The 57671-nt window shown below is 35.1% G+C and carries 55 protein-coding genes (1 of these 55 running past the window's edge); 40 read left to right on the top strand and 15 right to left on the bottom strand.

Going from position 1 to position 57671, the window contains the following annotated elements; all coding sequences use genetic code 11:
• Window positions 1-420, bottom strand: the 5' portion of a protein-coding gene (locus tag PQ963_06595; GenBank protein MEN4029333.1) for a radical SAM protein. The gene continues 687 nt to the left of window position 1, outside the view; only the first 420 of its 1107 coding nucleotides appear in the window; the start codon lies at window positions 418-420; its stop codon lies off the left edge, out of view.
• A 214-nt stretch (window positions 421-634) separates the two neighbouring features.
• Between PQ963_06595 and PQ963_06590 the strand changes: the two genes are divergently transcribed.
• The 11 genes from PQ963_06590 (at window position 635) to PQ963_06540 (ending at window position 12915) form a co-directional block, all read left to right on the top strand.
• On the top strand, window positions 635-1183 hold the full coding sequence (locus PQ963_06590; protein MEN4029332.1) for a LemA family protein: 549 nt from the start codon (window positions 635-637) through the stop codon (window positions 1181-1183).
• A 56-nt stretch (window positions 1184-1239) separates the two neighbouring features.
• Window positions 1240-2121, top strand: a complete 882-nt coding sequence (locus PQ963_06585; protein MEN4029331.1) for a DUF2207 domain-containing protein — start codon at window positions 1240-1242, stop codon at window positions 2119-2121.
• A complete protein-coding gene (locus PQ963_06580; GenBank protein ID MEN4029330.1) occupies window positions 2091-2462 on the top strand; it encodes a DUF2207 domain-containing protein in 372 nt (123 codons plus the stop codon). The genes PQ963_06585 and PQ963_06580 overlap by 31 nt, the downstream gene beginning before the upstream one ends.
• Window positions 2463-2481: 19 nt before the next feature.
• Window positions 2482-3042 (top strand): DUF2207 domain-containing protein, encoded by a 561-nt coding sequence (locus PQ963_06575; protein ID MEN4029329.1) that lies wholly within the window; start codon window positions 2482-2484, stop codon window positions 3040-3042.
• A gap of 70 nt (window positions 3043-3112) precedes the next feature.
• Window positions 3113-4477, top strand: coding sequence for a Ni-sirohydrochlorin a,c-diamide synthase (cfbB, locus tag PQ963_06570; protein MEN4029328.1), 1365 nt, complete (start codon window positions 3113-3115; stop codon window positions 4475-4477).
• A 13-nt stretch (window positions 4478-4490) separates the two neighbouring features.
• Window positions 4491-5558, top strand: coding sequence for a DUF354 domain-containing protein (locus PQ963_06565; protein ID MEN4029327.1), 1068 nt, complete (start codon window positions 4491-4493; stop codon window positions 5556-5558).
• 531 nt (window positions 5559-6089) lie between these two features.
• Entirely contained in the window at window positions 6090-6497 is a 408-nt protein-coding gene (locus tag PQ963_06560) for a hypothetical protein (protein ID MEN4029326.1), read from the top strand.
• A 57-nt stretch (window positions 6498-6554) separates the two neighbouring features.
• On the top strand, window positions 6555-7403 hold the full coding sequence (locus tag PQ963_06555; GenBank protein ID MEN4029325.1) for a cysteine peptidase family C39 domain-containing protein: 849 nt from the start codon (window positions 6555-6557) through the stop codon (window positions 7401-7403).
• A 102-nt stretch (window positions 7404-7505) separates the two neighbouring features.
• Window positions 7506-8207 (top strand): hypothetical protein, encoded by a 702-nt coding sequence (locus PQ963_06550; GenBank protein MEN4029324.1) that lies wholly within the window; start codon window positions 7506-7508, stop codon window positions 8205-8207.
• A 442-nt stretch (window positions 8208-8649) separates the two neighbouring features.
• Window positions 8650-9480 (top strand): F420-dependent methylenetetrahydromethanopterin dehydrogenase, encoded by an 831-nt coding sequence (locus PQ963_06545; protein MEN4029323.1) that lies wholly within the window; start codon window positions 8650-8652, stop codon window positions 9478-9480.
• 513 nt (window positions 9481-9993) lie between these two features.
• Window positions 9994-12915: a NosD domain-containing protein gene (locus PQ963_06540; protein MEN4029322.1), complete on the top strand. Its 2922-nt coding sequence runs from the start codon at window positions 9994-9996 to the stop codon at window positions 12913-12915.
• A 272-nt stretch (window positions 12916-13187) separates the two neighbouring features.
• Here PQ963_06540 and PQ963_06535 read toward each other — a convergent pair whose 3' ends face one another.
• Window positions 13188-13682, bottom strand: coding sequence for a TIGR00288 family NYN domain-containing protein (locus PQ963_06535; GenBank protein ID MEN4029321.1), 495 nt, complete (start codon window positions 13680-13682; stop codon window positions 13188-13190).
• Between the two features lie 374 nt (window positions 13683-14056).
• On the opposite strand from PQ963_06535, the gene PQ963_06530 reads away from it, so the two are divergent.
• From PQ963_06530 to larE, 10 genes are all read left to right on the top strand, one after another.
• Window positions 14057-15295: an aldo/keto reductase gene (locus PQ963_06530; GenBank protein MEN4029320.1), complete on the top strand. Its 1239-nt coding sequence runs from the start codon at window positions 14057-14059 to the stop codon at window positions 15293-15295.
• Window positions 15296-15408: 113 nt separating this feature from the next.
• The gene (locus tag PQ963_06525) at window positions 15409-15687 is read left to right on the top strand and encodes an ATP cone domain-containing protein (protein MEN4029319.1); all 279 of its coding nucleotides are present in this window, start codon (window positions 15409-15411) and stop codon (window positions 15685-15687) included.
• 226 nt (window positions 15688-15913) lie between these two features.
• The gene (locus tag PQ963_06520) at window positions 15914-16552 is read left to right on the top strand and encodes a hypothetical protein (GenBank protein MEN4029318.1); all 639 of its coding nucleotides are present in this window, start codon (window positions 15914-15916) and stop codon (window positions 16550-16552) included.
• Between the two features lie 13 nt (window positions 16553-16565).
• Window positions 16566-16961 carry a hypothetical protein gene (locus PQ963_06515; protein ID MEN4029317.1) on the top strand — a complete coding sequence of 132 codons (396 nt, stop codon included), beginning with the start codon at window positions 16566-16568 and terminating at the stop codon, window positions 16959-16961.
• Window positions 16962-17927: 966 nt separating this feature from the next.
• Window positions 17928-18773: a C39 family peptidase gene (locus tag PQ963_06510; protein MEN4029316.1), complete on the top strand. Its 846-nt coding sequence runs from the start codon at window positions 17928-17930 to the stop codon at window positions 18771-18773.
• Window positions 18774-18887: 114 nt separating this feature from the next.
• A complete protein-coding gene (locus PQ963_06505) occupies window positions 18888-19721 on the top strand; it encodes a coenzyme F420-0:L-glutamate ligase (GenBank protein MEN4029315.1) in 834 nt (277 codons plus the stop codon).
• A 338-nt stretch (window positions 19722-20059) separates the two neighbouring features.
• Entirely contained in the window at window positions 20060-20596 is a 537-nt protein-coding gene (tfe, locus tag PQ963_06500) for a transcription factor E (protein MEN4029314.1), read from the top strand.
• A gap of 172 nt (window positions 20597-20768) precedes the next feature.
• Window positions 20769-21260: a TIGR00295 family protein gene (locus PQ963_06495; protein ID MEN4029313.1), complete on the top strand. Its 492-nt coding sequence runs from the start codon at window positions 20769-20771 to the stop codon at window positions 21258-21260.
• A gap of 444 nt (window positions 21261-21704) precedes the next feature.
• Window positions 21705-22355, top strand: coding sequence for a TfuA-related McrA-glycine thioamidation protein (locus PQ963_06490; GenBank protein MEN4029312.1), 651 nt, complete (start codon window positions 21705-21707; stop codon window positions 22353-22355).
• A gap of 50 nt (window positions 22356-22405) precedes the next feature.
• The gene (gene larE, locus PQ963_06485; protein ID MEN4029311.1) at window positions 22406-23461 is read left to right on the top strand and encodes an ATP-dependent sacrificial sulfur transferase LarE; all 1056 of its coding nucleotides are present in this window, start codon (window positions 22406-22408) and stop codon (window positions 23459-23461) included.
• 8 nt (window positions 23462-23469) lie between these two features.
• On the opposite strand, the gene PQ963_06480 is transcribed toward larE, so the two are convergent.
• From PQ963_06480 to PQ963_06445, 8 genes are all read right to left on the bottom strand, one after another.
• Complete coding sequence (locus PQ963_06480; GenBank protein ID MEN4029310.1) at window positions 23470-23892, bottom strand: hypothetical protein; 423 nt, start codon at window positions 23890-23892, stop codon at window positions 23470-23472.
• 1 nt (window position 23893) lies between these two features.
• The gene (locus tag PQ963_06475; protein MEN4029309.1) at window positions 23894-24730 is read right to left on the bottom strand and encodes a CBS domain-containing protein; all 837 of its coding nucleotides are present in this window, start codon (window positions 24728-24730) and stop codon (window positions 23894-23896) included.
• A gap of 54 nt (window positions 24731-24784) precedes the next feature.
• Complete coding sequence (locus tag PQ963_06470) at window positions 24785-25234, bottom strand: universal stress protein (GenBank protein ID MEN4029308.1); 450 nt, start codon at window positions 25232-25234, stop codon at window positions 24785-24787.
• Between the two features lie 99 nt (window positions 25235-25333).
• A complete protein-coding gene (locus tag PQ963_06465; GenBank protein ID MEN4029307.1) occupies window positions 25334-25780 on the bottom strand; it encodes a universal stress protein in 447 nt (148 codons plus the stop codon).
• A gap of 405 nt (window positions 25781-26185) precedes the next feature.
• The gene (locus PQ963_06460) at window positions 26186-27064 is read right to left on the bottom strand and encodes a nitrogenase iron protein NifH (protein MEN4029306.1); all 879 of its coding nucleotides are present in this window, start codon (window positions 27062-27064) and stop codon (window positions 26186-26188) included.
• A 113-nt stretch (window positions 27065-27177) separates the two neighbouring features.
• Window positions 27178-28533 (bottom strand): nitrogenase component 1, encoded by a 1356-nt coding sequence (locus PQ963_06455; protein MEN4029305.1) that lies wholly within the window; start codon window positions 28531-28533, stop codon window positions 27178-27180.
• Window positions 28530-30068 (bottom strand): nitrogenase component 1, encoded by a 1539-nt coding sequence (locus PQ963_06450; protein ID MEN4029304.1) that lies wholly within the window; start codon window positions 30066-30068, stop codon window positions 28530-28532. The genes PQ963_06455 and PQ963_06450 overlap by 4 nt, the downstream gene beginning before the upstream one ends.
• 222 nt (window positions 30069-30290) lie before the next feature.
• Window positions 30291-30515: a DUF6803 family protein gene (locus PQ963_06445; protein MEN4029303.1), complete on the bottom strand. Its 225-nt coding sequence runs from the start codon at window positions 30513-30515 to the stop codon at window positions 30291-30293.
• A 275-nt stretch (window positions 30516-30790) separates the two neighbouring features.
• Here PQ963_06445 and PQ963_06440 point away from each other — a divergent pair, with 275 nt between their 5' ends.
• Complete coding sequence (locus PQ963_06440) at window positions 30791-31129, top strand: helix-turn-helix domain-containing protein (protein ID MEN4029302.1); 339 nt, start codon at window positions 30791-30793, stop codon at window positions 31127-31129.
• Between the two features lie 52 nt (window positions 31130-31181).
• Here the strand turns inward: PQ963_06440 and PQ963_06435 are convergent, their stop codons facing one another.
• From PQ963_06435 to rimI, 4 genes are all read right to left on the bottom strand, one after another.
• Complete coding sequence (locus PQ963_06435) at window positions 31182-32384, bottom strand: PatB family C-S lyase (GenBank protein ID MEN4029301.1); 1203 nt, start codon at window positions 32382-32384, stop codon at window positions 31182-31184.
• 513 nt (window positions 32385-32897) lie between these two features.
• Window positions 32898-36095, bottom strand: a complete 3198-nt coding sequence (gene carB / locus PQ963_06430; protein ID MEN4029300.1) for a carbamoyl-phosphate synthase large subunit — start codon at window positions 36093-36095, stop codon at window positions 32898-32900.
• An 84-nt stretch (window positions 36096-36179) separates the two neighbouring features.
• Window positions 36180-37262, bottom strand: a complete 1083-nt coding sequence (gene carA, locus PQ963_06425; protein ID MEN4029299.1) for a glutamine-hydrolyzing carbamoyl-phosphate synthase small subunit — start codon at window positions 37260-37262, stop codon at window positions 36180-36182.
• Window positions 37263-37394: 132 nt separating this feature from the next.
• Window positions 37395-37835 carry a ribosomal protein S18-alanine N-acetyltransferase gene (gene rimI / locus PQ963_06420; protein ID MEN4029298.1) on the bottom strand — a complete coding sequence of 147 codons (441 nt, stop codon included), beginning with the start codon at window positions 37833-37835 and terminating at the stop codon, window positions 37395-37397.
• An 18-nt stretch (window positions 37836-37853) separates the two neighbouring features.
• Between rimI and PQ963_06415 the strand changes: the two genes are divergently transcribed.
• The 4 genes from PQ963_06415 to PQ963_06400 all read left to right on the top strand — a co-directional run bounded on the left by PQ963_06415 (window position 37854) and on the right by PQ963_06400 (window position 42444).
• A complete protein-coding gene (locus tag PQ963_06415; GenBank protein MEN4029297.1) occupies window positions 37854-38237 on the top strand; it encodes a UPF0146 family protein in 384 nt (127 codons plus the stop codon).
• A gap of 47 nt (window positions 38238-38284) precedes the next feature.
• Entirely contained in the window at window positions 38285-40816 is a 2532-nt protein-coding gene (locus PQ963_06410) for a calcium-transporting P-type ATPase, PMR1-type (GenBank protein MEN4029296.1), read from the top strand.
• Entirely contained in the window at window positions 40813-41589 is a 777-nt protein-coding gene (gene cobK / locus PQ963_06405; GenBank protein MEN4029295.1) for a precorrin-6A reductase, read from the top strand. Before PQ963_06410 ends, cobK begins: the two co-directional genes overlap by 4 nt.
• Before the next feature lie 66 nt (window positions 41590-41655).
• A complete protein-coding gene (locus PQ963_06400) occupies window positions 41656-42444 on the top strand; it encodes a DUF1724 domain-containing protein (protein MEN4029294.1) in 789 nt (262 codons plus the stop codon).
• 50 nt (window positions 42445-42494) lie between these two features.
• Here the strand turns inward: PQ963_06400 and PQ963_06395 are convergent, their stop codons facing one another.
• The gene (locus PQ963_06395; GenBank protein MEN4029293.1) at window positions 42495-43712 is read right to left on the bottom strand and encodes a molybdopterin-binding protein; all 1218 of its coding nucleotides are present in this window, start codon (window positions 43710-43712) and stop codon (window positions 42495-42497) included.
• Window positions 43713-44044: 332 nt separating this feature from the next.
• Here PQ963_06395 and eif1A point away from each other — a divergent pair, with 332 nt between their 5' ends.
• The 14 genes from eif1A (at window position 44045) to PQ963_06325 (ending at window position 57444) form a co-directional block, all read left to right on the top strand.
• A complete protein-coding gene (gene eif1A / locus PQ963_06390; GenBank protein ID MEN4029292.1) occupies window positions 44045-44350 on the top strand; it encodes a translation initiation factor eIF-1A in 306 nt (101 codons plus the stop codon).
• Window positions 44351-44447: 97 nt separating this feature from the next.
• The gene (locus tag PQ963_06385) at window positions 44448-45224 is read left to right on the top strand and encodes a serine protein kinase RIO (protein MEN4029291.1); all 777 of its coding nucleotides are present in this window, start codon (window positions 44448-44450) and stop codon (window positions 45222-45224) included.
• A gap of 49 nt (window positions 45225-45273) precedes the next feature.
• Window positions 45274-45840, top strand: a complete 567-nt coding sequence (locus PQ963_06380) for a KH domain-containing protein (GenBank protein MEN4029290.1) — start codon at window positions 45274-45276, stop codon at window positions 45838-45840.
• A gap of 59 nt (window positions 45841-45899) precedes the next feature.
• Window positions 45900-47483: a DNA topoisomerase VI subunit B gene (top6B, locus tag PQ963_06375; protein ID MEN4029289.1), complete on the top strand. Its 1584-nt coding sequence runs from the start codon at window positions 45900-45902 to the stop codon at window positions 47481-47483.
• A complete protein-coding gene (locus PQ963_06370) occupies window positions 47473-48531 on the top strand; it encodes a DNA topoisomerase IV subunit A (protein MEN4029288.1) in 1059 nt (352 codons plus the stop codon). The genes top6B and PQ963_06370 overlap by 11 nt, the downstream gene beginning before the upstream one ends.
• A 121-nt stretch (window positions 48532-48652) precedes the next feature.
• A complete protein-coding gene (moaA, locus tag PQ963_06365; protein MEN4029287.1) occupies window positions 48653-49582 on the top strand; it encodes a GTP 3',8-cyclase MoaA in 930 nt (309 codons plus the stop codon).
• 69 nt (window positions 49583-49651) lie between these two features.
• Entirely contained in the window at window positions 49652-50095 is a 444-nt protein-coding gene (locus PQ963_06360) for a response regulator (protein MEN4029286.1), read from the top strand.
• A gap of 161 nt (window positions 50096-50256) precedes the next feature.
• Window positions 50257-50793 carry an SIS domain-containing protein gene (locus tag PQ963_06355; protein MEN4029285.1) on the top strand — a complete coding sequence of 179 codons (537 nt, stop codon included), beginning with the start codon at window positions 50257-50259 and terminating at the stop codon, window positions 50791-50793.
• A 149-nt stretch (window positions 50794-50942) separates the two neighbouring features.
• Complete coding sequence (locus PQ963_06350) at window positions 50943-51959, top strand: phosphorylating glyceraldehyde-3-phosphate dehydrogenase (GenBank protein MEN4029284.1); 1017 nt, start codon at window positions 50943-50945, stop codon at window positions 51957-51959.
• 168 nt (window positions 51960-52127) lie between these two features.
• The gene (locus tag PQ963_06345; GenBank protein ID MEN4029283.1) at window positions 52128-53006 is read left to right on the top strand and encodes a decaprenyl-phosphate phosphoribosyltransferase; all 879 of its coding nucleotides are present in this window, start codon (window positions 52128-52130) and stop codon (window positions 53004-53006) included.
• A 1-nt stretch (window position 53007) separates the two neighbouring features.
• On the top strand, window positions 53008-54702 hold the full coding sequence (locus PQ963_06340; GenBank protein MEN4029282.1) for a glycosyltransferase family 39 protein: 1695 nt from the start codon (window positions 53008-53010) through the stop codon (window positions 54700-54702).
• A 10-nt stretch (window positions 54703-54712) separates the two neighbouring features.
• Window positions 54713-55348: a PHP domain-containing protein gene (locus tag PQ963_06335; GenBank protein MEN4029281.1), complete on the top strand. Its 636-nt coding sequence runs from the start codon at window positions 54713-54715 to the stop codon at window positions 55346-55348.
• A gap of 20 nt (window positions 55349-55368) precedes the next feature.
• A complete protein-coding gene (locus PQ963_06330; GenBank protein MEN4029280.1) occupies window positions 55369-56301 on the top strand; it encodes a lysylphosphatidylglycerol synthase transmembrane domain-containing protein in 933 nt (310 codons plus the stop codon).
• 15 nt (window positions 56302-56316) lie between these two features.
• Window positions 56317-57444, top strand: coding sequence for a DUF362 domain-containing protein (locus PQ963_06325; GenBank protein MEN4029279.1), 1128 nt, complete (start codon window positions 56317-56319; stop codon window positions 57442-57444).
• Window positions 57445-57671 lie beyond the last annotated feature (227 nt).

The raw sequence follows: 57671 nt of genomic DNA, 5'->3' as shown, positions 1-57671 counted from the left end.
TATAAGGTCAAAAGAGGTTCCTGGAATTATTTTAAGGTGAATATAGCCTTCATATCCATAATCTCTTAATATTCTTGCAACATCGATCTCTCTTTCCATCGAAGAATCGATACTTCCATCAATTCCTGAACTTAAAAATAATCCTTCAACATACCTTTTATTGTAATAATCTAAAAATAGCTTTGATAGTTCTTCTGGCCCATATTCATAACCCTCTAATTTAGTACTGTTCATACAGTATTTACAGTCATTAGAGCATTTATTGGTCATCAACACTTTAAACAGAGGCATGCATCGCCTGCCTGGTGAAGTACTGTTATAAACTCCAGGTATTTTACCTTCTGCATTGTTACCACTCACGTAGTTACACAGGTCATATTTTGCAGACTCTCCAAGGACCCTGAGTTTTTCCAGATTCATGGTTATTTTTATTTATCGCATGATAAATTAATTTTTTGTTTTACAGAATTAATTAAAAAGAGGAAGTAATTATATTTAAATGGCATGAAAAATAATTTCAATATGAATCCACACTTTTAAAGGTTTTTAAACCAGAAAGGATTTATTTCATGGTTTAATAGTTTTTACCAACCTATATATAGTAAAAGAAGCATCATTTTAAACGGTGTCTAAAATGGTGACGTATATAATTTCAGGAATCATTCTGGTTATTTTAATCATTTTAGCAGTTTTGTCGATTGCTATATACAATAGTTTGATTTACGTAACAGAGTTAAAAATGCATGGTATAGATGTTCAACTAAAAAGAAGGGCAGATCTTATACCTAACCTTGTTGAAACAGTTAAAGGATATGCCAAGCATGAAAGAGGCGTTTTTGAAAATGTTACCAGGGCCCGTTCAAGCTTGTTAAATGCTCAAACAGTTCAAGAAAGTGCCGAAGCCAATAACATGCTAACAGGTGCTTTAAAAAGTCTTTTTGCAGTCGCTGAAAATTATCCTGACTTAAAAGCCAATGAAAACTTTCTGGATCTGCAGCAGCAACTATCTCAAACAGAAGACAAAATAGCATATTCCAGGCAGTTTTACAACGATACGGTATTAATGTACAACAAAGTCCAGATGTTTCCAAGCAACATATTTGCCAAACAGTTTAACTTCAAAGAGGCTGAGTTCTTTGAAGTTGCAGAAGCTGAACGTTCTGTTCCAAAAGTTGAATTTTAGGTGAAAGAATCACAGATTTCCCAACTACATAAATAAAAAATTTATGAAGTGATAATATGGATAAGAAGCATTTTATTCCCTTAATTTTACTATTTCTATTCATTTTTTCAGGAGGAGCAGCTTTTGCAGGTGATCGAAGCTATTCAATACCTTTAATTAATTCTGATCTCTACCTGCGGGATGATGGAACACTACATGTTAGGGAAACAATCCATTATTCTTTTACAGGTACTTATAACGGAATAAACAGGAATATACCTGTAACTGGTAATCAACAGCTGCAAAACGTGAAAGTATCAACACAGGGAGCATACTCAACTTTTAATTTGATTGATGATGGTAATACAAAGCAAATTAAAGTTTATTTATACTCTGATCCGCAAAAAACCACTCCAATTTCTGATAGGGATGTTAATGTTACCATTGAATACGACTTTACTCACACAATAAAATTTTACAATGATATTGCTGAATTACAGTATAAACTGGTAGGTGAAGGCTGGTCTGTAGATATTGGGCAAATGAATGCTGTTATACATTTTAAATCCCGTGACGGCGTAAAATACTGGCTTAATCCTCCATATTTTGCCCAAAATTCGAGCTGGAATGGTAATGATCTCCAGGTAATCAGTAAAAATATTCCTTCAGGTGACTTTTTTGAATTAAGAGCAGTTATACCAAAAAATCAGTTCGCTGCAAATCCTGTAAATGGAATTATCATAAATCAAAATGGTTTAAGTCAAATAGAAGCCACTCAGAATAACTATCAAAATCAAATAAACTTCAAAACAAATCTTTACTCAATATTAGCAGTTTTATTAATTTTAGCGTGTTTTGTACCTTTAATTATTTATTTAAAGTTTGGTAGAGAACCGAAAATTGATTACAGACTGAATATGAAAGGGATATACCTACTTATGATCCTCCCGCAATTGTAAATGCAATTTGTGGACCAGGATTTCCAAAAAAGATCGGGATTCCTGATATGGATGGGTTTAAAGCCACTATAATGGATTTAATCAAGCGAAAATATCTACTTTTAAAGAATGAACTGTCTGGAAAAGAAGAACTTGGATTATCAGGATCAATATTCCTGGAGGTTAATCAAAATAAAAATTCGTCGAAGCTCAAAGACTTTGAATTAGACATTTTAAACTTCCTCCAGGGATATGAAGAAGATGGCATCATATCTATGGATGATATTTCTGCGAGTTTATCAGATCGTTCTAATGCACTTAGAGATACCTACAACAACTGGAAGGATAATATAAAAAAATAAGTTCTTAGATAGCGGAGAAATGAAGAAGATTTTCATAAAGAAAGGAGATACCTATCTAAAAATTTTCAATGTTTTTGGGCTAATTGCAGCAGTGGTAATATTCTTTGTCACAATGTTTGATCCAATTCCAGCGGCAAGTCTGGCTTTGATTTCTTCCATTATTCTGGGATCTGTATCCATAATTTCACTGGTTCTTCCAGAAAAGGCAGGTGGTCGATGGACAACATATGGTAAAGAATACGATGCTAAGTGGCATAATTTTAAAAAATATATCCAGGATTTCAGTTTAATCAAGGAATACCCTCCAGAATCGGTTGCAATTTGGAATAAATATTTAGTCTATGCCACAGCTCTTGGCGCTGCAGATGCTGTTAGAAAAGCAATGGAACTATATCTTCCAAAAGATCAACTGGAAGGCAGTGATATTTACCTCTTCCATTACTATGGAGGCTATGCATTACTATCATCATCATTTGACACTGGAATGAGCGCTGCATCATCATCTTCTGGTGGAGGCGATTTTGGTGGAGTGGGTGATGTAGGTGGAGGCTTTGGAGGTGGAGGTGGAGATGCATTTTAAATAGTAAATCATCATTCATAGTCTGGTAATCCAACTAAATTTTTAAATAACATCCCATCCTACTATATTTATGAGAATAGTCTTAGCTGGAACAGGAAGTGCAGTAGGAAAAACAACCATTGCAACAGGGATAATGAAGGCATTATCCGAAGAGTGGAGAGTACAGCCATATAAAGTAGGGCCTGACTACATAGATCCATCATATCACACCCTTGCAACCGGAAATAACTCCAGGAATCTCGATTCGTTTTTTATGTCTCATGGACAGATTAGAACAGCATTTGAAAGAGGTATTAAAACCCTCAAACAGTTTGGTGCTTCAAAGGCTGATTTTGGCATAATTGAAGGTGTAAGAGGACTTTATGAAGGAATCAGTCCTACTGGAGATGTTGGAAGCACAGCATCTGTTGCAAAGGCACTTGATGCTCCTGTAATACTTATAATCAATGCCAGAAGCCTTGTTAAAAGTGCTGCAGCAATTGTAATTGGATTTAAGGCACTTGATCCTGCTGTTAAGATAGAAGGGGTAATTTTAAACCTGGTAAAAAATAAAAGACATTACCTTAAAACGAAAGAAGCGGTGGAAACACTTGCAAAAACACCTGTAATTGGAGGCATTCAAAGGGATGAGACAACTGCAGTAGAACAAAGGCATTTAGGTCTTGTTCCTGCTTTAGAGCGTGAGAATCTATTGAACTATATCGAAAAATGGGGAGAAATGGTCAGGGAAAATATTGATCTTGATACTCTTATTTCAATAATGAAGAATGCAGAAAAGCTTCCAGGTGGAAGGGAAGATACATGGCTTGCTGAAAACAGGAAAAAAGTTAAAATTGGAGTTCCCATGGATGACGCATTTAATTTCTATTATATTGAAAACTTAGAGGCTCTAAAAGCAAATAATGCTGATGTAATTCATTTCAGTCCTCTTAAGGATGAAGAAATCCCTGATGTGGATGCACTCTATATTGGTGGGGGATATCCTGAAATATTTGCAAAAGAACTTGAAAGCAATGAATCCATGAGAAGAAGTGTCCTTAAATTCTACCAGGACGACAATCCAATTTATGGTGAGTGTGGAGGTCTTATGTACCTTACAAACTCCATAAATGGCAAAAAAATGTGCGGTGTCTTTAGTTATGACTCAAAGATGACTGAAAAAGTCCAGGGCTTAAGCTATGTTATTGCAGAAGCAAATCGTGATAATATAATTACAAAAAAGGGTGAACAGTTTAGAGGACATGAATTTCACTACTCTCAAGTTTTGTTAAATGGAGCTAAGCCCCAATTTGCCTTTAAAATACTTAGAGGAAAGGGGATTACCAATGAAATGGATGGACTGATGAAAAAGAAGACTGTTGCAAGTTATATACATACGCACACTGCAGCCTGTCCCCAGTTTGCCTTAAATCTAACTAAAAGTGCCCTGGGCTAAATAAAGTGATTCAATGAAAATCGCAGTTATAGCTGAAATTGCACCTGCAAAAGCTTTTGTACCTGTACTTGAAAAATTAGACGCTGAAATAATAGGATTAACTCATGGTCAAGGTGCAGATGAATTATTAAAAGAATTCTGTACGGAAATGCACTATATAGGTGAAAGCAGAGGTAAAGGCGCTGAGAAAAGGTCAAAAGTTAAAATAGCATCCCTTGTTTTTAAGGATATTATAAGCACGATTAAAGCACTTCATGGAAAAGATATAGATTTACTTTTAACCTGTGGAAATGCCGGAGATGTTAGAAAAGGAATAGCTGCAGCCAGGTTCCTTGGAATACCTGACCTGCACATAGAACAGGACTTCTACAATCCCATAGAAATGATCGCATTTTCAAACCTTTTAACAGTTCCTTCCAAACACTATCAGGATTTTTTAGCTCAAAATTATGGAATAAACTCTGAAGTTATTGGAGGGTATCCAATGGCTTCTTATGTCAATCAAAGACAGCTAAAGGATATTGAGATTGTAAAGAATCAATATAATGTGGAGGATTTTCTTCTTCTTGTTTTTGGTGGGGATGTGCAGGGAAAAGACATTCCAGAGATAATAAAAATTGTTGAAAAGCTTGATAAATCTGTTTTAATTGTTCCTTTTCGTTTTGATGCTGAATATGTAAAGAACCTGGTTAAATCTCCTGAAATAAAGGTTTTAAAGGGATTTGTGGATCTTTTAAGCCTTATGAATGCATCTTCTGGAATGATCTACGGCGCGGGAATGGGACTAACTATTGAAGCAGGTGTTCTTGGTGTCCCTTCGCTTAAATTAGCTGGATTTCACAGGCAACATGCAAGCGTTGATCTTGCAAAGGAACTTGGTATTCAGATTGCAGAAATTGAAGAGATATCTGAGTATGTGGATAATTTGAGTATACCGAAGGGCAAATGGCTTATAGAAGATGGAGAAAAATCTGTTTCTAATATAATAGAGTTGATAAATAATTTTGAAGCTCGAAAAGGTAAAAGTGGTGGCATTAAAAGTTTTAGAAAGATTTGGAAAGCCAGATCTAAATTCAGATAGTTCTATGGTTCAGTTTTATTAATTAAACATAACATCCATTTTTAAATTACCAGAATAATATTAACTGCATTAAATCAGCAGCTTCAAATTATCAGGTTATCTGTTTTAGCAGGCTAACTGTATTCCAGCTCCAGTATCCATTAAATTAATTTTTTTTTGTTTAAATAAGTCATAATACGGGCATATTTGCTGAAAATTAGTGCTGAATTTACTTGTTTTTTTGTATTATTATTTCTCTGTATTAATCACGTTGAAAGTTAATTAAAAATTTCTAAATATGATTTATAACTTGGTTATTTTTATAATTTATCATATATAAAAATTCTTTGTCCTTACAGAACAATATTGTTCTTTTAGAACAATTTAAACCTGCTAAAACAACGTTAAAATGGTTAAATTTATATGGCATGAAAAATTTATGTGTACATAACTTCTCATAATGGGAAGTTAGTAAAGTATGGTTTTTTTTAACAATGTACCGCTTTAAAACCATATTTCCAAAATTTAAATCCAAAAGGAGGCATGAATAGAATGTATAAATTGGTAGCACTTCTGCTTGTGGCACTCATTATTGGAGTGACACCAGCAATTGCTGCAGAATACAGTGAAATAACTGCCGATACAATGGCAGTTAAGGGAAAGAGTATTGAATCATCAGTTTTATCAGAAAACAAAACCAGTACAGGTATAGGTGCAGGAGAGAACAGTACCATAGAAACGTCAAATACATCTACAGAACTTGAAATAGTAGAAAATAATGCTTCTGTGACTTCAGAAAATGATTCAGATGCAGAGGTGCAGCTTTTAGATTTAAATACTACAACAAACGACCAGTCTACAGGTGCAGATACACAGTATTTAAATGTTAATCCAGAGAATGATACAATAATAGCAGAAAATGAAACCATCCCAATAAATACAACCGGAATAGTGATGTAGTCAACAGATTATAGCTGCGGACCTGCAGCACTTGCAACCGTCTTAAATAATCTTGGAATCAACGCAACAGAAGAGGAACTCAAGATCCTTGCAGGAACAGATAAAACAGGGACAAGCATGTATGGACTTGCACAGGCGGCCAAAGCGAAGGGTTTAAATGCTGTTGGCATGATGTTATCAGTAAATGAGGTTAAGCCAGGTAACATAGTGTATTATATATATGGGGATATAAATCATTATAGCATTTTTACAAGTATAAATGACACAACAGTTTATCTTAGAGACACGTTTCGAGGAAACTTTGAAATGGCTCTAGCGGATTTTACATCAGCTTACATTCAGGATACGGCGATTAACTATGGATATGCACTGGTAGTAACCAGTGATTTAACCGATCCGCAGTTGAATAACAGCAACACATTAACCAATGATGAAATGAAGACTGTTGTAGGAACAGGATCAGCAATCAGCACATGGACAACGGGCAATGCAAGAATAAGAGGCATAGCAAATTGGGTAGTGGCAAACTATGGGCGTGACCCATATTCTATAGGGCGTGGAATCTTTAACTGGGTGGACGCAAACATAAGGTGGCACAACCATAAAAACACACAGTACAGCGTTGATACAGTACTTAATAAGGGTTTGGGAAACTGCTGTGAACAGGCCAGACTGGTTGTCTGTATTGCCAGAGCTGCAGGTATACCCTATTTTGATGTTCGATATGTACATAGGCCATCAGCTGGTCACGTCTGGGCACAGATTCGATATAGTAGTGCCTGGAATGGGTGGGTAGATATTGATTGTTCATGGCATGGTTCATACTATGGATTTTATATGGATCGTGCTGTTTGGAGGCCGTATCCTAATGAAGGTAGGAACTACTATTATGCACTGCCATTTTAAACAAAAATAGAGATATAAGGGCGTGTTTATACGCCTTCTTTATTTTTTAGAACACTGGTTAGTTAAAGCGGATTTACCTAAAAATTAATAAGGAGATCTAACATGAAGAGGAAAAATTTACTGACGGCTGGTGGTTTAATAGGTGCTATTATAGTTTTAGTTATTAGCTCCTTTATATTCCCTATAGCCAGCAATAATAATATTAATTCGACGGTTAATTCAAATTCAACAACTAAAAATTCTATTTTTGATAATTCAACTCCCGAAGCAACTGCTACATCCATAGCAAGACTAAACGAAGGAACAGGAGGTTTTGGTATAGGTGATGATATGATAACTAACGCCTCTTTAACCTCTGATGGGAGGTACTGGATAGTGAAAATGCATCAGGATGGATATGATGACTGGATAGTTACAGTTGATGCAAAAACATTGATGAGTAAAAAAAATGGAGGTTATGAAAAACCCATCAATACGTGGAGGTCATTGGATGAACTGAAAGCGTTATACATTGCTGAAATTCAAACAGGTGATGCCGGTGTAGACTTTGGAAGGCCACATAATGTAACTTTAGAAGGAAAAACCGTGTGGAAAGTACCAGTATATACCTTCCTCTCTAAGGGATGGGAACTAAGCAACTATATTTATGTTGATCTTGCAACAGGGAAAAGTGAATTTGTTGATTTGACAGGAAAAACAGAGGGATGGAAAACACTTAAACAGATAGATGATACAATTAATAAAAAGTATGATACTGGACCAGAACCATTTAGAAATGCTTTAAGAGATTTATACCCAGAATAACACTTTATAACACTTTAAAATTTTTTTTAAATAATTGTCAATATATATTCCTTTTTGGCATCTCATTGAGTTTAATGGAATTCATTTCAGGATGGAAAAATGGAAAAGAAAAGCGTTATAAAATAAGTTTGTTCAAATCGCCCCAATACTTTTTAATTATAATTTTAGCAGGTTCAGGATGTAATAGGGTTATTACGCTCTCTAATCTATAATTTGCCCTTACTTGAAGGTACAGTTAAATCAGCGTGGAGCGGATTTTTAATAATTGCCATAGTTTCATTTATTTTTGAAATAATGTTATGGAAACGGCTTTCAAAAGAAAAACAATGAGATTATTCTTTTTCTTACGGCCGGTTTGATAACCACTATAAAAACATTATCCCAAAAAATTAAATCAAAAAATACTTATCTGATTAAAAAAATAGCTTAAGCTGGTGATATAATGGTTGTAAAAATAGGAATCATTAAATGTGGTAACATAGGTACCTCTCCAGTAATTGACTTATTACTCGATGAGAGGGCAGACAGACCAAACATAGACGTTTGTGTAATCGGCTCTGGGGCTAAGATGAACCCGGATGAAGTTGAAAAAGCTGTCCCCCTAATGCTTGAACAGGACAGAGACTTTGTTATATTTATAAGTCCAAACCCTGGTGCACCAGGTCCTGCTAAAGCAAGAGAATTGTTGGCTGCTGCAGACGTACCTGTAATCATAATTGGCGACGCTCCAGGACTAAGATCCAAAGACGAAATGGATGAACAGGGCCTTGGTTATATCATTGTTAAAGCAGACCCAATGATCGGTGCAAGAAGAGAATTCCTGGACCCAACAGAAATGGCATCATTCAATGCTGACGTAATCAAAGTATTAGCATTAACCGGAGCATACAGAGTAGTTCAAAACACCATCGACGCAGCTGTAGATGCTGTTGAAGCTGGCTCCTCAATAGAATTACCAAAAGTTGTAATCTCCAGAGATTTAGCTGTTGAAGCTGCTGGCTTTGCAAACCCATATGCACATGCAAAAGCAATGGCTGCATACGAAATAGCGACCAAGGTAGCTGACATAGATGTTGAAGGTTGTTTCATGGTTAGAGACGCTGAAAAATACATACCAATCGTTACATCAGCTCACGAAATGCTTTCAGTTGCCGCTAAACTTGCAGAAGAAGCAAGAGAAATCGAAAAAGCTAACGACACTGTTTTAAGGACACCTCATGGTGGAGAAGGCCAGACTCTCGTTAAATGCTGCTTATTAGAAAAACCAGAATAGACTGGTGACAGTCACTGGACTGCTTAAACACTCAAACACCAGGTGTTTATTCAAAAATCTACTTTTGAAAGTGTCTTGTATCCGCAGAAATTCTATGAATTTCTGCAGGGTTTCTTTTTTTCTAAGATTTTAAGTTGAAACAGATAAAAAGATCTTTTTAAGTTGCACCATTAATTCAAAATAATGAAAATAGACTTTGTTTTATATCCGCCCTCTTTTACTGGTATTGGTACACATTTATGGATGAATGAGGGATAAATTCATGAGCAATAGATTTATAACTGGATTTTCATGACCCCCAATCCATATTATTATTTAATTATATTTATATATTAATATATTATTTATTTTTAAAAAACATGTCTCCAAAAGGGATCTTGTTTTAATCTGTTAATAAATATTTCTACTTTTATCATTTAGGAAGCCTTAAATATGAAATCATTACAAACACGGACATGTGATTGTATGAACGTATTGTATGATATCATACGATCATATAAAAATTAAAAAGAGGTGAAATATCTGAAAATTAAAAAACAAGCAACTTTCTTAGCACTCATAGCATTACTTATAATTCTTCTTGGCAGCGCAGTTTCAGCAGCTGACACTCATAACAACGCCACAAACAACAGGACAAACTACACCAGTGAAGATATACAGCTGGTCATAGACGATAACGACACCACAGATAATGATACAGTGCTTATAAAGCAGGGAAATTACACTACACCCCTAAATTTGAATAAGAGCCTGACCCTGCAGTGGGATGGTAATGGAACCAGACCTGTTGTACCGTCAATATATATAGATTCTTCTGGAAGCGGTTCACGTCTCATAGGACTGCATATAAAAAATATATTGAATTCAACCGGTGCAGGAATAAGCCTGGTGGATGCAAGTAATGTTGTAATTGAAGACTGTATTATAGAAGGGTTCGCTGACAATACGGGTATTTTTTTACTGAATGCCAGTGATAATACCGTCCAGGTAAATGAGATAATAAACAACAGCGATGGAATTGTGTTACTTGACTCCTCAAACAACAACATCAGCGGAAACAACGTCACAAACAGTACCGAGTATGGAATTATTGTGTTATGGGGTTCCTCAAATAATACATTAGATAGCAATGATGTCAGTAACAATCAGGAAGGAATTATGTTAGGCGGTGCACCAGATAACATCCTGACAAACAACACAATTAACAACAACACCCGAAACTTTGGAGTGTATGGGTGGGGTGACCTGATCAACTACAGGCAGGTCATTGACCTCAGTAACACCATAAACGGCAACCCAATCTTTTATTTGATGGATCTTGTAAGTGGAATCTACAATGGTACAGCTATGGGCTTTCTTGGTGCAGTGAACTGTACAAATCTCATCTTCACCAACCTGAATATTACAAACAACCAGCAGGGAGTGCTCCTTGCAGGTAGTAATAATATAACCATAGAAAACAGCAACTTCTCACACCATATGGATGGAATCTTTTTAGATCAATCCTATGACAACAAAATCATTGAAAACATCATCAAAGACACCATTGACAATGGAATTGTGTTATGGAACTCCATGTTTAACACTATCAACAAAAATAATCTCACAGAAAACAAGGATGATGGAATTACGTTTTATGATTCCTCAAACAACACCGTCAGCGAAAACATCGTCACAGACAACACCGGTAATGGGATTATAATTGGCGGCTCAAACAATATCATTAGTAGAAACACCGTCTTAAATAATGGTCATGGCGAATCGTGGTTTGGGTTAGGTTTTAGTGGAATTGCATTAGTTCCGGATGAATTCCCCTCAAATAACAACACTATCAGTGAAAACAACATTGCAGGAAGCCTCTATGGAATCTGGTTATTGGACTCCACAAACAGCAACATCAGCAGAAACAACATCACAGACAACTTCTATGGAATTGGGTTGGAGAGATCCACAAACAACACCATCACAGTAAACAGCATAACTAATAATATGCGTGGAATTTACCTTGTAGGACCCCACACTGGAAACAGCATACATTTCAACAGGATAATTACTGCATCTGGCAAATTTGCAATCAAAAACGACGACCCAGGATTGGTGAATGCAAGCTACAACTGGTACGGCCGCAATGAAAATGTGACAGCATTGATTTCAGGTAACGTGACCTTTGACCCGTGGCTGATACTCAGCATCAACGCCACACCAGATTCTATATACGCCGGGAATAATTCTGCTGTGACTGCCGACCTTAGATACGACAGTAATGGAACATTACACAATGTAACCTATCTTATGGATGGAATACCTGTAGCTTTCAGCAGCATTCTTGGAACTGTATATCCAGTTTCAGGTAATACCACTAACAGCACAGCAAACACCACTTTCACTGCGGGACACACCCCCGGAACTGCTAATGTAAGCGCAGCAGTTGATACTCAAACCGTGTCCACTTCTATCCAGATAGCCGGTCTACCAACCGCCGCAGCCAGTCCACCCGGAGGTAACTACTACACAAATGTAACAGTTAACTTAACATCAACTGGAGGGCTTGATCCTGTAAAGATCTTCTACACAACTGATGGAAGCACACCAACAAACACCAGCACACAATATACAGCGCCATTGTTCTTCAATACAACTACTACTCTCAAATTCTTTGCCAAGGACAAGCAGGGAACTAGCTCCCCAGTTTACAATGAAACTTATAACATCGCAGCTCTTCCAACCGCCACAGCAAGTCTACCTGGAGGTAACTATTACAACAATGTGACTGTTAATTTAGCATCAAGTGGAGGATTCAGCCCTGTAAAGATCTTCTTTACAACCAACGGCACCACACCAACAAACACCAGCACACAGTACACCGCACCATTAACCCTCAACACCACAACCACACTCAAGTTCATTGCACAAGACAACAAAGGAACATATTCTCCAGTACGCACTGAAACCTACCAGATAGCAGCTCTTCCAACCGCCACAGCCAGTCTACCTGGAGGTGACTACTACCATCCTGTGACTGTTGCCTTAACGTCCCAAGGAGGATTCATCCCTGTAAAGATCTTCTTTACAACCAACGGCACCACACCAACAAACACCAGCACACAGTACACCGCACCATTAACCCTCAACACCACAACCACACTCAAATTCTTCGTACAGGACAAATTAGGAGCCAACTCCACAGTACACACTGAAACATACAGTATTTACCGTCAGGTAGCTTACACTTACTCTGTTAGCGTACCTGTTATGAGATGGGTTAAAAGACGGGTCAGAGTCAGTGGCAGATGGAGATCCAGATGGGTCAGCGTACCTGCTACTTTTAGGGTTAAAAGATGGTTCAGATCCGGTGGTAAGTGGAAATTCATGTGGGTTAGAGTTCCAAAAACCACCACTGAGCATAGAACTGGATATAGATGGGAGAAAACCTGAACCCCATTTTTTATTTTTTTTTATCATGACCTACGTTTAGATCCTGTGATCATGGTTGTAAAATTAATAAGTGCTGGGCCAAAATTTGAAAAATATTAAAACTCATTAATTTCCTGTATAATAACTGTTAAATACAGATTTAAAGCAGTGAAACATAATAATATAAGGTAAAGTAGAAAGGCCCTGAGCAGAAGATTATCAAAGGCGGAAGTGCCTTAGAATGTGAATACAAGCCTGATTTTACTTTAAGATTTAAACGGCTAAACTGGTTTTCAGGCAGCGCCCGGACTTAAATCTGTGTTCAAAACTATTGTGCTATCTGCAGAATTTTTTAAAGCTATGCTGAATCCTGGTTCGGCACCAATAACCATAGTTTCCTTTCCATTCTCTTTAGCGATGTTTATTAAGGGTAAAAAATCTGCATTACGTGTCATTAGTGCAATAACATCAATATTAGGATTGTAAATCAGTTCAAAGGCTTCTACAGCCAGTTGAACATCAACATCGCCTGCAACTATTATAGGAGAAAACCCCTGGTTTACCACCGCTTCAATTAGCTTATCTGATGCATACTGGTTCATCAAAACCTTAGCTACTTTTAATTTGCCTGTTTCGTTTACTATCTCTTTTATTATCTCTAAATCCAGATGGAATTCATTCCGAAGCATGTTAGGACCATCTATCAATAATCCCACATTTTTTTCTCCGGGTTTTCGTTTTAAGGGGATGTACTCCCTAAACGAAGCCAATTTTTCTAAATTGCGCACGTTTTCACTCCGTTGGTTTCTAATTAATTATGGATATGAATTGTATGTTCATATCATTTTATATGTATTAATATGGGTGTCTCCTGTTTATAAATATATATGTCAGATTTATCCAGATCGTTAATAGATAAATTGAAAATAGGAAGGTACTAATAAAAATATTTACAATAGTTGATTTAATCTGTTCAATATCATTTTGTCTTACAACATATACATTTTTTCTATCTTTAGTGTCTTTAGTATGCAAATTCCTTAATTGGCATGCGCTCAGAGCATTGAAGATCTGGCCTGATAATGAAACTTTCATTTAATCTCTTTTGGAGAGGTGTTTCCAGATAAAGTCGTGACAGATTATTGATTGAATGGAGTAGAATATGCAGTATAGAAAAATTAAAAGGAATGGAGATGAAATTTCAGCACTGGGATTCGGTGCAATGAGAATGCCCACAAAAATGAGTAGAATTGATAAAGAACGTGCAAAAGAGCAAATTTATTATGCAATAGACCATGGAGTAAATTTTATTGATACTGCATTTCCTTATCACGGCGGATCAAGCGAATCTTTTTTAGGAGAAATCCTCAAAGATGGATACAGGGAAAAAGTAAAGCTCTGCACAAAAATGCCTTCATGGTCCATTAAAAAATACGAGGACATGGAAAAATATCTCCAGATACAGCTTGAAAAGCTCCAGACAGACCATATAGATTATTACCTCATTCATGCTCTTGGTAAGGGAAGCTTTGAAAAGCTTAAAGAACTTGGAGTTTTTAAATTTTTAGAAGATGCAAAGGCAAAAGGGAAAATAAAAAATACTGGATTTTCTTTCCACGATAACATTGAAGCTTTTAAGGAAATTGCAGATGCATATAATTGGGATGCTTGCTTAATTCAGTATAATTATTTAGATGAGCAGAATCAGGCAGGAACTGTAGGTGTTAAATACGCATACTCCAAAGGGATTGCAGTGTTCATTATGGGGCCATTAAAAGGCGGTGTTCTTGCTGGAGAAGCCCCTGAAGATGCACAAAAGGTATGGAACAATGCAAATGTTAAAAGGAGTGCATCAGACTGGGCTTTAAGATGGGTTTTAAATCATCCGGAAGTTACATGTGCAGTTTCAGGTATGGGTGAAATCGATCAAATTAAAGAGAATATTAGTGTGGCAGAAGAAGCAGTGCCCAACTCATTAACTGAAAGTGAACTAAAGCTTTATGAAGATGTTAAGGAAGTTTACAGGAGTCTTATGAAAATTGATTGCACATCGTGCGGCTATTGCATGCCATGTCCAGCTGGAGTGGATATCCCCACCTGTTTTGAAATATATAATCAAAAATACATGTTTAAAACCAGAGGGGCATCTTTTACATATTTAACACGTTTAGGCGGTGTTTTCAGTGGTAATGAATCCCATGCTGGGCTTTGTAATGGCTGCAGAAAATGCGTGAGGGTTTGCCCCCAAAAACTGGAAATTCCCGAACTTTTAGGTGATGTCTCAAAAGAGCTTGGCGGAAGAGGCTTTAAATACAGAGTAAAAGTTGCTGAAAAGGTAATTATTCCTTTGATGAATGCTTTTTTATCGTTTAATTCTAAAATTCGGGGGTTAATGAAATAAGTAAAAGTTTTCATGTAAATAAAAAGGTAAAATCACATTTTTTAGAATTTTTGAATACTTAAATTAGAAATAAATAAGTTAACTAAAATTCAATACATTAATGAGGTGGTTTTTTGGTAAATGTAATCAAAAGAAAGGGTAATGTCGAACCATTTAAACCAGATAAAATTAAAGGATCGCTTCAAAAGGCAGCCATTGATGCAGGATATAGTTTAGAAGAAAAAAAGGATATAATTGACCAGGTTTTTGCTAACATCAACAAAAAGCTGGATAAAGAAGAAAGAATTGAAAGTAAAGCCATAAGGGCATGCATTTTAACTGAACTGGATAAATGCGAACCATATATAGCTAAATCATGGAGAAGATTTGATAAAAAATATAAATCTCCATAGTGATCTCTAATTTTATCACAAAGCAGAAACTATTTTTTTGATTATTTCATTTTGTTAATCATGAATTCATTCCACAAACTTACAAGTTCTTTCACTCAATAAAAACAGATTAAAACCTGCTTAACTATGCACATGACTTTGATGATGTTATTTCCACAGAATTTATATAACAATACATAGTTAGTAAGACATGCACTTCAAGTGTAAAATATATCACATTAAGTGAATGGAGGGCTTAGAAATTCAGTCTGACTACACAACAATTCTTGCACTAATCACTTTATCTGCTTTTTTTGTGGTGATTATCCTGATTAAAGTAATTTACAGGCACGACCCTCATATTCATGAGCATTATGGTGATGAAATAGTTCTTTTTCACAGTGAAGAGCGGTATAGAAAAAGAGTTTGGAGATTCAATTTAATAGAAGACCTGTGGGATCTAAAAAAAAAGGGGAAAGTAGATGGTGAATTAGAACTTAAAGTAATTGTGGGAGAATTTGGCGAAAACACTCAAGAAATAGTTAAACATGCAGTCAATCACAAATTTGGACAGGTAATAGTTATAGGGGGACCTAAAGTATTTTGTGAGGATAGAACAGAAATTTACACGATTCTTGACAAATACGAAAACATTAAATACTTCATTTTGCCAGAAAGGCCTAATAAACATTTTATGATATTTAATAAGAGTCATCTCTATATAGAAAAGCCCCATAGACACAATGAAAGCCGTGGATCTGTAGGGATTAAAAATAGCAATCCAGAGTTAATAAAAATTTATGATCAGGCATTTGAAAAGATGATAAAATATGCAAGACCTGTAGCTAAAGAAGAAGTGCTAAATCAGGAGTGTTATAAAAACTAAAAGGAGTAAAAAAATGGATATTGATCATTTGATTCCTGAATTACTGGTTTTAAGTTTAGCAGGGGCATCTCTTTCTATAGCTGCCTATTCTGCATTTAGAGATAGAGATGATGATAAAAGATTATTACTGATCATTGGAAGCTGCTTTAGCTCTGCATTTTTAGTAATTTTTGTGCTGGCTTTTATAACGCTGGACAACCTGACAAGTATTCAGTATGTATTAGCTTTAATTTTCTATATCCTGATTTTTATGGCAATACTCTCTATTATAGGGTTTATTATCCATAGATTAAGGGTAGACCAGAAATTTAAAGACGATGAACTGGACTTGGCAATAGATATTATAGAATCCAGCATGGACGGTCTGGATAGTTCAATAAGTTTATTTGAATCTAAAAGAAAGGATTAAAATTGAAATGGAATCCGGTCCAGGCTTCCGGATTATTTCAGCACATGTTGAACATAAAATAAAATTAAGAAAATAATTAATAAAAAGGTCTAACTCCTCTAAAAGTATGACAAAGGGCTTAGTATTAGTTTTAATTCCATGAAAGACCTTCAAAGTAAAAATCGGAAATTTGCGGTTACAAAATCGGGGTTTTCCTCAAAAATTATAAATTTGGCGCTCCAAACCTGGGTTTTAGAGATCTCCAGATGTAAGTCAAATAAGTGTTCAGTTTTTTCTACCCTTTCCCCAACCAAACATAAAAATGTTTGAGGCCGCCGAAAAATCAAAGCATGCAAATCCTCTTTATTCAATACAGCAAAAATCTGCCGATAATACCAGAATAATTTAACTGCATAAACAGCAGCTTCAAATTATCCGGTTATCTGTTTTAGCAGGCTAACTGTATTCCAGCTCCAGTATCCATTAAATTGTTTTTTTCTGTTTAAATAAGTCATAATAATGGTATATTTGCTGAAAATTAGTGTTTAATTTGCTTGTTTTTTATGTTATTATTTCTCTGTATTAATGATGTTGAAAGTTAATTAAAGATTTCTAAATATAATTTATAACCTGGCTGTTTTCTACCTGAATTTTTCACTCCAAATAAGTTCTTATTTTATTAAAGGAAATTAAACCCTACATTTCATGAAAAAGTTGAAGAATAAATGAACAAATTTTAAACTAAACCTTTTTATATGTAATTTAAACCATTTAAACATTTATGCCATGGGTGTTAAATTTTTAGGTTCTCTTAGAACAATATTGTCCTGTTAGGATAAAATTGTTCTGTTAGAACAAATTTTGCGTTTTTATACCGCTTTAAACCCGCAACCTTTATATGACATGATTTTACAGACCAAAAAATTGTAAGATAACAGGAAGTTATTTTACAGACAAAAAATTGTGAATATAAAGGAGGCATGAATAATGTATAAATTGGTAGCAGTTTTGCTTGTGGCACTCATTATTGGAGTGACGCCGGCGGTTGCTGCAGAATATAGTGAAATAACTGCCGATACAATGGCAGTTAAAGGAAAGGGTGCAGATGTTGCATCTGCATCTGAATTAGTAGAAGCAGTTGAAAGTAGGCAGGCAACAGGAGCAGAAAATGAAACGTTGACTGCGAATGTGTCAAGTACAGAATCAGGTACAGTAGAAAATAACGATTCTGTAACGACTTCAACAGACAACCAGTCCACAGGTGCAGAACAAATTACTACAACAAACGATAATCCTACACCGGCAGATGATCAGGCCACAGGTGCAGATGTACAAGTTCCAGATTTAAATGACAGTTTAGAGAGTAATACTGTTGCAATTCCACAAATAGATACAAGTGGAATTGTAATGCAGAGCAGTGATTTCAGTTGTGGACCGGCTGCACTTGCAACCGTCCTGAACAATCTTGGAGTCCATGCAACAGAGCAGGAACTGATAGTTCTTGCGGGCACAGATACATCAGGGACAACAATGCACGGATTATCAGAAGCAGCGAAAACAAAAGGTTTAAGTGCAACTGGTATGAAATTATCAGTTGATGAGCTTAAAAAGAATTACATAGTCTTTGTAACCACTGATGGTGGAGGCCATTACAGCGTAATCAGAGAAATAGCCAATGAAAGCGTAAAACTTGCAGATCCAAGCCCTGGAAACATTGAATTAAGTATACAGGATTTTACAAGTTATTACAGTAGCTATGTACTAATGATAAGTGATCCAAATTTGCAGTACATGAAGTTAGTAAAAAGAATGATCTTAAACTTCAACAAATAAAGCTTAATAATTTATTTACTTAGATAATTAATCCTTAGATAAAAGTAAACATAAACAACACAAAACCAAATTTTTTTGTATTTTAAATAATTTAAATGAAAGTGAGGGCTTAATATTCCAGAATACGAAATAATACCGGTAAAAACAGGGTATATTAAACCAGATGAATCTTACGACATCATAATAGAAAATTCAAAGGATTTACTGGAAGATGAGGATTTTCTTGTAATTTCTGAAACTCCCATAGCCATTTCACAGGGTAGACTGGTTGATGAGGCATTATTTAAACCATCACTTCTTTCAATTTTTCTTGCAGATGTCTGGTCAAAATATATCTGGGGTTATTTACTGGGACCTCTTTTTGGAATTAAAAAAAGAACAGTTAAAAATCTGAGAAATCTGCCTGTTGAAGCCAGAGCGCATAAAGAAGTTGTATTAAAGTACTATGGCTTAAAACATGCATTGAAACCCGCTTCTGAGGCAGGAATTGACCTTAGTAATGCTCCCGGAACTTATGTTTCCCTCCTACCCCATAACCCTCAAAAAGTTGCAACCGATATCGCCTGGAAAATATCTAATAATGTGGGTAAAGAAGTTGTTGTGATAATAATTGATACTGATGCTACCTATGAATTTTTAGGAAAATTATTTACCTCCCTCCCTATAGCTGCAAGTGGAATTAAAGCTAATTTTGGAATTTTTGGTTATTTATTAGGGAGATTTGGTAAAATTAAAGGTCCCACTCCTTTAGGAGTTTCTAAAAACATTGATATGGATACAATCATAAAACTCGCCAGAATTGCTGAGGATTACCAGACTAAAAATGAATACAGCATGAAAACAGTTTATGAAATGAAAGATGCATTCCAGGGTGAAATTGACAGTGTAACAGTTGAGATGTTAAGTTCACTTGAACATACGCCTGCAGTTATTATAAAAAAGCTCTAATATTTGTTATAGCTATCAAAATCTCTGATTTTGAATGCCCTGAAAATCCTATATTTTCGTGGGCTCTAAGCATTATTGTCGGCTGTGATCAATATTGATCTATACAAATAATTAAATAGTATGAAAACAATAATACATACTATCATCAAGATGTGCCACTTAAAATATCTTGGTAAAATTTGGAATTCCAACTCTTTCATACCAGTGCTTTTCAACTACCACGTTAAATAATAGCCACATTCGAAATCTCTGATTTCGATGCGACGGTTTAACGGTATCATAAATCACAGCACCACGTTTAAAAGGGTTGAATTATTAATCCAAATAGGAGGAAAAAAATGCTTAATGGTTCTGTAACTCAAGAATTATCTTCTTTATCTAAAGAAGGAACTGAAATACTGAAAGAGCCTCTTGTACAGGAATTTATTCAGGGAATTACCGAAGATGCTGAAAACAGTGTTTCCATTATCAAATGTCTTTTAGAAGGCAAACTCACTGACGAGGAAATTTCTGAAGAAATTGAATTAAGATTAAATATTGTAAGAAGAATTCTTTACAAGCTCTATGATGCAGGAATTGCAAGTTATAAAAGAAGTAAAGACCCTGAAACTCAGTGGTACACCTACAGCTGGAAATTCGATTCAGAAAAAGTCATCGAAACAATATCTGAAAAGTACAAACAGAGTTCTAAAGAAATGGAAGAATCTTTGGCTTATGAAGAAGAAAACATGTTTTTTAGCTGTGTAAACGGGTGTAGGTACAACTTCGAAGAAGCTTCTGAACATAACTTTATTTGTCCTGAATGTGAAAGCACCCTCGAATACCAGGATAATTCTTCTTTAATTGATGAATTAAAAGGTCAGATGAACAGTTAATTCATATAAAATTCTATGAATTTTGAGGGCCACACACTCGTGTTTGAGGTTCCATGTTCTGTACGGCAGCGAAGAACCTGTAGTTTTTCGCCTGCTATCAAAACCGGTGGTTTTTGAATACCCTTTCCTTACGGAAGGGGTAGTTCACTTAATTATTTTAAGGGGCAACTATTTGACTGTTGAAATTTTAAAACGTTTAAATTACCCTGATCACTTAATTAACCATTCTAAGGCTGTTTGTAAAAAAGCCTTAAAATTATCTTCTAATTTTGATGTTGATATTGAGCTTGTAAAAACAGGTGCAATGCTTCATGATATAGGTAGATCCAAAACAAATGGAATAGATCATGCCATAGTAGGTGCAGAAATACTAAAAGACCTTGGATTTTCTGATGCTGTTGCAAATATAGCTTTAAGACATATTGGCGCGGGTATTCCAAAAGAAGAGGCAAAATTACTTGGTTTACCACCAAAAGATTACATTCCACTTACATTAGAGGAAAAAATTGTTGCCCATGCCGATAATCTGGTTCACTGGGACAGCGAAGTGGATTTAGATTTTGTAATTAAAAAGTGGAAGGAAAGGCTTGGAGAAAATCATCCTTCAATTAAGCGAATTATTGAACTTCACAGGGAAATTGTAGGATCTGATCCCAGACTTTGAACTAATTTAGTTGTTATGCCTCGAGAAATGGTGCTTTTAATGGAACAAAAGAAAAAAAAAGGTAAATCAGTAACTACAATTGAAGATACTGATTTAAATCGTTCTGTTGATAATTATCTATTTCAACTTAAAAAAATAATTGAATCATTTTGGTAGACTTTTTCCTTTTGTAGCTAAATCACTTAAACTTTCCCATAACTTAAATTTAATTCTATTTCAGCAACTTCAGTAGGAGTTTTAGTATTTAAAGCATTGTAAGGTCTTAAAAACTTATTTCCAATTTTACTTAGATTAGTTTTAGAAAAATCATCTGGAATTCAAGATAAAATATAATAATTATTAAAACATATCTATAATTACAAAAATACATTTTTTCAGTTTAAAATTGATTTCACATTTTATATGGCCTTATTTGCACTTTAAACACTGAAAGAGGAAATAATCATGCATGCAAACAAAAAGAATATCATAATCTTTCTTGGACCTTCACTAAGCGCTGATGAGGCTTCAAAAATTTTAGATGCTGTTTATCGTCCTCCCATCAAAAGAGGAGATGTAACAACTGCCTTAAATGATAATCCAGACATAATAGGCATTATAGATGGTGTTTTTCATCAAGAGCCTGCTGTTTCACATCGCGAAATATTAGATGCACTTAAAAAAGGTGTTACTGTTGTTGGTGGTGCCAGCATGGGGGCACTTCGAGCATCCGAACTTGACGATTTTGGAATGATTGGAATAGGCTACGTTTACAATCAATACAAAAATGGCCTTGTTGAGTCAGATGACGACGTAGCTGTAGCTATTAATCCGATTACCATGGCACAGCTCTCAGATTCACTTGTAAGTATGGAATATAATTTTAAAAAAGCTCTGGATAAAGGTATAATATCTAAAGAAGAGTTTAATGATTTAATCGAAACTGCAAAATCCATTTTTTATCCTAAAAGGACTTATATTAACCTGTTAAGTACAGTACAACTTCATCCTGCAAAAATTGAAGTTATTGAAAAGTTTTTAATGGAAGAAGGAATGGATATCAAAAGGCAAGATGCAATAGACGTTTTAAAATATATAAAAAATTTAATAGATTGATTCAGCTTATTATAACTTAATTATTATTAAACAAGCTTAGAGGATGAGTTATGGACCTTCAGCAAAAAATTGAAAAAGTAAAGGAATATCTTAAAGATAAAGAAGTTTTGGTGGCATTTTCAGGCGGTGCAGACAGCACACTTGTGGCAAAAATTGCAAAAGACACCTCCAAAAATGCACTTGCAGTTACTGTGGACAATGGAGTTTTACCTTTAGATTGTATCAGCAACGCTAAACAAATTGCAGATGAGATTGGGATTTTTCATGAAGTTATAAAGGAAGATTTCCTTAAAGATGAATCTTTTAAATCCAATCCACCACACAGGTGTTTTATATGTAAAAATAAGATGTACACTAAACTTCAAGATATTGCAGGTGATAAAGGATTTGAAATAATCGTTGATGGCACCAATATAAGCGACTTGCTGGAAGATAGGCCTGGAATAATGGTTAATTATGAAAAAAACATTAAAAGTCCCCTTGTATATGCTGGTTTTACTGAAGAAGAAGTTAGAGATGCCCTTAAAATGCTTAATATAGACTATTCAACATCTACGACCTGTTTTGCAACCAGAATTTCTACAGGCAGTGAAATAACACCTAAAAAGATAAACAGAATTGGCTATGCAGAATCACTGATTAAAAATACTATTGGAGAAGGGCCAGTAAGAGTTAGAGATTACAATGATGTTGCAAGGATTGAAGTTGGAAATGTAGCCAAGCTTCTTAATATGAATATTTTAAACCATATTAGCTTGGAACTTAAAGCTGTCGGGTTTAAACGTGTGACACTGGATATTGAAGGATATGGTGATGATAAAAAGGATCTTGTGGTTTACAAACCATGCAAAGATGAAGAAAATAAGATTATGTTCGAAACAGAACTCCCTTATGAAATAGATATCAAAAAAACATGTGCAGAGCTTGAAAAAATGGGTTCACCTAAATGTTCAGAGGAAATGGGAATTGCAATGGTAGAGACAGAAGGGAGGAATGTAACTGTTTTTAAAAACGGAAAAGTTGTTGCAAGGCGCGTTGTGGATAAAGAAGATGCAGAAAATCTTTTAATCAAAGTTTTACCACTGATACGACGGAAATTAGCTTAAAATTTAGTTTAAAGGTGTTTGAATACATTTTCATGGACTTTACGTCTAAAAGCGGTTCTTTTTTGCAAGAAGCTCCTGTTATCTTCACCTTCAAAGAATATGTATCTTCCAGTTACTTCAATCTTAACCCCATCCACCACAACGCTGTTTATGAATATTTCGATCTTTGATGCGTCTTCTAACCGGTCATTTGCCATGTAGTCATAGTCTATAGTAATATCATTGAAATTGTACACGTTTTTCATCGTATTTTTGATCGCTTCTTCAAGAACATTGAATATTGTCTCTACAACAGGGATATTTGCCCACCAGCAGTATCCTATGATCGGTTTTAAAAGTATTGCATTTACTGACACTTCTCCGCTGTTTTTAGAAACAACTTTTATGTTTCCTTTCTCTGAGGTTATTTTAAGAAGTAATGAATTTGACATCTTAATCCTTGATTGCTCTTATTAAGTCTGTAGCTCTTATAAGTCCTGAAAGTTCGCCTTCAACATTTGTAACAGGTATCTGTTCGATGTTATGCTGTATCATTTTATTTGCACATTCTGTTACTGTGGTTCTTGTGGTAGCTAAAACAAGATCAGTTGCTGCAGCATCTTTAACCTTTTTATCAGAGAATTTAAGATGATTTTTTATAACATAAAGCACGTTTGTACTGTCCCATGACCATTTATCTCCTTCAGTACCAACAGAAGTGTTGTGAACTGATCTTTCAGGCACGATTTCACTTTCATTTATAAAATCGGTTTCAGTAAGTATTCCAGACAATTCACCTTCCTTATTTAAAGCAAGGAGCACTTTAAAGCCAGAGTACCTCATTATCTCGAAAGCTACATTTAAAGGGGTTCCTTCCCATGTTGTGGGAATTTTTGTAATCATGTAGTCTTTAACCGGTTCTTCAATATTCAATTTAGAGAGTGCTTGTTTTATAATGTCAGATGCAGTTACTATACCTACAAGTTCATCGTCTTTAACAACTGGAACCCTTCTTATATCGTTTTCTATCATTATATCTGTAGCTATTTTGATATCATCATCAGGAGTTGTTGTTAAGAGATTTCGAGTCATTATAAGGGCTAACTGCTCTTCGTCAGGATTGTTTACAAGATCTGATCTTGTAACTATTCCAATAAGCTTCATTGTTCCCTTCTTTACCACAGGCAATCCTGATACATCTTTTTCTCTCATTAATTCCAGGGCACTCTGCCGATTCCCTGGAACCTGTATATAGTGTATGCTCTCTGACATTACTTCTTTTATAAGCATTGTTACACCAGCAATTTCTGATTTAAAAATTAATAGATAATAAACTTCAAAATTCTAATGGACAACTAAAACAGGGCATGGAGCTGATCTAACCACTTTTTCTGTGACGCTTCCAAGTAAAAATCTGTCTAACCCATGCTTTCCAGATGTTCCTATTACAGCTAAGTCTACATCCTCTTCATTTATTTTTTTTAATATGATATCTGCAGGAGAGCCTTCTTCTGTAACCATGGTTAACTTAATTTCTTCCAGGTATTCATCCTCTGTTTTGCTTTCTTCAACCAGTTTAGAAATTTCTTCCAGCGATTTACGTCCTTCTTCCTTTAGCATTTCTTTAATTCGTACTATTAAGTCTTCTGCAGGCAATCCTACCAATGAAGATGTCTCAATTACATTCAAAGCTATAAGTTCTGCTCCACTTATGCCTGCAATCCATATTGCATGTTTTGCAGCTTTATTTGCATATTCAGAACCATCTGTTGGTAATAAAATTTTCTTATACATGAGTTCACCCCTTAAAAATAATATATTACTCATTTATATATTTTAACCTTATGATCCAAGATTTATATACTTGATTATTTTATGTATCCAGTGTAAAAATTAGCGCACCACTAAAACAGGGACTTTTGCTGATCTCATTGTATTTTCAGCTACACTTCCCAGTAAAAATCTGTCCATACCTCTTTTTCCTGATGTTCCCATTACAACTAAATCTATATCCTCTTCTTCTATGATTTTCAGTATAACATCTGCTGGAGAGCCTTCTTTAAACTTAAAATTTAAATTTATGTCTTTTTCATGTTTACCTTCACTTTTACTCTGTATTAACATGTTTTTTATGCGATCAAATGATTTTTGTCCTTCTTCTTTTAATTTATCCACTAATTCCTCTTTATCTACAGGTCTAATCCCGGTAAATCTTGGGGTTTCAACCACGTTTAAAACAGTGATTTCAGCACCGCTTTTACTTCCCAGAAGAAATGCATGCTTTGCAGCCATTTCAGCATTTTGAGACCCATCTGTTGGTAATAAAATTTTCTTATACATAATTTCACCTCCTCAATTCAAGTGAACGTCAATTATTATTTTAATTAAAAACATTAACAATTTTTATAAATTCCAGAAGAGATGTTCTGTAACTTGAAGTTACATCACATTTCTCATAGCATTTAATGTTAAACATTATATTATCTGTTCAGGGAAGTACATTTATTTTATGTTTAGAAATGATCTTTCAGAGCCATTACCAAAATATTTGGGTTTTATAAAAATAATAAATGAATTAAACCAGAAGGTGAAATGGCTCAGCGTGACTCTTTTAGTTCCTGGAGCTTTCTAAATCCATGATTTTTGGGCAAAAATAAAGTTTTTCCGGTTTCTGCAGACTAAAAATTTTATTTTAAAAAGGTCATAAAGAATGTATGTAAAAACCAATTTGTAAAATTCTCTAACCTATACACCACTTCCTGAATCCTGTATACCCTCGTATGACACTTTCTGTTCTAAAAGCAGGCGGTGTATCCAGGTTGAACCCCAATCCATCAAATCATCGGCATCAAAAGGCTTGGGAATATACTTATTCTCATTACTGATAACCTTTCTTGCTAATTTCCTGTAAACTTCAGCCTGCTTAGAATCAGGATCTCCTTCAATGGTTGTCATACCATCAAGTTCACATTTAGTAACAGTTGGAGACCTTGGAACATACTGGATCACTCCAGTTTCAGTCTTCTCACTAAAATCATTAATCATTTCTTTTTGAGCAATATTAGTGATAGAGTTTCCAATTATACCACCAAGTAATCCTCCACCACTATTAGCATACTTCAATATTCCTTTAAACAGGTTATTTACAGCATAAATTGCCATGTAGTCTGAAGATGTTACTGTGTATATTTGTTCTGCAAGCCCCTGACGAATAGGAATCGCAAAACCCCCACATACAACATCTCCAAGAACGTCGTAGATAACTACATCCGGGTCGTAATCATCAATTATCCCGTTATTATCCAGTAATTCGATTGCTGCAATAATTCCACGCCCAGCACATCCAACACCCGGTTCAGGACCTCCAGCTTCAACACAGAGAATTCCATTATACCCTTCATGAATAACTTCGCTGAAATCGTTTGATCTGCTCCTTACAGTATCAAGAACAGTTGGAATATTTTTTCCATGTCGTAGTGAATTTGTAGAATCGTTTTTAGGGTCACATCCCACCTGCATTACTTTATAACCTATGTCTGATAGTGCTGCGCTTAAATTAGACGTTGTGGTGGATTTTCCAATCCCACCTTTACCGTATATTGCTATTTTCTTTGGATTACTCATTTTTCAACCTCTTAACCATCGTTAAGTTAAAATAAAAAATTAACCTAACTTTATTTTCATTTTTCGTTTATTTTCTTCATTTTATCTTTAAATCCATTTTAAATTATATTGTATCATAAAGGACCTGCAAATATGCTTATATAATCTTCCAGTAGCCTTAACGCGCCATTATAACCAGCATAACTATCATTTAAAATTAAACGATTGTATGATGGGAATGCAACAGTTACATGAAGTGCTCCAAAATCATGTGCTGAATTTGCTTCCAGTGAGCTTGCAAACAAAAACTGGAATGGCCTATTCCTAAGATTCTCTCTTGATAGGTGAGAATCTGGCTCAAAGATTATATCTGGCCATGAAGTTGTTTCAAGTTTTTCAGTAAGTTCTTTGATGATGCTTTCCCTGTATTCTTCTGGAGGATTATCAGTTAACTGGATAATATCTGGCAAATATCCCATCTCATTAACCAGAAACTGAGTTACCCCAATTGCAGTGTTTGAATCTGCTACAACTGCAAAGTATGAATGCGGGCGCGCGATTAAAATAGCATCCCCCGAATATTCAATGAATCTGTAAGCTCTGTGTTCTTCTACATCTATTACTTCTTCTACTTTCGCCGAATCAACACCTATCTTTTTTCCAACTGTTCTCAAGAAGTTGCTGGTCTGTTTTGGACCTATTGGAACTCCTGGAAATGTAATAAATGGTGTTTTAAACTTCTCTTCAAGCTTTTTAGCTATTCTATGACCATTCCACGTAGATAAAACCAAATTATATTCAGCCTGTGGAATCTGTTTTAATTTTTCCACTCCGTCTGCTTCAGTGAAGATTATATTAGCCTTTATTCCTATTTTTTCAAGAAGATTCTTTACTACATCTAATTCCCCTTTCCAGAAAATATGTTGATAAGGCACTACACCAAAAATATTAACAGTACCCTTTTCTTTGGGAAGAGGAGTTAATATCTGATCAATCAAGGCTTCAAAGAAGCGTTCATAACCTTCATATGAATTTCCACTAAAACCTGGAGCATCTATACTGAATAAAGGAGATTCACCATTATATTCTCTGATAACTGCATCCACGTCATCTCCAATAAGCGCGGGCACACATCCAGAAATTACTACAAAACCATCGCCTTCCATTACTTCTGTGGATGATTCAATGAGTTTTCTAAGCTTATCTTCACCCCCGAATATTACATGCTCTTCTACAAGTCCTGTTGTTGGCGTGCTTGTCCCCCCAACGGGCCCACCAGCATTCTGTCCTCCCGCATATAATTGTCCGAAAAGCTGGCCAAGACCACAACCAAGACCACTATGTAATAATGGAACTAATCCATATACGGCTAATGCCGTTCCATATGCTCCTCCAAGAGTGCAGGAATATTTAGGTCCTTCTATTGAGCCTAAACCTAAAGAATCACTTGATGAAATTTTTTCTTTTAACTCTTTTTGATTTACACTCATTTTAATGTCTCCTTGTCTAAATAGTACAATGGATCTGGCTGTTTGTACCACCAATCTTTGTAACTATCTTTTGTTTTTTGTTTAAGTGTACTTTCGAATGATTTGTTCTTTAATGATTGAATTATGAATTCTCCATAGGCAATTGCACCTGCATACCCATTTTGAAGGCTCCATGGGTCCGGGTCTCCTCTAAGTGCGTGTAATCGGGTTACAGATTTTTCTCTTTTATACGCTCCCCCCTGGAATGGGCAGGTTAATGTAATGTCTGGATCTCTGGCTCGGGTTATGTGTCCCTGTTCTGCTGCCTGGAAAGTGTTGACAAGCACATCAAAATCTCCTGTTTCACTAACCATTTGTTCTATATCCTTTAAAATGAGGTTATCAAAGTCCTGAGTTAATGCTGCAGATGATTTAAGTCCTAATTCATCGAAATATGGAATCTGTGATAAAAGTCTTCCCTGTCCAAGTGAGCCAAGTACTTCAAGTCTTTCACCATTTCCTTTGAAATTTAGAAGTTCTTCTCTAATCGCTTCTAATCTTGGAACCCATGTTTCGTGTTCTTCTTCAATTAACGCCTCTATTTCCTCTTCTTTACCTGTGTATTTACCAATCTGGCGGAGCCATCCATCAGTGTTTTTTATTCCAACAGGTGATGGATAAAGGAAATATGGAACTCCGTATTCCTGTTTAAGCCCTTTTGATATGTAATCTGTATATGTTGGGCATAAAGGAGCGGTTACTGCAGCTTCTGAAAGCTGTTCAAACTGTTCTACTGACGCAAATTCCGGAACGAAATTTACACGTAAACCTACTTTTTCAAGGAGTCTTTTAATCTCCAGTCTGTCCTGCCAGGTGTATGAAAGCATACTTGCAACATTTACAAGGTCTTCTTGCTTTTCTTTTGGTTCCCTAACTAAATATTTTAAAACTCCGTGCCAGAAAGCATCGTACCCAGTTTGTACAAGTCTTGATCTTACTCCTTCACAGTGTACAGGAACAATTTTTGCTTTAACATCTGGCTGCACTTCAGCAACGGCACCTTCTATGTCCTCACCAATAATACCGGAAGTACAGGTTGTTAAGATAAATATTGCCTTTGGATCATACCTTTTTTGTGCTTCAAATATTGCATTCTTCAGCTTTTCGCCTGCACCATAAACAACATCTTCCTGCTGGAGATTGGTTGTTATCCAGTTCAGTTCAAAGTTAGCAGGTCGTCCAAGTTCAGTGGGTACTGATCTAAAGATTTCTCTGTATCCTAAAGATGATGATGAGCAACCTAAAGGTCCATGATATATAACTGCAGCATCACGTATTGTTGATACTCTTACAGTTAAATAAAAGTTTAAAACGCAACCAGAGGTTTGCTGTAACTTCCTATCATGGCACTTTGTTCTTCCGGCTTTAGCGTCTTCTATTAGCTGTGTTGCTTTACCATAGAACACATTTGTACCATTGGCACGTTGTTCCCGATTGGGGCAAGTATTTTTTCTTAAATCAATCAGTTCATTTTCAAATGAGTCAAGATCTGACATTTGATGTCTCCTCCTATTTTTATTTCTTTTTAGAGCCGCTGCAGCCCTTACTTAGCCAATCAAATTAATTAATAACCATCGCTACATAACAATTGTTAGGTGATACCTTTTACTAAATGGCCTGATACCAAATTATAACGATCGTTATAGTCATTTCATATGGTGCCCTTAATATAAATACTTAACGATCGTTATATAACAAAGTTATAAAAAATAAAATGGTTATGGACTTGCCATACCAAAAATCATTGCAGTATGTGCAACCACTAAAAACCCAATTAACAGAATAAAGTGTGATTGCATCTTATTTTCACGTGTGAAACCTCCACCAATGACTCCCAGTTCTAATAATGATATTCCAAACAGGAAAATCACTCCACTTAAATAAAATCCTACTTTTAATTCATTACCATTTCCGCTCCCATTTATATCGCCTCCTATTCCCAATATTTTATAACAATTGTTATAAACTTAATAAAAAATTAATTTAAAACTCTTTAATCCTCTACGTCCATCACCTCACCATATCCTATTTCAATCTGACAGCCCTTTGGGCCACAGCAAAAATGTTGTAAATCAAGCCGTATTTGCGTTTAATCACCCCCAATTAGCCTATACTATATAAATAATACTGATTATACTTAAATCAAGTACAAACAAATAAGTTATATACTATATCATTGTATACTGAATATCATAACTAAAATTTCAAGGTGATTTAAATTACAGAAAAAGAATACTGTTGCCCTGTAGGAGAAGCCATAAGTGAAATAGGTGGAAAATGGAAACCTCTCATCTTATGGGCATTAAAAGATGGAAAATTAAGATTTAATGAGATAAACAAAAAATTACCTACTATAACTCAGCGAATGCTTACAAAACAGCTTCGTGAATTAGAAGGAGACAATTTAGTGAATAGGAAAGTTTATCCAGAAGTGCCTCCCAAAGTGGAGTACTCATTAACTAAAAAAGGTCAGTCGGTTATACCTATTTTAGATGCTCTTCATGGCTGGGGGAAAAAGCACTGTGCATCAAAAATCTGTTTAAATGTATTAGAATAGAAAATAAAATTTATTTTATTAATTTTTAAAGCTATATGGGAACCGAGAGAATCTATAACGATAATTCATTCACTGCTCTCTCAATTCTTCCCAGAGCTTCTTCCAGAATAGATCGGGGACATGCAATATTCATTCTCACAAAACCACTGCCTGCTTCTCCAAAAATAAATCCGTCCTCTAATCCTACCCTTGCTTTATCCTGCATAAAACTCCCCAGGGTCAATTTATCCATACCTAACTCACGGCAATCCAGCCAGATAAGATACGTTCCCTGTGGTTGAATGACTTTTATATCTGGAATTTTCTTCTGAAAATACTCAATTAGAAAATCCAGATTTCCCTGTAAATAATCCAGAACCTGTTCCAGCCATTCATCTCCCTCTCTATAAGCTGCTTCCAGGGCAGTATAACCAAAAAGGTTAGGATCAGGCACAATACCTGATTGTATACTTAAAAATTCTTTACGGAGCTTTTTATTGGGAATGATAATGGAAGATATCCCCAAACCAGGCAGATTGAATGTTTTGCTCGGTGACATGCATACTATGGAATTCTGTTCAAATTCTTGGGATATAGAAGCAAAAGGTGTATGCTTATGACCTTTAAAGAGTAGTTCACAATGTATTTCATCGGAAATAACCGCCGCACCATTTTCAATGATGATCTCTCCCATTCTGATTATTTCATCCCTTTTCCATAGGCGCCCCACCGGATTGTGAGGATTACAGAATAAAATGGCCTTTATACGCCCATGGCCCCGTAAACGTCCTGTTTTAGGACTGAATTTCTGTTCTAGTCCTTTATAGTCCATTTCATATCGGCCGTTAATTAATTTAAGATTATTATCTACTATTTGACAACCACTACCCTTAATCACTGGAAAGAAGGGATGATAAGCAGGTTCTTGAAGTATAACCTCGTCTCCAGGATGAGTCAAGGAACGGATGGCAGTGTGCAGTGCCGGGACTACTCCTGGTGTAAAAACCACCCATTCGGGCTCAATCTCCCAATTAAATTTTCTTTGCATGCGCTCCACCACAGAATCTATCACACTGGGGCCAGGGTGAGTGTAACCATAAAATGGATGTTCTGCACGTTTTTTAAGCGCTTCTACTATGGGTTGGGCAACTGGAAAGTCCATGTCAGCCACCCACATTGGAATCACATCTTCACGTCCAAATATTGACTGAACCAGATCCCATTTGTAGCAATCTGTCTTTTTCCTATCACATACCTGGTCAAAATCGTATTTCACGTTTATCCCCTGTTTGAGTTATAAAACATCCTGTTTCCAACCACTAACTTTAATTCATTCTTATTTTTGTTTTTAATGGGCTTTTAAATTTACTTTTATGCAAATATTTATTCGATACCCTTAAGTCGCAGTGCATCGTGTAGCAGTGAGTTTCCATTATACAGAAACAGTAATTTTCTGTTCCCCAGGTACTTCGTGTCCATATACAATTTCTGCTACTTTTCATCATTTTGCTAACATGTAAACTCTAATCACTACATTATATAACAATTGTTATGTTATAAAAACTTAATGTTCTCACCTTGAACATGTTCAAAAATTAAATTTTAGCTTTCACAATCAGAAATTAGATCTAATGTTCTGGCCATTGGATCCTCACAGTCTTCTGCCTCTTACTTCCAAAATGTAAAAGGAGTAATGGCATTTCCTTTGAAGATAGATGGTATGGATAAGTAAAGCAGCTTTCCAGAACCATTAATAAAGATTTTGATAGCGTAGTCTTTTTAAAGGAATTTATGGATTATGATACTCATTCAATGATTTTACTCCAATTTCACCATCTTTCACTTTTTCAATGGCATTAAGGGCTGCACGGGCCCCTACAAGCGTTGTAACATAGGGTATTCCCAGTTCAATTGCAGTTCTTCTTATAAAGTAGCCATCATCTGTAGACTGCTTACCCGAAGGAGTATTTATTATAAGGTCTACCTCACCATTTAAGATTGCTTCCTTTATATTCGGAGAGCCTTGACTGATTTTCTTAATTTTTTCAATTTTTACGTGACCTTCAACCGCTCTTGCAGTTCCTCTTGTTGCCATAAGTTCAAATCCAAGTTCTTGAGCTTTTTTGCAGATATCACTGATTTTATTTTTATCTGCATCCTTAACGCTTATGAATATTTTCCCCTTTGTTGGAAGCTTCATATTGGCTGAAAGCTGAGATTTGTAGTATGATACTTCAAAATTTTCATCAATTCCCATACTTTCTCCGGTTGACTTCATTTCTGGCCCTAATATTGCATCAGCCCCTGGAAGTTTAATAAATGGAAATACTGACTCTTTAACAGCCACATGATCAATACTAATTTCATCATTTAGCCCTAAACTTTTAAGTTTATAGCCTATCATCAGTTTAGCTGCGATCTTTGCAAGAGGAATTCCAGTAGCTTTACTTACAAAGGGCACTGTACGACTTGAACGAGGATTTGCCTCTAAAATATAGACTTCTGGCTCTCCATCGGTTTTTACAGCATACTGGATATTAATTAACCCCACAACGTTGAGTTCAAGGGCGAGTTTTCTTGTATACTCTTTAATTTTATCTATAACTGATTCAGTAATTGTTTGTGGTGGTATAACACATGCAGAATCTCCAGAATGCACTCCTGCCTCTTCTATATGTTCCATTATTCCTCCAATGAATACATCTTCCCCATCACAGAGCGCATCAACATCCAATTCAACTGCATCTTCAAGGAATTTATCCACAAGTATGGGATGCTTTGGAGAAACCCTCACTGCTTCGCTCATATAATCTTCAAGTTCAGTCTTATCATAGACAATCTCCATGGCTCTTCCACCAAGAACATAGGAGGGTCTTACAAGCACAGGAAATCCGATTCTTTTTGCAATTTCCTTTGCATCTTCGAAAGATTTTGCAGTGCCATATGGTGCCTGGGGTATTTCAAGCTTCTCTAAGACCTCTGTGAATCTCCCACGATCCTCTGCACGGTCTATACTCTCATGAGATGTACCCAGTATTCTAACACCTTCACTTCCAAGCGGCACAGCAAGATTTATAGGTGTTTGTCCTCCAACCTGAACTATAACACCGTAGGGATTTTCTTTTTCAATTATATTTAATACATCCTCAAGATACAGCGGCTCAAAGTAAAGCCTATCTGCCAAATCAAAATCAGTACTGACTGTTTCAGGGTTGCAATTTACCATTATGGTTTCAAAACCCTCTTCTTTTAGAGATTTTATTGTATGGACACATGAATAATCAAATTCTATACCCTGACCTATTCTATTAGGCCCTGAGCCCAGCACTATAATTTTTTTCGCACCGTTTATATCGTCTGTGCTCTCTACTTCATCTTTATCATCATTATATGTTGAATAGTAGTACGGTGTTTTTGCTTCAAATTCTGCACCGCATGTATCTACCATTTTATATTTTGGAGTTATGTCCTGCTTTTTCCTTAGATCTCTTATTTCTTTTTCAGATTTTCCCCAAATACTGGCTATTGTCTTATCAGATATTCCATACTTTTTCAATTTTAGGAGTGTATCAGGATCATCAGTATTATCACTTATGGAGTCCCAGAGATCCACTATATTTTTCATTTTATTCAAAAACCAGGGATCTATTTTAGTTATTTTATGAGCTTCGTCTATATCTTTCATTTTTAAAATCTCAAATATATCATATACTCTGCTTATTCCTCCTTTTGGGTTTCTATGATCTAACCTTCTTTCATCGAACTGGTATTTGATATCATGAAGGTCCAGGCTTCTAAGTGCCTTTAAAAATGCTTCTTCAAAGGTTCTGCCCATGGCCATAACTTCCCCAACACTTTTCATCTGGGTTGTTAATGTATTATCCACGCCAAGAAATTTATCAAAATCCCATCTTGGAATCTTTACAACCACATAATCTATTGTAGGCTCAAATGCTGCAGAAGTTCCTGTTATTTCGTTTTTAATTTCATCAAGAGTTAAACCAACAGCCAGTTTTGCTGCAACCTTTGCAATAGGATAACCAGTTGCCTTACTTGCAAGTGCAGAACTCCTGCTTACCCTTGGGTTCATTTCAATAGCCACAACTCTCCTATTTTCAGGGTTAATTGCAAACTGAATATTACTCCCACCGGTTTCAACTCCAATTTCCCTGATGATTTTTATAGAATAATCCCTTAATAGCTGGTATTCTTCATCACTGAGTGTTTGGGTAGGGGCTACTGTAATACTATCTCCTGTATGTATCCCCATAGGATCCATATTTTCAATAGTGCAGACTATAATTACATTGTCGTTTAAATCCCTGATCACCTCATATTCATACTCCTTCCAGCCAATTATACTTTCTTCTATCAATACCTGGTTTGTAAGGCTGTACTCCAATCCTTTTGAAGCTATTTTTTTTAGCTCCTCAAGGTTGAAGGCTATGCCGCCTCCAGTTCCTCCTAATGTAAATGCAGGCCTAATTACCACAGGGTACCCTAATTTTTCTGCAATGTTTATGGATTCTTCCAGGGTATAGGCAACTTCACTCTTTAAGACACTTATTCCAACTTTTTGGCATGCTTCTTTAAAAAGCTCCCTATCCTCGGCTTTATTGATAGCATCTAATTTAGCGCCAATTAATTCAACATTGTGTTTGTCAAGAATCCCTTTATTTGCCATTTCAACTGCCAGATTTAATGCAGTTTGTCCTCCAAGGGTGGGGAGTATTGCATCAGGCTTTTCTTTTTCAATAATCTTTTCAACGACCTCAAAAGTAAGCGGTTCGATATATATTTCATCTGCCATCTCCGGGTCTGTCATTATTGTTGCAGGGTTGGAATTTACAAGAACTATTTCATATCCTAATTCTTTTAATGATTTACATGCTTGAGAGCCAGAATAATCAAATTCAGCAGCCTGGCCTATTTGAATTGGCCCTGATCCAATGATAAGAACTTTTTTTATTGTTTTATTTTTAGGCACCATATACCCCCTTTTGTACTTTATTTTGAGAGTTTAAATCCATGAGCCATTTATCTTCGCTCGAGTTTTTGCAGAACCTTTAATTTAATACTCATTTATTACCTTAAGGAACCTATCAAATACATAATCAGTATCGTGAGGCCCTGGACCTGCTTCAGGGTGATACTGAACACTTGAAACAGGAAGTTCTCTGTGTTCAATTCCTTCTGGAGTTCCGTCGTTAAGGTTTATCTGAGTCATCTTCAGCGGTGTTTCATCAACTGATGATGGATCAATGCTGAATCCATGGTTTTGAGATGTTATAGATACTTTATCATTCCTGAGGTCTTTTATGGGTTGATTTACACCCCTATGTCCAAATTTCATCTTATAGATCTTAGCTCCAAATGCAAGACCTATTATCTGCTGACCCAGGCATATTCCAAACATTGGAAGTCTTTCTGAGAGCTTTTTCACGTTTTGAATAGCTTCTTTTACCCTTTCAGGATTTCCAGGACCGCTGGATACAAGTATACCCTCAGGGTCGTAATCAAGAATTTCCCTGTAATCCATTTTGTAAGGTAAAACAACGACACCAGTTTCTCGCCTAAGCAATGCATTTATACTGTTGTTTTTTATGCCACAGTCAACTATGGCCACTCTTTTTTTAAAGTCTTCCCCCAATATTCGGGGTTCTTTTACACATACCTGATCTACGAGATCTATTTCTTCTATGCCTGGCTGAGTTTTAGCAAGTTCCAGTAATTCTGCATCATCTATTTCTTCTGTAGAGAGAGCTCCTTTCATTGTTCCATGTTCTCTAATTTTAATGGTCAGTGCCCGTGTATCCACTTCACTGATTCCTGGAATTTCATATTCTTCCAGAAAATCTGAAAGAGTCTTTGTGGACTTTAGATGTGATGGATGATGATTTTCTTCCCTTACAATGAATCCTTCTGCCTTTATTCTATCTGATTGGAACCATTTTTTAGATATTCCATAGTTTCCTTGCAGGGGGTAAGTATTCATCAATAACTGGCCCTTGTATGAAGGATCTGTAAGTGACTCCACATACCCGGTCATACCTGTTGCAAAAACTACTTCCCCTGTTTTTGTAGTTTCAAAGCCGAAACTTTTTCCATATAGAATTGTCCCGTCTTCTAAAGCTAATTTTGCTTCATTTACCATTTAATCACCGTATTAACTGTAATCTTTCCTTAAATATGTCAGTAAAATATTATAAGCAGTAATTATCTTAAACAAAAATTGTTCCTATTAAATCATTTGATTTACAGGTATTTATATATTTAAGTGAAATTGTTAAGTTTCCCCCAGTTCATTTTTCATGATGACAGCATCTTCCCCATCCTCATAATAATCTTTAAGGATCTCCTTTTCTTCAAAGCCTATTTTCCTGTAAAATTTCCTTGCATCCCTGTTTCCAATCCTTACCTCCAGTTTTATTTCTTTTACATTACATTTCTTAAAGATGGTAATTGCATGATCAACCAGTTTTTTCCCTACACCTTTTTTTCTGTATTTTTTATCTACAGCAAGAGAAATTATATGTCCTTCATCTTCATATCTGATCCAAAATATAATATATCCCACAATAATATTATAGTGCTGTGCTACCAAAAATCCTGCTCCAAGATTGTAAATGTCTATAAGAATATGGGGAGGATAAGGATCTTTAAAAGAATCTGTTTCTATTTCAAGAACTCTTTTAATATCTGGACGCTTAAACTCTCTTATTATCATGAATTCCCCGTGATAGAAATGTGGAAAGATTTTGCTCAATACATCATCGATAATTATGCAGATGCTGATAGGATAGTTGAGGTTGGTGCTGGAAAATTTGATAAAGTTGGCTCTATTCTCCAGAAAAACCTTAAAGCTAATATTGTCCTTACAGATATTAAACCTTCTTCCAATAAAATAGTTCAGGATGATATCTGTAATCCTGACTTAAAAATATATAAGGGATCATCTCTTATTTATTCTATACGACCACAACCCGAACTACAGCTATGTATTATTAAAGTGGCTGAAAATGTTGGAGCAGACCTTATAATTAAACCATTTTCCACAGAATTTGTGAGTTCTAACAAAATGAAACTTTTAAATTACAGAAAAGTTAGTTTTTATAAAATGTCAAAATAAATTAAGTTAATAATATCCTGCATAATCAAATATTAAGATGTGTTACCATGAAATGGGAAAATCTGAGTGTAGAAGAAACCTTAAAAGAACTGAAATCAGATGCAGATAACGGTTTAACAGCGAACGAAGCACAAAAACGTTCACTTCAATATGGAAAAAATGAACTGGTCGAAAAAAAGAAAAACGGACCTATAAATCTTTTTTTAAGCCAGTTTAAAGAAATACTTATAGTTATACTTATTTTTGCAGCTGCAGCTGCTTACTATGTGGGTGATGAAATTGATGCAGTTGTCATCCTCATTGTAGTAGTATTAAATGCAGTTGTTGGATTTGTACAGGAATACAGAGCAGAAAAAGCTATGGAAAAGCTCAAAGAACTTATTTCAAATGATGCAGTTGTTGTAAGGGACGGTAAAGAACAAAAAATACCTGCCCCTGATTTAACACCAGGAGATATTGTTACCATCGAAGAGGGAGATAACATCCCTGCAGATTTAAGGGTAATTCAAAGTTCCGACCTGAATGTCGATGAATCATCACTCACTGGAGAATCCCTTCCTGTTGAAAAGGTTTCTGACACCCTTGAATCTGGAGAAAAGAGCACACGTAACATGGTTTTCATGGAAACCAGCGTAACATCAGGCAGGGGAAAAGGTGTTGTTGTAGGAACAGGTATGGACACTGCAATCGGTAAAATAGCTGAAATGATACAGGAAAAAGAGGAAAAAACACCTTTACATCAAAAAATATCAACACTGGGGAAAAATTTAGGGATCCTTGCAGTTGGTGTGTGTTCAATGGTATTTGTATTACAGTACTTGCAGGGCATTCCTCTTGTGGAAACCTTCCTTACTGCAATTTCTTTAGCAGTTGCTGCCGTCCCTGAAGGACTTCCAGCAATTTTAACATTAACACTTGCCCTTGGAATGCAGAGAATGGCCAGATGCAATGCAATTGTTAGAAAGCTCCTTGCAGTGGAAACTTTAGGTTCATGTAATATCATATGTACAGATAAAACAGGTACTCTTACTGAAAACAAAATGACTGTAAGGGAAACCAATATAACTGCCCCTGAAAGAGCATTTGAAATATGTGCCCTGTGTAATAATGCCAGTTTAAACGAGGGAAAGGCTATAGGAGACCCTACAGACGTAGCAGTTTTAGCTTTCGCTGAAAAGAATGGTTACTTAAAATCAGAGCTTGAAAAGAAATATCCAAGGATTTACGAGATTCCTCTGGACAGTGTCAGGAAACGGATGACCACTGTAAACGAAATAGGTGGAGAAAAATATGTTCTGGTTAAAGGAGCTCCTGAAATAGTTTTAAACAAATGCTCATGGATTGAAAAGGATGAAAGAGTCCAGAAAATTACAAAACAGGATAGAGAAGCTGTATTATCTGATCTAAAAAATATGACCAGTAAAGCGCTTCGTGTTCTTGCCCTTGCATACAAAAAAATCCCACACGATGAAAGCAAGTTTGATACAATTCACAAAGACGAATTAGAAAAAGACCTTGTCTTTGTTGGCTTAGTTGGGATGATGGATCCTCCAAGAGCCGAAGCGAAAAAAGCAGTTAAAACATGTATTAAAGCAGGGATTAAGGTGGCGATGATCACGGGAGATCATAAAGAAACTGCAGCAGCCGTTGCAAGAGAAATTGGAATACTCACCGATGGAAAAGTGATTACAGGGTCTGAAATGGACAGGCTTACTGATGCAGAATTTGAAAGCATCGTAGAAGATGTTCAGGTTTATGCTCGGGTTTTTCCAGAACAAAAGGTTAGAATTGTAGAGGCACTCAAAGATAAAGGCGACGTTACTGCAATGACTGGAGACGGTGTAAATGACGCGCCAGCCCTAAAAAAAGCAGCTATTGGAGTTGCCATGGGTAGCGGTACTGATGTGGCTAAAGAATCATCAGACATGCTTTTACAGGATGATAACTTTGCTACAATTGTTAGGGCAGTTAAAGAAGGACGTACCATATTTGATAATATCAGAAGATTTGTTAGATTCCAGCTTTCAACTAACATTGGTGCCATACTCACCATCACATCTTCCTCCATCATGGGCCTTCCTGTCCCTTTTAACCCCATTCAGGTTCTATGGATAAACATTATTATGGACGGTCCTCCGGCGCAGGCATTGGGAGTTGAACTACCTGAAAAAAATGTTATGGAACGTCCCCCTCATAAAGAAGAAATAATCCCCCGGAAGAATCTTCTAAAGATGGTTATTGCAGGAATAGTAATGACTGTGGGTACGCTTGCACTTTATTTATATGAACTCAGTATTGGAGTTGGTGATTTAAAGGCAACCACAATTGCATTCACTACCTTTGTAATGTTCCAGATATTCAATGTATTTAACTGCAGATCAGAGAGAGGATTTTCAAACAAATTCCTGATTATAGCAATTGGAACATCGCTCCTACTGCAACTATGCATTATTTATATCCCATTCTTCGAAGGGATCTTTAGAACAGTTCCCATATCTCTAATCGACTGGATATTGATTCTTGCAGTTTCATCCACAATCCTTATCAGCGATTGGGTGGCTGAGAGGTTCATAAAATGAATATAATGGTAATGGCCGGTACTAAAGATGCTACAAATATCATTAAAAAACTTAAATCAGCTGGAAAATTTAAAGTGCTGGCCACAACCACCACAAAATACGGAGCAGAAATAGCAAAAACAGCCGGAGCAGATGAAGTTCTCTCTGGTAGATTAGATGAAAAAGATCTAACAGATCTGATAAAAACAGAAGAAATTAAAGTCCTGGTTGATGCAACCCATCCTTTTGCTGCCGCTGCAACTAAAAATGCTGTAAACGCATCAAAAGCTGCCGGAATTAAATATATAAGGTTTGAAAGGCCAGAAGAAAATTTGGTTGAAGATAGCCTTATTCATAAGGTATTTTCATTTGAAGAGGCGACTTTAAAGGTTTTGGAAATAACAGAAAAAAACAGCAGAGTCCTTCACCTTGCAGGGGTTTCAACTCTGAATCACATTACTGAAATGGTGGAAAATGACCGGGTTTTTGCAAGAGTACTTCCATCTCCTGATTCAATTCAAAAATGCCTTGATCTGGGATTAAAACAGAAAAATATAATTGCAATGCATGGCACATTTTCAAAAAGCTTCAACAAAGCCTTAATAGAAGAATACAATATTTCTGTAATTATAACTAAAGAAAGCGGAAAAACTGGAGGTACAGTCTCCAAAATTAATGCTGCTCTGGACTCAGGTATTGATGTAGTGATGGTTATTCGCCCTGAAGTTACAGAACTGAAAAATAAGACTATTTTCACCAATATAGATGATTTATGCAGTTTTTTAAATAAGTGATCTGCAGCGTTGCAAAAACGCTTTTAAAAATGTTTTGGGGTTTAATATCAATTAAATGGTGGATAAATGGATTTAGAAAATATTTTCATGGCCTATGAAGGAATAAAGGATGATCTAAAGTTCATTACAGGTTCCGATGTTAAAGCGAAGATCATCATTGCCTTAAAAGGCCAGCAGAAAAATTTATCTAATCTAAAAATAGACATCAATGTCACTTCTTCTACAATTCTACACAATATGAAACAGTTAGAGAAGAAAAAAATTGTAAAAAAAGAGTTTCAAGACTATTCACTATCACAAACTGGAGAAATTATTGCATTAAACATTACGGGCATGATTAATACTGCTTGCATGGTTAAAAAAAACAAAGGATACTGGTTGAATCATGAAATAAATAGCATTCCTGAAGACTTAATCAATAAATTAGAATGCTTAGGAGATATTGAAGTTTTAAAACAAAAATCAAGATTTGATGTATTTAAAAAGTCGATGATTAAATCAAAAAGTGTAAAATGGATTTATAACGATTCAACTAACGAAAAAATATTATTAGAAACAATATTCGATGTAAAAAAGAGTTTAAATCTTATTTCAACCGAACATTTCCTAAGTGAAGTTTTAAGAATAAAAAATGAAAATCCCGGTAAATCATTTAAAAACATCAGATTATGGCAATATAATAAAGATTTAAAGTTAAATTTAATTGTTTTAGATAATTCCATATTCCTAAATTTGCCTCATGTGAATGTATACAACGATAACAGGTTTTATTTAATCAGTGAATGTGAAAAAGGAGTTAAATGGGGAAATGATCTATTTTATCATTATTTAAATCAAAGTGAAGAGCTTAAATAGGTTATAATGCTTTAAAAGTTTTAAAGCTACTTTATGAAGCAGAAATATATTCAGTAGCTTTCTAAAAGCACCACTTCAATTTCTGTCCCTTCCACAACCATCTCCATGTTTTTAGGAATTTCAAAATAACCATCAGCCTCTGCAATTGCAGTTATAGCCCCAGAATCTTTTAAAATTGGGTGTGCACGTTCTCCTTCAATTTTAACAAGAACATATTGATGTCTTCCCTTCGATGAATGATACCTCCGCCCTATTTTAAGTTTTAATACATCAGATTTACTGGAAATCCTTCTTGAAGCAATTTCCCGCAAATATGGGGCTACAAAAACATGGAAAACAATTAGTGCTGCTGCAGGATACCCTGGAAGTCCAAAAATGGGCTTATCTCCAATCATTCCAACTATTGTAGGTTTACCTGGTTTAACTGCAATACCATGTACCAGTACTTCACCAATATCATCTAAAACTGTTTTAAGAACGTCTCCTGTCCCTGCAGATGTCCCCCCAGAGGTGATTATAATATCAGCATCTGTAGTTTTTTCTATTGTATTTTTTAAGTCTTCATAATCATCACGAGCCACGCCAGAATATACAGGAGTGCATCCACATGATTTTACAGCGTTTACAATTGTATAGGAGTTTATATCATATATTTTGCCGTATTTCAGCTCTTTATCATATCCAATAATCTCATTACCTGTAGAAATTACAGCAATAGCTGGTTTTTTAAAAACTTCAATTTTTCCAATTCCAACTGCAGCTAAAACCCCTATTTTATCATGAGTTAGTAAAGTACCTGTTTTTAAAAGAAGATTTCCTTTAGTGATATCTGAGCCTTTAGGTGCAACATGCTGGCCCATTGTAACGCTCCTATAGATATAAACATTCCCATTCTTATTTTCTGTAAATTCAACCATTATTACTCCATCAGCGCCTTCAGGCATTGGCGCTCCTGTGTTAACCTCAATACAGGTTCCTTTTTCAACCTTTCCTTTTGCAGCTTCACCAGCCTTTACTGTTTCTACAACTTTCAAAACCACAGGTTCGTCCTCAGAAGCACCGAATGTATCCTCTGATTTAACAGCGTAACCATCCCTTGAAACCCTATTAAATGGCGGAAGATCAATAGCAGAATATACATCCTCTGCAAGAACTCTTCTGTGGGCTTTTTCCAGTGATATTTTCTCAATTTTCCTTTTAAATGGAATTTTTTTTATTAAGTCCTGCACATCTTTTGAATCAGTTATTTTTAAAAATTCTGTTCCCATTTAAATCACTTATTTTATCTTATAATTGGTTTGATATCCATTTTTTTCAATTAATTTTATTTTCTTGTTTTTAATATAATTAAACTACTTAGAATTTCTAAAATTCGATTAAAGTAAAGAGCAAAAATAAAAATTATTTTAATAATTTTAGTAGACTCTTTTATATATTATGGTGAACATATATTTTATTATATAAATTAGATGATTATTTTACTACGAAATTGCTGGATTTGTCAAAAAAAGCCAGAATTATCAGTATTTATATAATTGTTCATCTTATTTTTATATAATGACAATATCATGAAATTTTTTTAACTGAAGGAGGAGAGTATTTGAGTAGAGGACATGGACAGGACACACAACCGATTAGAAGGGTAAGATCCCCCAGAAAGGGAGAAATACCCGGTGTAGTTGAGCAAATTTTAGGTCATGGTAAAGTGAAAGTCAGATGTGCTGATGGAAAAACAAGACTTTCCAGAATTCCCGGAAAAATGAAAAAAAGAATATGGATTAGAGAAGGGGATGTTGTTCTTGTAAAGCCATGGGAGTTTCAAAGCGATGAAAAAGCAGATGTTATATGGAGATATACAAGAACAGAAGCAAACTGGCTTGAACGTAGGGGTTATCTTGATTTATAATCCTTTAAATAATTTTAAGTCATCATATTGATTTAATATAAAATATTACTACTTTTTAGTTTTAGTCTCAATTAATCAAACCCATGCTGGGAGTTAAATGTGTTCAAAAATATCAAAAGCAGATGATATTTTACAGAAAATATTATCTGAAAAAAGGATTAAAAGTGTGGAAGATAGAAGAGTTGGAAGCGAGGTATTTGACGCAATAACTCTTAAAACACTTTACAAACTTACAAATACTGGTAATATTCATAGTCTAAATGGTGCAATAAGTACTGGAAAAGAGGCCAATGTATTTAAAGGTGCTGATAAAGATGATAATTTTGTAGCAGTGAAAATATATAGAGTTACAACATCTGATTTTAAAAAAATGCAGACTTACATACAGGGAGACCCCAGGTTTCATGTTAAAACAGCAAACAAAAGACAGCTTATTAATGCATGGGTGAATAAAGAATTTAGAAACCTTCAAAGAGCTGCTGATGCTGGGGTAAGGGTTCCAAAACCACTTGCTGCTAAAAACAATGTACTGGTAATGGAATTTATTGGTGATGATGAAGGTAACGCAGCGCTTCCCATGAGATATTCTGATATTTCAGACCCTCATAAACTTTTAATTAAAATAATTAATTACATGAAACTTTTATATCAGGATGCAGGTCTTGTACATGGAGATCTTTCAAGCTACAACATTTTAATTCAAAATGATGATCCTGTGATTATCGATATTTCACAGGGGATGACTCGAGATCACCCCATCTCAGAAGAGCTTTTAAACAGAGATATAGAAAATATAATAAAAGATTTTAAAAAACTAAAGGTTCATGTAAACTTTGAAGATGTTAAAAGCAAAATTACAGGTTTATCTGGATAGAAAAGTATATTATAATGGATATATTAATATAATTTTGTGAGGTGAAAAAATGCCAAACACCGAATATCTTAAGATTCCAAAAGAAAGGGTTGGAGTCCTGATTGGAAAAAACGGTGCTACAAAAGAACATATTGAAAATATGACCAGCACAAAACTGGATATAGATAGTGAAACTGGCAGCATCACCATAGTTCCAAGAGATACAATGGAAGATCCACTGGCTGTTTGGAAGGTTCGATACATTGTAAAAGCAATAGGAAGAGGTTTTAGCCCTGAAACTGCTCTTAAATTACTTGATGATGAATTTATTCTTGAAATAATCAATTTATCAGATTTTACCCGTAAATCAAAAAAAGCCATATTGAGGCAGAAAGGCAGAATTATAGGTAGAGAAGGGCGGACAAAGGAAATAATCACTGAAATGACTGGTGTTGATGTTTCAGTATATGGTAAAACAGTGGCACTAATTGGAGATATGGAAAGAATTCAGATTGCAAAAGAAGCTGTTCAAATGATACTGGACGGTGTTAGGCATAAAAGTGTCTATTCATTCTTAGAAAAGAAAAAACAGGAATTAAAAAGGAAAGAATTTGAAAATATCCTGATTAAAGAATAACCATCATTTTATTATAATTTTAATACACTATCTAATCATAAAACTTAAGGAGGCCAACTTTGGAAAAACAAATTTCTGCAGAAAGAGAAGCATCAGAGCTCTTTGAAGAGTTTAAAGAACTTACAGCATCTGAATTTTTCAGAAGAAACAAGCAAATGCTGGGGTTTTCAGGTAAAATAAGATCGCTTACAATAGTTTTTCACGAGTTAATCACCAACAGCCTTGATGCTGCTGAAGAAGCAGGTATTTTACCAGAAATAACAATAGAACTTAGGAGAGTGGACAAAGACCATTATATTTTACATCACAAAGACAATGGGCCTGGTATACCTGAAGACTATGTTACAAAGGTATTCTGTACCATGTTTGCAGGTTCCAAATTCAGAAATATCCAGTCAAGAGGACAACAAGGGTTAGGTTGCAGTGGATGTGTTCTATTATCACAAATGACCACAGGAATGCCTGTTAAAATCACATCAGGATATAAACAGGGAGATAAGATTAAAGGTGTGGGCATGACATTTAAGATGGATGTCAAAAAAAACAGAGGTCTTATCCTGGATAGAAAAGATATAGAACTTGATTCAACAGGTGTAAGCACGGAACTTCACTTTAAAGATGTTTCATATTCTTTAAGTGAACAGGGAGCATTTGAATACATCAGAAGAACCATGATTGCAAATCCTCACGCCAAAATCATATTCAAGGATCCAACAGGTCACAGATATATATTTGACCGGGCTACAGATGAAATTCCTCCAATGCCAAAAGAAGTACTTCCACACCCCAAAGGAGTAACCGCAGACGATTTAATCTTTATGGCAAAGCACACAGATAAGAGAAGATTTAGAAGCTTACTTACAAGTTCACTTTCCAGAATGTCCAGTAAGAGAGTTGATGAAATTCAGGAAATCACAGAAATTGACTTTAACAAACGTCCAAAAGATATGAAATGGGAAGAAGCTGAACAAATTGTGGAACTGTTCCAGAAAATGGACTTCATGGCTCCTCCAACTTCAGGGTTAATTCCAATAGGTGAAGAACAGATTGAAAAAGGTATGAGAGAAATACTCGAACCAGAATACGTAAAAACAATCACCAGAAAGCCCAAAACATATAAAGGGGGAGTTTCATTTGTAATTGAGGCGGGGATTGCCTACGGTGGAAAATCTGGAAGGGTGGTAGGTGAGCAGAAAAAGGCAGAGATAATGCGTTTTGCAAACAGAGTTCCCCTTACCTTTGATCAGGGAAGCTGTGGTATAACTGAAGCTTTAAAAAGCATAGATTGGAAACGTTATGGAATAAAAGACCTTGAAAATGCTCCAGTAACTGTTTTTGCAAATATTGTGTCCACTCATGTGCCTTACATGTCCACAGGAAAACAGAGTGTTGCTCCTGAAGAGGAGATCATGAATGAAGTAAGACAGGCCACCATGAAAATTGCAAGAAGCTTGCAGAAGTATTTAAATGCAAAAAGAGCTGCTAAAGAAGAAGCGATGCGTTCGAAGATATTTGAAACATATGTACCTTTAATATTAAAAGAAGCAGCAATACTTGCTGAAGAAGATGTTCCAGAATATGATGCAGTGTTAGCTAAAGTTACAAGGAAACCAAAAATATCAGGGGATATCAATGCTAAATAGAAGAGAAATCGCAATAAACAAGCTCAAAGGGTTAGGAGCACGAATTATAGAAGACGTTAACAGTGCTAACGTTCCTTCAATTAAAGTACCTTCCAGAGGTACTTCTAATTTGGTTTACGACGAAGCCAAGAGATACTATGTTCTTGGAGATAGATATGGTAAAAGATCCCTTGGTAACGTTAAGCAAATTAAAAAAATAGCTCAAATGGTCTACACAGCTAATTTCTGTAAAGACCTTATAAAAACAAATAAAACAGCTACTTTAAGGGAGCTTTATTATATTTCAGAAAGTTGGGAAGAAGTTGATTTTGGAGATCAGCAGGAATCAAACATTGTTGGGGAAGACCTGGAAGTTACACTCGGAATGTCCAGAGAAGACCTTGGTTTAATGCCAGAAGAAGATGGAGCTTCTGTTTATGGTAATCTTGTTGTTAAAGAAGATGATGTTGAAATTAATGCTATAAAATCAGGTAAATCAGGATATACTATTTCTCCTACAATTGATGATGTAGAATTTGTAGATCACGATGTCCAGAGAGTAATTGCAGTAGAAACAATGGGTATGTTTCACAGATTAGTTCAGGAAAAAGCATATGACAAATTTGATACGCTTATAGTTGGACTTAAGGGTCAGGCCGCCAGGGCAACAAGAAGGTTCCTTAAAAGAGTTAATGAAGAGCTTAATCTACCTGTCTATATCTGTAACGACGGAGACCCATGGGGATTCCATATCGCCATGGTAATAATATCTGGAAGTGCAAAGCTTGCACATGTTAACCATGACCTTGCAACACCTGATGCAAAGTTTTTAGGAGTAACTGCAAGTGATATAATTAATTATGACCTTCCAACCGATCCCTTAAAGGATATAGATGTTTTAAGACTTAAAGAACTGCTTAAAGATCCACGTTATAAAGATGAATTATGGAAAACTGAAATTAAGAAAATGCTTAAAATTGGGAAAAAGGCAGAACAGCAGTCATTTTCTAAATATGGTCTTGAATACGTGGTTGATACATATTTACCTGAGAAACTTGACGCAATGTAGAAACTTTAAGTTTCCAGCTATTTTATTTTTTTCATTTCATCCAACTACAAGTTATATATCCCTTAAATCCTAATCAATTATAACTATCAAAAAAAATCACGATCAAGGGGACAGAACACAGATGACAGTGTCAGATAAGTTTGAAAGACCAATAATTTCTCTTAGAATCTCAATAACCAATCGCTGCAATGTTCGATGCTTCTACTGCCATCACGACGGAATAATTCCAGGAAGCTATGAAATGACTCCAGATGAGATATGCAGAGCTGCAAAAGTGGCTGCAGATACTGGAGTTCAAAAAATAAGGCTTTCTGGTGGAGAACCATTAATTAGGGATGACATCATTGATATTGTGGAGAAAATAACAGCTATTGGATTTAAAGATGTAGCTTTAACTACTAATGGCACATTACTTGGAAAATATGCCCATAAATTAAAATCTGCTGGTTTGAATCGTGTCAATGTGAGTTTTGATACTCTAAATCCTGAAACATACCGCTTTATAACTAAAAGAGATTATATTAAAAATGCAAAGGAAGGAATTAAAAAAGCTTCAAAGGCAGGGCTTTATCCAGTTAAGGTTAATATGGTAGTAATGAAGGGAATTAACCATCATGAAATATGGGACATGTTCCAGTTTTGCAAAGAAAATAAAGCAATTTTACAGCTTATAGAGCTTTTAAAAACAGATAATTGCCCAGATAATGGCTTTTATGATGAATACCATTTTAATATGGATAAAGTTGAACAAAAGCTCACTAAAATAGCAGATAAAGTTAAAACAAGGCATTTTATGCAGGACCGGAAAAAGTACTTTGTAGAAGGTGGGGAAATTGAAGTTGTTAAACCCATGGACAACACTCAATTTTGTAAAAACTGCACCAGAATTAGAATAACTCCTGAAGGGAAAATTAAACCATGTTTACTTAGAAATGATAATTTAGTTGACCTCCTGGGGCCAATGCATAAAGGTTATTGTGATGATGAGCTTAAAAAATTGTTTTTAAAGGCTGTTAGAGATAGAGAACCATTTTTTACAGGTAAATGTTAATTTTAACTTTAATACCATCATCTTTATTTTAAAAATAAGCACAAAAAATCAAGATAGCTGAGGAATTGAATGAATAAAAAATATATTCCTGTGGAAATACTGCTTGTTGAAGATAATCCTGCAGATATACGCCTGATTATGGAAGTTTTAAAGGATTTTAAAATAAAAAACAATTTAAATGTAGTTACAGATGGCATAAAAGCAATGGAATTTCTAAATAAAGAAGGAGAATATCATGATTCTCCAACACCCAATTTAATCTTACTGGACTTAAATCTGCCCCGTAAGGATGGACGTGAAGTGCTTAAAGAAATTAAACAAGACAAACGCTTTATGTACATCCCTGTTGTTATTTTAACCACGTCAAAGAGTGAAGAAGACATTTTAAATAGTTACAGGAATCATGCTAACTGTTTTATCACAAAACCAATAGATTTCAAGCGGTTTATGGAAGTTATACATACTATTGAGGATTTCTGGATTGGTATGGTTAAATTACCTCCTTCCAGATGAATATATAGAAAAAAATGATTGCTGATTTTACACCCGATTTCCATAAACATTACTATTTATAATTACTTATCTAAAAAACATGATAAACCCCACTTCCTGTTTTTAAACCAAAGTATTTTATAATATCAGAATATACTAATTATAAATGAACTGGTGTTTTTATGTTAAGGCTCGTGCTTGAAGAGATAACATCTCACATTAAATCCATGGAAATTGATGATAACGCTACAAAACTCATGGAAAATTATTTGTGTGAAGCTACAAAAGTTTTTATATGTGGTTTTGGAGAATCAGAACTTGTTGGAAAAGCTTTTGCCTCAAGACTTAGCGGAATCCGCAGGGATGTATACGTGGTCAGTGAGACCATTGTTCCTGAAATTGATGAAGGAAGCGTTCTAATAGCAATATCTGGATCTGGGGAAACTGAACCAACATTAACCATTACAAAAAAAGCAGTGCAAAAAGGTGCAAAAATTATATCATTAACTTCTTTTACTGGTTCACCTCTAAACCAAATATCTGATGTTGCAATTGAAATTCCAGGTAGAATAAAAGCAAAAACCAAAAACTACATAGAAAGAAGAGTAGCTGGTGAATATGAGCCTTTAACACCTTTTGGAGCCTTATTTGAGATATCTGCAAGGATATATCTTGAAGGTATCATTGCAGAACTTGCAGATAAGAATATCTGTTCATAAATCCTCTTTTTTAGCAACTACTGTGATTATCCCGTCTTTTAAATATTAGGTAATCACGTAAAAATTTTATTTACAGGAATAATTTTATCTTAAATTAAACATAAGATTCTATCGTAAATTTAAATTAAAAATTTGAAGGAGTTGATCTTATGAAATCCGTGGGGATAAATGGATATGGAACAATAGGTAAAAGAGTAGCAGATGCTGTTTCTGCACAGGATGACATGAAAATTGTAGGAATTACCAAAAGAAGCCCTGATTTTGAATCCCGAATAGCTGTAGATAAAGGTTATGACCTTTACATAAGTGCTCCTGAAAGGGAAAGCTCTTTTGAAGATGCAGGTATTAAAGTAACTGGAACTGCTGAAGAACTCTTCGAAAAACTGGACATAGTTGTAGATTGTACTCCAGAAGGTATTGGCGCTAAAAATAAGGAAAATATTTACGAAAAAATAGGTTTAAAAGCCGTATTTCAAGGTGGAGAAAAACACGATAATATAGGGCTTTCATTTAACTCATTTTCAAATTATGAAGACGCTTACGGGAAAGATTATGCAAGAGTAGTATCATGTAACACCACCGGACTCTGCAGAACCTTGAAACCAGTTGATGACCTCTGCGGAATTAAAAAGGTAAGGGCAGTGATGGTTAGAAGGGGTGCTGATCCCGGGCAGGTTAAAAAAGGTCCAATCAATGCTATAGTCCCTAATCCTCCAACCGTGCCTTCACACCACGGTCCTGACCTTCAAACAGTAATGTATGGTCTGGACATTACCACAATGGCTCTCCTGGTGCCTACAACATTAATGCACCAGCACAATTTGATGGTGGAACTTGAATCCCAGGTCAGTGTTGATGATATAAAAGATACCTTAAATAAAACTCCAAGGGTTCTTTTACTTAAAGCAAGTGAAGGTCTGGGGTCAACAGCCGAATTTATGGAGTATGCTAAAGAATTAGGCCGATCCAGAAATGATTTATTCGAAACTGGTGTTTGGGAAGAATCCGTGAATATTGCCCATGGAGAACTCTACTATATGCAGGCCATTCACCAGGAATCAGATGTTATTCCTGAAAACGTGGACGCAATAAGGGCCATGCTTGAAATGGAAAATAATCCCCAAAAATCTATAGAAAAAACAAATAAGGCCATGGGAGTTCTTTAGCTAAAGAATATATACCCTTTTATTTTTTTAATTTATCTTAATATTTTATAAAATACAGTGAAATACGCTCGTTTTTAATAAGCACTGATTTTATTAAATTGAAGGAACATACATTTTAAAGTTGATGCCTAAATTAAATTACAATCCCCTTGATTTAGAGTGTATAAAATGATAAAAGAACTGATAGTTTCAATGCGTCCAAGACAGTGGTACAAAAATCTGGTTATTTTTATCGGGATTGTATTTTCATTAAATCTCTTAAACTTTAATCTCTGGATCGATGCAGTTGCTGCATTTGCAGTTTTCTGTGCACTTTCAGGCAGTGTTTATTTAATTAATGACACTCTGGATATTGAAAAGGATAGAAATCATCCTAAAAAGCGTTTAAGACCTGTTGCATCTGGTAAGTTAAAACCTGCACATGCAATGGCATTTTCACTATCAATAATTATAATAGTCATGGGCATTGCCTATTTAATCAATATACTATTTTTAGGCGCAGCAATAACATTTTTCCTTTTGATATTGATTTACTCAGTATTTTTAAAACACGTTATTATTGTGGATATAATGATAATATCAACAGGGTTTGTTATAAGGGCTGTTGCTGGATGTTTAGCAGTGGGTGTACTTATTTCTCCATGGCTTATAATCTGTGCATTCCTCTTAGCATTGTTTTTAGGGATTGGAAAGCGGAGACATGAATTAGTACTACTTGGAGAAAAATCAGGAGATCATAGAAAAATTCTAGATAGTTATTCTACAGAAATGCTTGATCAGATGATAAATATTACTACCAGCGCTTTAATCATGTCATATTCCCTCTATACATTCTTTACCGGTAAAATATTCATCATGCTTACTATTCCATTTGTATTTTACGGTATTTTTAGATATATATATCTTGTTCATACTGAAAACTTTGGAGGAGAACCTGAAATGCTATTTAAAGATAAAGGAATGTTAATGAGCGTGGTTCTATGGGTGTTACTGGTCATATCTGTGCTATATGGAAATTATGTATTTCGGTTTTTAGGAGTATTTTAGAGTGCTAAATAAATTTTATCTAAACTTAAGTTCACGAAATAGAGATATACTTATTACAGTGTTTTTAAGCATTTTAATAGTGATTACAAGGATTCCATTCGTTAGTAAGTATCTTTATGAGTGGGATTCTGTAAATTACGCCTTAGGATTTGAAAATTTTAATATTTTAAACCATCAACCCCACCCTCCAGGATATATATTTTATGTAGGACTTGGAAAATGGCTTAACACAATTTTTAACGACCCTAACACTACCATGATATTTATCAGTATCCTGTTTAGTATTCTAACTCTCGTATTAATTTATTTCCTCGCTAAGGAAATGTTTTCAAGGCAGATTGCTATAATATCTTCCCTATTACTTGTTTTTAACCCCCTGTTCTGGTATTATGGAGAAATAGCCACGATTTATCCAAGTGAAGCATTTTTTGCTTCTCTAATCGCATTTTTATCTTATAGTGTGTTTAAAGGAAAAGAAAAGTATTTTTATCCTTCAGTATTAGCTTTGGGCCTTGCAGGAGGGTTCAGGCAGGATATAGTAGTATTTATGTTTCCTTTATGGTTATTCTGTCTTTTTTACAATAATAGAGAGCCTGTAAGATTTATAAAGGCATTATTAGTGCTTATACCTTCTGTTTTAGTCTGGTTTATTCCTACAATTCTATTTTCAGGGGGTTATGAACAGTATTCCCAGGCATCAGCCACATTATACAAAATGTGTTTCCCCAGATCGTCCCTCCTCTTTGGATCAACCCTTATTAATAGGCTTTCAGCTATTGGGGCATTTTTTGCATGGACAGGAATTGGTTTAACCTTTACAGGATTGTTTATTTTAGCATTATTCAATAAATATCGTGGTACTGGTCCAATACACTTATTTAGGCTTAATATCAAAAATCCAAAAGTAATATTTGTTACTTTATGGATATTGCCTGCGTCCCTTGTTTATGTGCTGATTCACATAGCCAAGCCCGGTTATATTCTTGTATTCGTTCCTATTTTAACTATTATTTTAGCGTATTTTGCAAATGAGCTTTGCAGATGTTTAAATATAAAATACCCGGTATTTTCTCTTAAAAAATGGATCCGCATAGTTCTTACAGCTACTATAATATTTAACTCTGTATTTTTCTTGTTTCCATATAACATAGATGAAGAAAGGCTATGGGAAACCCCAATCAGCAGTTTGAATCCTTATGAAAGGATAATATGGGGAATTGATACTTCATTCATGTATGGTAGTGGAAAAATAAATTCAAACGACCACAGTACCCATGCTTATCTTGATGCTATATCCAAAGTTCCAGGAACCAGTTCCAACAATACTCTTATCATTATGGGGGAAATAAACAGGGGAAATGAAGGTTTTAACTGGCGTAAAGCCATGTATTATCTGCCAGATTACAGAATTTATTACTTAATAGAGGCTGAAAACTTTATAACATCTCCATGGTATGGTAAAAATCATACCAGTAAATGGGCAGATTCTAATACATTTAAAATTCCACTGGATAATTCAACTGAAAAAATTATATGGATAATAAGCGATAAATCAATCTATTTCCCACAAATTACCTCCCAGATAAATGTAAAAACTATTAATCTATCTGATGGTAAGAAGATATACTATTCAGACATAAAAACTAATAAGATAAAGAATAATGAATTAATTTTCCAGGGGCCCAAACAATTTTAGGGGTTTAATCATGAAATACGACCTTCATGTACACTCAAAATATTCATCTGATGGATTTCTAAGTCCAGAAAAAATAGTTAAAATTGCACAAAAAAGAGGCCTTTCTGGAATTGCAGTTACAGATCACGACACCATTAAAGGGGGCTTAGAGACAAAAAAATATGAAGACGAAAATTTTAAGGTTATAATCGGTTCAGAAGTATCCACATCTAAAGGGGAGGTAATAGGATTATATTTATCTGAAGAAATAAAATCAAATCATTTTCATGAAGTTATAGATGAAATAAAATCTCAAGAAGGCATAGTTGTTGTCCCCCATCCTTTTGATGTAATGAGGAGATCCACATTCCATATAGAAAAAAAAGACACTGGTAACATAAATAGTATAGAAGTATTCAATTCCCGGTGTGTTCATGATAAATACAATCAAAAAGCTTGTGAATTTGCAAAAATTAATCATTTAGGAATTACAGGAGGGAGTGACGCTCATTTTGCAAATGAAATTGGGAATGCAGGAATAATTACAGAGACTGAAGATGTTAGAAAATCAATTTTAAAGAACAATTTAAAGGTGTTTGGAAAAAGATCAACCCCTTTAAACCATGTATTAACAAAGATTGTAAAAATGAGTAGAAAATATTTTTAATTTAACTACGGTGGAAAAGATTGATAAAAAATAAATTCTGGCTGATTATTCTTTTTGCAGTGGCTGTTTATTTAATAATGGCAGTATACGCAGATTTGGATAATCTATTATCTGCTATCCAGCACTTTAACTGGATATTTTTTATTGTAATGATAATTTTAACTACAACAGCCTATTTTATCCGGTTTTTGAAGTGGAACTATTTCCTTAAAAGTGTAGATATCCATCTAAATTTGAAAGATAATCTATTCGTGTTTTTAAGTGGTCTTGGAATGATCATAACTCCTGCAAAAGTGGGGGAAATATGGAAAGGATGGCTCATAAAAGACATGAATGGGGAGAGTTTAAGTAAAACTGTCCCGGTTGTAATTGTAGATAGGCTTACAGATTTAACTGGCCTGATTATACTCTCAACACTTGGAATTCTGTATTATAAAGAAGGATCCTATATCCTGATCATTTTGATACTTTTATTTACCGGATTTTTTGCCTCCATAAAGTCAAAAAAGATTTCCGGTAAAATTATAAGTATCCTTGAGGTAAGAGCAAGTAAATATTCTAAAGACATTAAAAGAATGCATTTAACTTTTGAAAAATTGATGGGCCCTGAAAATATATTCACCATGTCATTTTTAAGTGCGTTTGCATGGTTTTTTGAATGTTTAGCCTTATATTTTATAATTATTGGATTTGGAGAATCCATAAGTGTTTTAATGTCCACATTTGTATTCAGCTTTGCATCGTTAGCAGGGGCAGTGAGCATGATCCCGGGAGGTATTGGAGTTGCAGAAGTAACATTTTCTGGATTACTGCAATATTTTGGGATAGGAGCTGCAACATCTGTGGGTGTGGCATTGATAATAAGATCTGGAACACTCTGGTATGGGACGATTTTAGGATTCCTTGTATATTTCATCTTTAAAAAAAGAATTATTAAAGGAACTACAAAATAAAAGAGAGGTGAAACAATGTCTAAGGTTGCAGTTATGAAAACTTCACCAGAAACTGTTGTTGAAGATTATAAGCACATTATGAATCTATCAGATTACACAAAATCATTATCAAAAGAGAATAAAACCATTTTAAAACTCAATCTTTCATGGACACTTTATTATCCTGCCTGTTCCACGCCCCCGTGGCAGCTTGAAGGCGTTTTAAATACTTTAAAGAGAGATGGATATCATGATGTTGTGGCTGTTGAGAATCAAACCGTGGTAACTCATCCATGGAAAGGAGCATACTATAATAAATGGCTCCCCCTTTTAAATCAGTACAGAATAGATTTTGAACCATTAACAGATGTAGAATGGGTTTCTTACAGGCCTGAATCTGAAATGCTTGCCATGAACGAAATTTTTGGGGAAGTTTATGTTCCAGAAATGTTTTACAACTCCAATGTGATTCATTTTCCCACAGTAAAAACCCACGGCCACACCACGACCACAGGAGCTATGAAAAATGCCTTCGGTGGTTTAATCCCCAAGTACAGACACCATGCCCACAAAAAAATACATGAAGTCCTTGTTGATTTACTGATAATTCAAAAAGAAATTCACAAAGGAATATTTTCAGTTATGGACGGATGCGTCTGTGGAAATGGAGCAGGGCCAAGGACCATGGAACCATTTTACGGAAACATAATTTTAGGAAGTGAAGATCAGGTAGCTATCGATGCACTTGCAGCAAAAATCATGGGTTTCGATCCCCTGAAAATAGATTACATTAAAATGGCTCATGATAAAGGGCTTGGAATGGGTGACGTTGACCAGATAGAAATAGTTGGAATAGATGAGGGGGAACTTAAGAAGATGAATTTCGGATTTCAGACCATAAAAAGCCCTGTTATCAGGTGGGATCAGCGCTTAAGAAAGAAAACAATGGGCATGAAAAGACTGCATGCACTTCTTTTCAATTCACCAATCTTTAAAACATTTATTTTTGCCTCAGAATTCTACCATGACAGATTATGGTATCCTGTAATTGGAAAAAAGAAAATAGATGAATATAAAAAGACAGAATGGGGCCAGATGTTTGAGAAGTACGAATACGGTGATTTTCCAAAATACAGCAAAGTAAAGGAATGGGATCCTTATTAGTATTTAAGGAGATATGATAAATTTTATAGAAGAATTGAAAAAGTTCTTAATTTAGAATAGGGCCAGATTAGTTTAGATTTAAAGCTCATATTTGGCTGGGTGATTTTACTTTGTTGAGCCAGAAATCCTGGATGGATTGTATCACGCTTATAAAGTGGTCTAAATCAACAGGTTTTTGGATATAGCAGTTTGCATTATTCCTGTATGTGTTTATAATGTCTTCTTCA

The organism is Methanobacterium sp. (genome assembly GCA_039666455.1).
In the GTDB taxonomy this organism is placed as follows: domain Archaea; phylum Methanobacteriota; class Methanobacteria; order Methanobacteriales; family Methanobacteriaceae; genus Methanobacterium_D.
The sequence above is the reverse complement of the archived record's forward strand: the minus strand, read 5'-3'. Positions and strand labels throughout refer to the sequence as shown.

What these genes read in the sequence shown, in the direction of transcription:
- PQ963_06380 (MEN4029290.1), top strand. Translation starts at nt 45,274, where the DNA reads ATGCCAAACACCGAATATCTTAAGATTCCAAAAGAAAGGGTTGGAGTC.
- PQ963_06475 (MEN4029309.1), bottom strand. Translation starts at nt 24,730, where the DNA reads ATGCTTATAAAAGAAGTAATGTCAGAGAGCATACACTATATACAGGTT.
- PQ963_06395 (MEN4029293.1), bottom strand. Translation starts at nt 43,712, where the DNA reads ATGGGAACAGAATTTTTAAAAATAACTGATTCAAAAGATGTGCAGGAC.
- carA (MEN4029299.1), bottom strand. Translation starts at nt 37,262, where the DNA reads ATGGTAAATGAAGCAAAATTAGCTTTAGAAGACGGGACAATTCTATAT.
- PQ963_06455 (MEN4029305.1), bottom strand. Translation starts at nt 28,533, where the DNA reads ATGAGTGTAAATCAAAAAGAGTTAAAAGAAAAAATTTCATCAAGTGAT.
- PQ963_06400 (MEN4029294.1), top strand. Translation starts at nt 41,656, where the DNA reads ATGGATTTAGAAAATATTTTCATGGCCTATGAAGGAATAAAGGATGAT.
- PQ963_06335 (MEN4029281.1), top strand. Translation starts at nt 54,713, where the DNA reads ATGAAATACGACCTTCATGTACACTCAAAATATTCATCTGATGGATTT.
- PQ963_06545 (MEN4029323.1), top strand. Translation starts at nt 8,650, where the DNA reads ATGGTTGTAAAAATAGGAATCATTAAATGTGGTAACATAGGTACCTCT.
- PQ963_06575 (MEN4029329.1), top strand. Translation starts at nt 2,482, where the DNA reads ATGAAGAAGATTTTCATAAAGAAAGGAGATACCTATCTAAAAATTTTC.
- PQ963_06585 (MEN4029331.1), top strand. Translation starts at nt 1,240, where the DNA reads ATGGATAAGAAGCATTTTATTCCCTTAATTTTACTATTTCTATTCATT.
- PQ963_06350 (MEN4029284.1), top strand. Translation starts at nt 50,943, where the DNA reads ATGAAATCCGTGGGGATAAATGGATATGGAACAATAGGTAAAAGAGTA.
- PQ963_06480 (MEN4029310.1), bottom strand. Translation starts at nt 23,892, where the DNA reads ATGTCAAATTCATTACTTCTTAAAATAACCTCAGAGAAAGGAAACATA.
- PQ963_06360 (MEN4029286.1), top strand. Translation starts at nt 49,652, where the DNA reads ATGAATAAAAAATATATTCCTGTGGAAATACTGCTTGTTGAAGATAAT.
- PQ963_06565 (MEN4029327.1), top strand. Translation starts at nt 4,491, where the DNA reads ATGAAAATCGCAGTTATAGCTGAAATTGCACCTGCAAAAGCTTTTGTA.
- PQ963_06355 (MEN4029285.1), top strand. Translation starts at nt 50,257, where the DNA reads ATGTTAAGGCTCGTGCTTGAAGAGATAACATCTCACATTAAATCCATG.
- PQ963_06560 (MEN4029326.1), top strand. Translation starts at nt 6,090, where the DNA reads ATGTATAAATTGGTAGCACTTCTGCTTGTGGCACTCATTATTGGAGTG.
- PQ963_06530 (MEN4029320.1), top strand. Translation starts at nt 14,057, where the DNA reads ATGCAGTATAGAAAAATTAAAAGGAATGGAGATGAAATTTCAGCACTG.
- rimI (MEN4029298.1), bottom strand. Translation starts at nt 37,835, where the DNA reads ATGATAATAAGAGAGTTTAAGCGTCCAGATATTAAAAGAGTTCTTGAA.
- tfe (MEN4029314.1), top strand. Translation starts at nt 20,060, where the DNA reads ATGCTTAATGGTTCTGTAACTCAAGAATTATCTTCTTTATCTAAAGAA.
- PQ963_06325 (MEN4029279.1), top strand. Translation starts at nt 56,317, where the DNA reads ATGTCTAAGGTTGCAGTTATGAAAACTTCACCAGAAACTGTTGTTGAA.
- PQ963_06490 (MEN4029312.1), top strand. Translation starts at nt 21,705, where the DNA reads ATGCATGCAAACAAAAAGAATATCATAATCTTTCTTGGACCTTCACTA.
- PQ963_06590 (MEN4029332.1), top strand. Translation starts at nt 635, where the DNA reads ATGGTGACGTATATAATTTCAGGAATCATTCTGGTTATTTTAATCATT.
- PQ963_06450 (MEN4029304.1), bottom strand. Translation starts at nt 30,068, where the DNA reads ATGTCAGATCTTGACTCATTTGAAAATGAACTGATTGATTTAAGAAAA.
- PQ963_06385 (MEN4029291.1), top strand. Translation starts at nt 44,448, where the DNA reads ATGTGTTCAAAAATATCAAAAGCAGATGATATTTTACAGAAAATATTA.
- PQ963_06470 (MEN4029308.1), bottom strand. Translation starts at nt 25,234, where the DNA reads ATGTATAAGAAAATTTTATTACCAACAGATGGTTCTGAATATGCAAAT.
- cobK (MEN4029295.1), top strand. Translation starts at nt 40,813, where the DNA reads ATGAATATAATGGTAATGGCCGGTACTAAAGATGCTACAAATATCATT.
- cfbB (MEN4029328.1), top strand. Translation starts at nt 3,113, where the DNA reads ATGAGAATAGTCTTAGCTGGAACAGGAAGTGCAGTAGGAAAAACAACC.
- PQ963_06515 (MEN4029317.1), top strand. Translation starts at nt 16,566, where the DNA reads ATGGATATTGATCATTTGATTCCTGAATTACTGGTTTTAAGTTTAGCA.
- larE (MEN4029311.1), top strand. Translation starts at nt 22,406, where the DNA reads ATGGACCTTCAGCAAAAAATTGAAAAAGTAAAGGAATATCTTAAAGAT.
- PQ963_06415 (MEN4029297.1), top strand. Translation starts at nt 37,854, where the DNA reads ATGTGGAAAGATTTTGCTCAATACATCATCGATAATTATGCAGATGCT.
- PQ963_06510 (MEN4029316.1), top strand. Translation starts at nt 17,928, where the DNA reads ATGTATAAATTGGTAGCAGTTTTGCTTGTGGCACTCATTATTGGAGTG.
- PQ963_06460 (MEN4029306.1), bottom strand. Translation starts at nt 27,064, where the DNA reads ATGAGTAATCCAAAGAAAATAGCAATATACGGTAAAGGTGGGATTGGA.
- PQ963_06410 (MEN4029296.1), top strand. Translation starts at nt 38,285, where the DNA reads ATGAAATGGGAAAATCTGAGTGTAGAAGAAACCTTAAAAGAACTGAAA.
- PQ963_06465 (MEN4029307.1), bottom strand. Translation starts at nt 25,780, where the DNA reads ATGTATAAGAAAATTTTATTACCAACAGATGGGTCTCAAAATGCTGAA.
- PQ963_06550 (MEN4029324.1), top strand. Translation starts at nt 7,506, where the DNA reads ATGAAGAGGAAAAATTTACTGACGGCTGGTGGTTTAATAGGTGCTATT.
- PQ963_06520 (MEN4029318.1), top strand. Translation starts at nt 15,914, where the DNA reads ATGGAGGGCTTAGAAATTCAGTCTGACTACACAACAATTCTTGCACTA.
- moaA (MEN4029287.1), top strand. Translation starts at nt 48,653, where the DNA reads ATGACAGTGTCAGATAAGTTTGAAAGACCAATAATTTCTCTTAGAATC.
- PQ963_06370 (MEN4029288.1), top strand. Translation starts at nt 47,473, where the DNA reads ATGCTAAATAGAAGAGAAATCGCAATAAACAAGCTCAAAGGGTTAGGA.
- PQ963_06345 (MEN4029283.1), top strand. Translation starts at nt 52,128, where the DNA reads ATGATAAAAGAACTGATAGTTTCAATGCGTCCAAGACAGTGGTACAAA.